The organism is Xanthomonas sp. CFBP 8152 (genome assembly GCF_014199025.1).
Lineage (GTDB): Bacteria > Pseudomonadota > Gammaproteobacteria > Xanthomonadales > Xanthomonadaceae > Xanthomonas > Xanthomonas arboricola_B.
The window spans coordinates 1610024-1667231 of the sequence record NZ_JACHNO010000001.1; the positions used below are offsets into that span (position 1 = coordinate 1610024).

50 protein-coding genes, 1 tRNA gene and 1 pseudogene (1 of these 52 only partly in view) are annotated in these 57208 nt (G+C 66.4%); 28 read left to right on the forward strand and 24 right to left on the reverse strand.

The annotated features are described in order from the left end of the window. Both FHT09_RS06765 and cysS read right to left on the reverse strand, forming a co-directional pair. Window positions 1-298, reverse strand: the 5' portion of a protein-coding gene (locus FHT09_RS06765) for a SufE family protein (protein ID WP_104537127.1). It extends 140 nt beyond the left edge of the window; only the first 298 of its 438 coding nucleotides appear in the window; its start codon is at window positions 296-298; its stop codon lies off the left edge, out of view. 220 nt (window positions 299-518) lie between these two features. Further along, window positions 519-1943 carry a cysteine--tRNA ligase gene (gene cysS, locus FHT09_RS06770; protein ID WP_181141218.1) on the reverse strand — a complete coding sequence of 475 codons (1425 nt, stop codon included), beginning with the start codon at window positions 1941-1943 and terminating at the stop codon, window positions 519-521. Between the two features lie 186 nt (window positions 1944-2129). Between cysS and FHT09_RS06775 the strand changes: the two genes are divergently transcribed. From FHT09_RS06775 to FHT09_RS06835, 13 genes are all read left to right on the forward strand, one after another. Continuing rightward, window positions 2130-2627, forward strand: a complete 498-nt coding sequence (locus FHT09_RS06775) for a hypothetical protein (RefSeq protein ID WP_166774788.1) — start codon at window positions 2130-2132, stop codon at window positions 2625-2627. 311 nt (window positions 2628-2938) lie between these two features. Beyond that, complete coding sequence (locus tag FHT09_RS06780) at window positions 2939-3970, forward strand: N-acetylornithine carbamoyltransferase (RefSeq protein ID WP_104604765.1); 1032 nt, start codon at window positions 2939-2941, stop codon at window positions 3968-3970. Between the two features lie 52 nt (window positions 3971-4022). Next, window positions 4023-5264, forward strand: a complete 1242-nt coding sequence (locus FHT09_RS06785) for an argininosuccinate synthase (RefSeq protein WP_181141217.1) — start codon at window positions 4023-4025, stop codon at window positions 5262-5264. Window positions 5265-5541: 277 nt separating this feature from the next. Then, window positions 5542-6642 carry an acetylornithine deacetylase gene (locus FHT09_RS06790; protein WP_104604761.1) on the forward strand — a complete coding sequence of 367 codons (1101 nt, stop codon included), beginning with the start codon at window positions 5542-5544 and terminating at the stop codon, window positions 6640-6642. 49 nt (window positions 6643-6691) lie between these two features. Beyond that, window positions 6692-8035, forward strand: coding sequence for an acetylglutamate kinase (locus FHT09_RS06795; protein ID WP_104604759.1), 1344 nt, complete (start codon window positions 6692-6694; stop codon window positions 8033-8035). A gap of 5 nt (window positions 8036-8040) precedes the next feature. Further along, the gene (locus FHT09_RS06800) at window positions 8041-8652 is read left to right on the forward strand and encodes a GNAT family protein (protein ID WP_104604757.1); all 612 of its coding nucleotides are present in this window, start codon (window positions 8041-8043) and stop codon (window positions 8650-8652) included. Continuing rightward, on the forward strand, window positions 8649-9599 hold the full coding sequence (gene argC, locus FHT09_RS06805) for an N-acetyl-gamma-glutamyl-phosphate reductase (protein WP_104604755.1): 951 nt from the start codon (window positions 8649-8651) through the stop codon (window positions 9597-9599). Before FHT09_RS06800 ends, argC begins: the two co-directional genes overlap by 4 nt. A 126-nt stretch (window positions 9600-9725) precedes the next feature. After that, the gene (argH, locus tag FHT09_RS06810; RefSeq protein ID WP_104604753.1) at window positions 9726-11021 is read left to right on the forward strand and encodes an argininosuccinate lyase; all 1296 of its coding nucleotides are present in this window, start codon (window positions 9726-9728) and stop codon (window positions 11019-11021) included. Then, window positions 11021-11374 carry a cupin domain-containing protein gene (locus FHT09_RS06815; protein ID WP_181141216.1) on the forward strand — a complete coding sequence of 118 codons (354 nt, stop codon included), beginning with the start codon at window positions 11021-11023 and terminating at the stop codon, window positions 11372-11374. The genes argH and FHT09_RS06815 overlap by 1 nt, the downstream gene beginning before the upstream one ends. Next, complete coding sequence (locus FHT09_RS06820; protein WP_104604751.1) at window positions 11374-11634, forward strand: YciI family protein; 261 nt, start codon at window positions 11374-11376, stop codon at window positions 11632-11634. Before FHT09_RS06815 ends, FHT09_RS06820 begins: the two co-directional genes overlap by 1 nt. Window positions 11635-11647: 13 nt before the next feature. Beyond that, window positions 11648-12802 carry a glutamate 5-kinase gene (gene proB, locus FHT09_RS06825; RefSeq protein WP_104604750.1) on the forward strand — a complete coding sequence of 385 codons (1155 nt, stop codon included), beginning with the start codon at window positions 11648-11650 and terminating at the stop codon, window positions 12800-12802. A 129-nt stretch (window positions 12803-12931) separates the two neighbouring features. Beyond that, window positions 12932-14176 (forward strand): glutamate-5-semialdehyde dehydrogenase, encoded by a 1245-nt coding sequence (locus tag FHT09_RS06830; protein ID WP_104537140.1) that lies wholly within the window; start codon window positions 12932-12934, stop codon window positions 14174-14176. A gap of 226 nt (window positions 14177-14402) precedes the next feature. Continuing rightward, the gene (locus tag FHT09_RS06835; protein ID WP_104604749.1) at window positions 14403-16316 is read left to right on the forward strand and encodes a CocE/NonD family hydrolase; all 1914 of its coding nucleotides are present in this window, start codon (window positions 14403-14405) and stop codon (window positions 16314-16316) included. Here FHT09_RS06835 and FHT09_RS06840 read toward each other — a convergent pair. The 5 genes from FHT09_RS06840 to FHT09_RS06860 form a co-directional block, all read right to left on the reverse strand. Further along, window positions 16297-17523 carry an MFS transporter gene (locus FHT09_RS06840; protein WP_181141227.1) on the reverse strand — a complete coding sequence of 409 codons (1227 nt, stop codon included), beginning with the start codon at window positions 17521-17523 and terminating at the stop codon, window positions 16297-16299. The genes FHT09_RS06835 and FHT09_RS06840 overlap by 20 nt on opposite strands. Before the next feature lie 123 nt (window positions 17524-17646). Beyond that, window positions 17647-17723 (reverse strand) — tRNA-Pro (locus FHT09_RS06845). A 59-nt stretch (window positions 17724-17782) separates the two neighbouring features. Next, complete coding sequence (gene cydX / locus FHT09_RS06850) at window positions 17783-17893, reverse strand: cytochrome bd-I oxidase subunit CydX (RefSeq protein WP_104604747.1); 111 nt, start codon at window positions 17891-17893, stop codon at window positions 17783-17785. A gap of 93 nt (window positions 17894-17986) precedes the next feature. Beyond that, entirely contained in the window at window positions 17987-19138 is a 1152-nt protein-coding gene (gene cydB / locus FHT09_RS06855) for a cytochrome d ubiquinol oxidase subunit II (RefSeq protein ID WP_104604746.1), read from the reverse strand. Between the two features lie 16 nt (window positions 19139-19154). Further along, window positions 19155-20777, reverse strand: a complete 1623-nt coding sequence (locus FHT09_RS06860) for a cytochrome ubiquinol oxidase subunit I (protein ID WP_104537869.1) — start codon at window positions 20775-20777, stop codon at window positions 19155-19157. Between the two features lie 148 nt (window positions 20778-20925). On the opposite strand from FHT09_RS06860, the gene cydD reads away from it, so the two are divergent. Next, window positions 20926-22671 carry a thiol reductant ABC exporter subunit CydD gene (cydD, locus tag FHT09_RS06865; RefSeq protein ID WP_104604905.1) on the forward strand — a complete coding sequence of 582 codons (1746 nt, stop codon included), beginning with the start codon at window positions 20926-20928 and terminating at the stop codon, window positions 22669-22671. Beyond that, complete coding sequence (cydC, locus tag FHT09_RS06870; RefSeq protein ID WP_184416894.1) at window positions 22668-24344, forward strand: thiol reductant ABC exporter subunit CydC; 1677 nt, start codon at window positions 22668-22670, stop codon at window positions 24342-24344. The genes cydD and cydC overlap by 4 nt, the downstream gene beginning before the upstream one ends. Window positions 24345-24402: 58 nt before the next feature. Here cydC and FHT09_RS06875 read toward each other — a convergent pair whose 3' ends face one another. The 11 genes from FHT09_RS06875 to ccmA form a co-directional block, all read right to left on the reverse strand. Then, a complete protein-coding gene (locus tag FHT09_RS06875; protein ID WP_104604745.1) occupies window positions 24403-24825 on the reverse strand; it encodes a DUF1294 domain-containing protein in 423 nt (140 codons plus the stop codon). After that, complete coding sequence (locus FHT09_RS06880; RefSeq protein WP_104604744.1) at window positions 24819-26021, reverse strand: homoserine O-acetyltransferase; 1203 nt, start codon at window positions 26019-26021, stop codon at window positions 24819-24821. The genes FHT09_RS06875 and FHT09_RS06880 overlap by 7 nt, the downstream gene beginning before the upstream one ends. 652 nt (window positions 26022-26673) lie before the next feature. Next, window positions 26674-27687: a tetratricopeptide repeat protein gene (locus FHT09_RS06885; protein ID WP_166774671.1), complete on the reverse strand. Its 1014-nt coding sequence runs from the start codon at window positions 27685-27687 to the stop codon at window positions 26674-26676. Then, entirely contained in the window at window positions 27687-28121 is a 435-nt protein-coding gene (locus FHT09_RS06890; RefSeq protein ID WP_166774672.1) for a cytochrome c-type biogenesis protein, read from the reverse strand. Before FHT09_RS06890 ends, FHT09_RS06885 begins: the two co-directional genes overlap by 1 nt. Continuing rightward, window positions 28118-28720 carry a DsbE family thiol:disulfide interchange protein gene (locus FHT09_RS06895; protein ID WP_104604742.1) on the reverse strand — a complete coding sequence of 201 codons (603 nt, stop codon included), beginning with the start codon at window positions 28718-28720 and terminating at the stop codon, window positions 28118-28120. The genes FHT09_RS06890 and FHT09_RS06895 overlap by 4 nt, the downstream gene beginning before the upstream one ends. Further along, window positions 28713-30650: a heme lyase CcmF/NrfE family subunit gene (locus FHT09_RS06900; protein ID WP_104604740.1), complete on the reverse strand. Its 1938-nt coding sequence runs from the start codon at window positions 30648-30650 to the stop codon at window positions 28713-28715. Before FHT09_RS06900 ends, FHT09_RS06895 begins: the two co-directional genes overlap by 8 nt. Window positions 30651-30821: 171 nt before the next feature. Continuing rightward, window positions 30822-31292, reverse strand: a complete 471-nt coding sequence (gene ccmE, locus FHT09_RS06905; protein ID WP_104604738.1) for a cytochrome c maturation protein CcmE — start codon at window positions 31290-31292, stop codon at window positions 30822-30824. Beyond that, a complete protein-coding gene (locus FHT09_RS20210; protein WP_104604736.1) occupies window positions 31289-31459 on the reverse strand; it encodes a heme exporter protein CcmD in 171 nt (56 codons plus the stop codon). Before FHT09_RS20210 ends, ccmE begins: the two co-directional genes overlap by 4 nt. Further along, entirely contained in the window at window positions 31456-32208 is a 753-nt protein-coding gene (ccmC, locus tag FHT09_RS06915) for a heme ABC transporter permease CcmC (protein ID WP_016904032.1), read from the reverse strand. Before ccmC ends, FHT09_RS20210 begins: the two co-directional genes overlap by 4 nt. Before the next feature lie 94 nt (window positions 32209-32302). Further along, window positions 32303-32998: a heme exporter protein CcmB gene (gene ccmB, locus FHT09_RS06920; RefSeq protein ID WP_104537152.1), complete on the reverse strand. Its 696-nt coding sequence runs from the start codon at window positions 32996-32998 to the stop codon at window positions 32303-32305. Further along, window positions 32995-33639, reverse strand: a complete 645-nt coding sequence (ccmA, locus tag FHT09_RS06925) for a heme ABC exporter ATP-binding protein CcmA (protein WP_104537153.1) — start codon at window positions 33637-33639, stop codon at window positions 32995-32997. The genes ccmB and ccmA overlap by 4 nt, the downstream gene beginning before the upstream one ends. A 199-nt stretch (window positions 33640-33838) precedes the next feature. On the opposite strand from ccmA, the gene FHT09_RS06930 reads away from it, so the two are divergent. Continuing rightward, on the forward strand, window positions 33839-34987 hold the full coding sequence (locus tag FHT09_RS06930; RefSeq protein WP_104604734.1) for a pyridoxal phosphate-dependent aminotransferase: 1149 nt from the start codon (window positions 33839-33841) through the stop codon (window positions 34985-34987). A gap of 207 nt (window positions 34988-35194) precedes the next feature. Further along, entirely contained in the window at window positions 35195-35995 is an 801-nt protein-coding gene (locus FHT09_RS06935) for an amidohydrolase (protein WP_104604732.1), read from the forward strand. An 87-nt stretch (window positions 35996-36082) separates the two neighbouring features. Here the strand turns inward: FHT09_RS06935 and FHT09_RS06940 are convergent, their stop codons facing one another. Continuing rightward, window positions 36083-36853 (reverse strand): glutaminyl-peptide cyclotransferase, encoded by a 771-nt coding sequence (locus tag FHT09_RS06940; RefSeq protein WP_104604730.1) that lies wholly within the window; start codon window positions 36851-36853, stop codon window positions 36083-36085. Window positions 36854-37018: 165 nt separating this feature from the next. Between FHT09_RS06940 and FHT09_RS06945 the strand changes: the two genes are divergently transcribed. Beyond that, window positions 37019-37456, forward strand: coding sequence for a hypothetical protein (locus FHT09_RS06945; RefSeq protein WP_010372925.1), 438 nt, complete (start codon window positions 37019-37021; stop codon window positions 37454-37456). Window positions 37457-37676: 220 nt separating this feature from the next. Here the strand turns inward: FHT09_RS06945 and FHT09_RS06950 are convergent, their stop codons facing one another. Genes FHT09_RS06950 through FHT09_RS06960 form a run of 3 tightly spaced genes read right to left on the reverse strand, consistent with a single transcriptional unit; the run spans window position 37677 to window position 41398 of the window. Then, window positions 37677-39311, reverse strand: a complete 1635-nt coding sequence (locus FHT09_RS06950) for a pseudouridine synthase (RefSeq protein WP_104537157.1) — start codon at window positions 39309-39311, stop codon at window positions 37677-37679. Then, window positions 39304-40515 carry an SMC-Scp complex subunit ScpB gene (gene scpB, locus FHT09_RS06955; protein WP_181141215.1) on the reverse strand — a complete coding sequence of 404 codons (1212 nt, stop codon included), beginning with the start codon at window positions 40513-40515 and terminating at the stop codon, window positions 39304-39306. The genes FHT09_RS06950 and scpB overlap by 8 nt, the downstream gene beginning before the upstream one ends. Further along, complete coding sequence (locus tag FHT09_RS06960) at window positions 40493-41398, reverse strand: ScpA family protein (protein ID WP_104604726.1); 906 nt, start codon at window positions 41396-41398, stop codon at window positions 40493-40495. Before FHT09_RS06960 ends, scpB begins: the two co-directional genes overlap by 23 nt. Window positions 41399-41748: 350 nt before the next feature. On the opposite strand from FHT09_RS06960, the gene FHT09_RS06965 reads away from it, so the two are divergent. The 10 genes from FHT09_RS06965 (at window position 41749) to FHT09_RS07010 (ending at window position 55712) form a co-directional block, all read left to right on the forward strand. Continuing rightward, a complete protein-coding gene (locus FHT09_RS06965) occupies window positions 41749-42048 on the forward strand; it encodes a YciI family protein (protein ID WP_104604724.1) in 300 nt (99 codons plus the stop codon). Then, entirely contained in the window at window positions 42045-42314 is a 270-nt protein-coding gene (locus FHT09_RS06970; RefSeq protein WP_016904540.1) for a BolA family protein, read from the forward strand. The genes FHT09_RS06965 and FHT09_RS06970 overlap by 4 nt, the downstream gene beginning before the upstream one ends. Before the next feature lie 331 nt (window positions 42315-42645). After that, window positions 42646-43668, forward strand: coding sequence for a LacI family DNA-binding transcriptional regulator (locus FHT09_RS06975; RefSeq protein ID WP_104604720.1), 1023 nt, complete (start codon window positions 42646-42648; stop codon window positions 43666-43668). Window positions 43669-43789: 121 nt separating this feature from the next. After that, complete coding sequence (locus FHT09_RS06980) at window positions 43790-46777, forward strand: TonB-dependent receptor (RefSeq protein ID WP_104604718.1); 2988 nt, start codon at window positions 43790-43792, stop codon at window positions 46775-46777. Between the two features lie 101 nt (window positions 46778-46878). After that, the gene (locus FHT09_RS06985; RefSeq protein ID WP_053045120.1) at window positions 46879-48498 is read left to right on the forward strand and encodes a glucoamylase family protein; all 1620 of its coding nucleotides are present in this window, start codon (window positions 46879-46881) and stop codon (window positions 48496-48498) included. A gap of 3 nt (window positions 48499-48501) precedes the next feature. Further along, a complete protein-coding gene (locus FHT09_RS06990; RefSeq protein ID WP_053045119.1) occupies window positions 48502-49860 on the forward strand; it encodes a sugar ABC transporter substrate-binding protein in 1359 nt (452 codons plus the stop codon). Further along, entirely contained in the window at window positions 49857-50741 is an 885-nt protein-coding gene (locus FHT09_RS06995; protein WP_104604716.1) for a sugar ABC transporter permease, read from the forward strand. The genes FHT09_RS06990 and FHT09_RS06995 overlap by 4 nt, the downstream gene beginning before the upstream one ends. Beyond that, window positions 50738-51574, forward strand: coding sequence for a carbohydrate ABC transporter permease (locus FHT09_RS07000; protein ID WP_016904891.1), 837 nt, complete (start codon window positions 50738-50740; stop codon window positions 51572-51574). Before FHT09_RS06995 ends, FHT09_RS07000 begins: the two co-directional genes overlap by 4 nt. Before the next feature lie 26 nt (window positions 51575-51600). Beyond that, complete coding sequence (locus FHT09_RS07005) at window positions 51601-54738, forward strand: discoidin domain-containing protein (protein WP_181141214.1); 3138 nt, start codon at window positions 51601-51603, stop codon at window positions 54736-54738. Continuing rightward, window positions 54735-55712 (forward strand): endonuclease/exonuclease/phosphatase family protein, encoded by a 978-nt coding sequence (locus tag FHT09_RS07010; RefSeq protein ID WP_230673832.1) that lies wholly within the window; start codon window positions 54735-54737, stop codon window positions 55710-55712. The genes FHT09_RS07005 and FHT09_RS07010 overlap by 4 nt, the downstream gene beginning before the upstream one ends. A gap of 121 nt (window positions 55713-55833) precedes the next feature. On the opposite strand, the gene FHT09_RS07015 is transcribed toward FHT09_RS07010, so the two are convergent. Further along, window positions 55834-57054, reverse strand: coding sequence for a TraB/GumN family protein (locus tag FHT09_RS07015; protein WP_181141213.1), 1221 nt, complete (start codon window positions 57052-57054; stop codon window positions 55834-55836). 4 nt (window positions 57055-57058) lie between these two features. Continuing rightward, window positions 57059-57169: pseudogene (locus tag FHT09_RS07020) on the reverse strand (phosphinothricin acetyltransferase); the annotation flags it as partial. Window positions 57170-57208: the final 39 nt, after the last annotated feature.

Sequence of the window (57208 nt, forward strand, 5' to 3'; positions counted from 1 at the left end):
GCCCGGAGTACACGCGCAAGGCCAGATAGATCAGCCCGGAGACGATCGCCGAGTCGCTGACGGCGTGGAAGTCCAGCCGCTCGGCATTACCCTCCGGCACGATCCACACCATGGACTGGCAGCCATGCAGGCGGTGTTCTTCGCTCTTCCACTGTTCGGGGAAGCCGGGCAGCTTGCGGCCCAGGTCGATCAGGTACTGGTAGCGCTCGGACCAGTCGCCGAAGAAGGAGAACTCCTCGGCAATGGCGGCCTGCGCTTGGACGGCGGTGGGTTCGAGCGGGAAGGGGGTGGTGGTCATCAAAAATCCAGAATCGGTCGGTGATCGCGCTGCCCGGCGACACCGCAATGGTGCCCTTCTCCCTGGGGGAGCGGGGTTGGGGGTGAGGGTAGGGGCGAAGCCTCGCTGGAATTGGATGCGGGTGGCTTCGCTCTTACCTCAAGGAAGGTGCATGTGGCTGCGCCCGCATCCTCATCCGCCCCTGCGGGGCAGCTTCTCCCGAAGGGAGAAGGGAAGAAGGTCATGCGCGCTTCCAGCGCACGCCTTGCGGGGTGTCTTCCAGCACGATGCCTTCGTCGGCCAGCTGCGTGCGGATGGCGTCGGCGCGGGCGAAATCCCTGGCTTTCTTTGCGGCATTGCGTTCTTCGACCAGCACGGTGATGCGCGCATCGTCGCCGGCGTCGGTGCCGCGCGAGAACCAGGCGGCCGGGTCCTGCTGCAGCAGTCCCAGCGCCAGGCCTGCGCCGAGCAGCTGGGACTTCAGGCCGGACAGCGCGGCAACACCTGCCGATGCGTCGCTGCCATGCGCGAGTTGGTTGCGTAGCGCGCGGGCCTCGGAGGCGATGCTGGCGATGACCGACAGCGCAAGCGGGGTGTTGAGGTCGTCGTCGAGCGCGGCTTCCACCTCGTCGGGAATCGTGGCCGGCTGCGCGGCGGCGATCCCTGCAGCGTGTTCGGCCGCGGCCAGGTCGCGCAGGGTGCCGTACAGCCGGTCCAGCGTGTTCTTGGCCTGTTCGATCAGGCCGTCGGACCAGTCCAGCGGCTGCCGGTAATGCGCGCTCAGCAGCGCGTAGCGCAGCGCCTCGGGCGGGTGCCTGGCGATCAGGTCGTGTACGGTCTCGATATTGCCCAGCGACTTGCTCATCTTGGCGCCGCTGAAGTTGAGCATGCCGTTGTGCAGCCAGAACCGCGCGAAGGTCGCTCCGCCATGCGCGCACTCGCTCTGCGCGATCTCGTTCTCGTGATGCGGGAACTGCAGGTCCACGCCGCCGGCATGGATGTCGATGGTCGGGCCCAGGTGCGCGGCGGCCATCGCCGAGCATTCGATATGCCAGCCCGGGCGGCCGCGGCCCCACGGCGAGTCCCAGCCGGGCAGCTCGTCGCTGGAGGGCTTCCACAGCACGAAGTCGCCGGGGTCGCGCTTGTACGGCGCCACGTCCACGCGCGCGCCGGCCAGCATCTCGTCCGGATCGCGGCGCGAGAGCTTGCCGTAGTGCGCGAAGCTGGCCACCGCGAACAGCACATGGCCTTCGGCGGCATAGGCATGGCCGTTGCCAATCAGCTGCTCGATCATCGCCACGATCTGCGGGATATGCGCGGTGGCTTCCGGTTCGATGCCCGGCGGCAGCACGCCGAGCGCGGCCATGTCCTGGCGGTAGATCGCGGCGAAGCGGTCGGTGATGGCCGAGATCGGCACGCCCTGCGCCTGCGCGGCGGCGTTGATCTTGTCGTCGACGTCGGTGATGTTGCGCGCGTAGCGCAGCGCGCCGTAGCGCCGCCGCAGCAAGGCGGCCAGCACGTCGAACACGACCGGGCCGCGGGCGTTGCCGATATGCGCGTAGTTGTAGACGGTGGGGCCGCACACATACAGGGTGGGGCTGGACGGATCGAGCGGTGCGAACGGCTCGACCCGCCGCGTCAGGTTGTTGTGCAGGCGCAGGCTCATCGGCATCTGAAAAAGGATAACCGGGCGATTCTAGCCGGTCGCGGCGGTGTGGCGAACCAACCGCACGACCGCAGCTGCGCCGGTGACCGGATGGGCTGCGTTCAGCCCAAGGGATCACAAGCTCCATACACTTACGTATTGCCTGGCTGCGCCCTCCTGGTACTGATGCGACCTTCCCCGTTCTTCCTGCTGCTGTGTGTGTTCGCCTGGCAGGCATCGTCAGCACACGCGGCAGAAACCGATCCCAAGAACCGGGTGGTGGTGATCGAGAACGTGAAGCTGGATTACGCGCAGGTGCTCAACGTCGAGCCGGTCTACCAGACCTTGCGTGCCACCCGCATCGAAGAGCAATGCGAGGCCGAGCCGGTCGCACCGGTGGCAGTGGCGCCGGTCGAGGACGAGGGCCGCATCAACCGGATGGTGGATTCGGTCAAGGAGATGTTCTCCCGTCGCCCCGAGCCGGCGTCCGTGCCGATGGCGGTGCCGCCGACCAGCACGCGCCGCAACTGCCGGGTGGTGGAAGTGCCGCGCGAGTTCCGGCGGCCGATCGCCTTCGACGTGGACTATGTCTACAAGGGCACCAAATACCGGTCGCGGCTGCCGGAAGACCCAGGCAACCGGCTGCGCATCCGCGTGTCGGTCACCCCGTACATTCCCGACGCCATCGTCGCGCCGCCGCGCTGAGCCGCGCAGCGGTTGCGCCGTGCCCGCATGCATGCGAGGATTCGCGCCCTATGTACGCAAACGCCTTTCAGCACGACACCAGCGCCGCCCGGATGGCCTCCGGCATGACCTCGCGTGCCCGCCGACCGGAATCCCACATTTTCGCTGGGTAACCGGAGCGTTTTGCTGTTCCGCCGTTGAAAACCCAGCCCGCAGGCTGGGTTTTTTCGTTTTGACGTCACAAAAGTTTCAACCGCAAGAAACGCGCATGTCGCGCACCCGCCGCTCCTGGCGGACCACGCAGCAGAAGCACGCAGCACAAGGATCGATCGATGTCACTGAAGCACTTCTTGAACACCCAGGACTGGAGCCGCGCCGAACTGGACGCGCTGTTGACCCAGGCCGCGTTGTTCAAACGCAACAAGCTGGGAAGCGAGCTGAAGGGCAAGTCGATCGCGCTGGTGTTCTTCAACCCATCCATGCGCACCCGCACCAGCTTCGAGCTGGGCGCGTTTCAGCTGGGCGGGCATGCGGTGGTGCTGCAGCCGGGCAAGGATGCCTGGCCGATCGAGTTCAATCTGGGCACGGTGATGGATGGCGACACCGAGGAGCACATCGCCGAAGTGGCGCGGGTGCTCGGCCGTTACGTCGACCTGATCGGCGTGCGCGCGTTCCCGAAGTTCGTCGACTGGTCCAAGGACCGCGAGGACCAGGTGCTCAGGAGCTTCGCCAAGTATTCGCCGGTGCCGGTGATCAACATGGAGACGATTACCCACCCGTGCCAGGAGCTGGCGCACGCGATGGCGCTGCAGGAACACTTCGGCACCCAGGATCTGCGCGGCAAGAAGTACGTGCTGACCTGGACCTATCACCCCAAGCCGTTGAATACCGCTGTGGCCAATTCCGCGCTCACCATCGCCACCCGCATGGGCATGGACGTGACCCTGCTGTGCCCGACGCCGGACTACATCCTGGACCCGCGCTACATGGACTGGGCGGCGCAGAACGTGGCCGAAAGCGGCGGCTCGCTGCAGGTCAGCCACGATATCGACAGTGCCTACGCCGGTGCCGACGTGGTGTATGCCAAGAGCTGGGGCGCGTTGCCGTTCTTCGGCAACTGGGAGCCGGAAAAGCCGATCCGCGACCAGTACCAGCACTTCATCGTCGACGAACGCAAGATGGCGCTGACCAACAACGGCGTGTTCTCGCACTGCCTGCCGCTGCGTCGCAACGTCAAGGCCACCGACGCGGTGATGGATTCGCCCAACTGCATCGCCGTCGACGAAGCCGAGAATCGCCTGCATGTGCAGAAGGCGATCATGGCGGCGCTCGCTTCGCAAGCGGGAATCGGTAATCGGGAATAGAGAATCGCAACAGCAAGAACGTTGATCCCCACTTTTACGTACCAAGGAAACAATGATGAGCACTGCTTCCACCATTCCCGATTCCCAACTCCCGATTCCCGGCAGCAAGAAGGACATCGTCCTGGCGTTTTCCGGTGGCCTGGATACCAGCTTCTGCATTCCGTATCTGCAGGCGCAGGGCTATGCGGTGCACACCGTGTTTGCCGATACCGGCGGGGTGGATGCCGAGGAGCGTGATTTCATCGAAAAGCGCGCGGCCGAACTCGGTGCCGCCAGCCATGTCACCGTCGATGGCGGTCCGGCCATCTGGCAGGGCTTCGTCAAGCCGTTCGTGTGGGCGGGCGAGGGCTATCAGGGCCAGTACCCGTTGCTGGTGTCCGACCGTTACCTGATCGTCGATGCCGCGCTCAAGCGCGCCGCAGAACTGGGCACGCGCAGCATCGCGCACGGTTGCACCGGCATGGGCAACGACCAGGTGCGTTTCGACCTGGCAGTGAAGGCACTGGGCGATTACCAGATCGTGGCGCCGATCCGCGAGATCCAGAAAGAGCACACCCAGACCCGCGCCTACGAGCAAAAGTATCTGGAAGAGCGCGGCTTCGGTGTGCGCGCCAAGCAGCAGGCCTACACCATCAACGAGAACCTGCTCGGGCTGACCATGTCCGGCGGCGAGATCGACCGTTGGGAGGCGCCGGGCGAAGGTGCGCGTGGCTGGTGCGCGCCGCGCAGCGAGTGGCCGGCCGAGGCGCTGACCGTCACCCTGACGTTCGTCGAAGGCGAGGCCGTTGAACTCGACGGCAAGGCGCTGCCGGGCGAGCAGATCCTGGCCCAGCTCAACAAGTTGTTCGCACCCTACGGCGTGGGCCGTGGTGTCTACACCGGCGACACCGTGATCGGGTTGAAGGGCCGCATCGTGTTCGAAGCGCCGGGCCTGATCTCGCTGCTGACCGCGCACCGCGCGCTGGAAGATGCGGTGCTGACCAAGCAGCAGAACCGCTTCAAGCCGGACGTGGCGCGTAAGTGGGTGGAGCTGGTGTACGAAGGCTTCTATCACGACCCGCTCAAGACCGACATCGAGGCGTTCCTGAAGTCGTCGCAGTCCAAGGTCAACGGCGAGGTCACGCTGGAAACCCGCGGTGGCCGCGTCGATGCGGTGGCGGTGCGCTCGCCGCACCTGCTCAACACCAAGGGCGCGACCTATGCGCAGTCGGCCGACTGGGGCGTGGAAGAGGCGGAAGGCTTCATCAAGCTGTTCGGGATGAGCTCGACGCTGTACGCCCAGGTGAATCGCTGAGGATCTAAAGCCCCTCTCCCCCGGGGCGAGAAGGCACGGCTTACGCGCCACTGGCGCGCGTGCCTTGGAGCGCCCGCGCCGCAAGCGCGGGTTGGGGTGAGGATACGGAGCGAAGCTCTCGATCTTCAGTGCACTGGGCTTCGCCCGTACCCTCATCCGCCCCTTCGGGGCACCTTCTCCCGGTGGGAGAAGGGTGGCTTCGATGAGATTTATGAGCTGTTTGCGCACCTTCCTTACTTCCGGTTAGCCGCCGCTTCGGACCATTGATCAAACCGACATGACCGATCTACTCGTCTCCACCCTCGAACACCTAGAACAGCTGGTGTCCTTCGACACCCGCAATCCGCCGCGGGCGATCGCTGCCGAGGGCGGCATCTTCGATTATCTGCGCGCGCAGCTGCCCGGTTTCCGGGTCGAGGTGATCGACCACGGTGCCGGTGCGGTGAGCCTGTATGCGGTGCGCGGTAAGCCCAGGTACCTGTTCAACGTGCATCTGGACACGGTGCCGGATTCGCCGCAGTGGAGTGCCGACCCGCACGTGATGCGGCGTACCGACGATCGCGTGATCGGCCTGGGCGTCTGCGACATCAAGGGGGCGGCAGCGGCGCTGGTGGCGGCAGCCAATGCCGGGCAGGGCGATGCGGCCTTGCTGTTTTCCTCCGACGAGGAAGCCAACGACCCGCGCTGCATCGCCGCGTTCCTGGCGCGTGGCGTGCCGTATGAGGCGGTGCTGGTCGCCGAGCCGACCATGAGCGAGGCAGTGCTGGCGCATCGCGGCATCAGCTCGGTGCTGATGCGGTTTGCCGGGCGTGCCGGGCATGCCTCGGGCAAGCAGGATCCATCCGCCAGTGCGCTGCACCAGGCGATGCGCTGGGGGGGCAGGGCGCTGGAGCATGTCGAGTCGCTGGCGCATGCGCGCTTCGGCGGCCTGACCGGCCTGCGCTTCAACATCGGTCGGGTCGAGGGCGGCATCAAGGCCAACATGATCGCGCCGGCGGCCGAGCTGCGTTTCGGCTTTCGTCCGCTGCCGTCGATGGACGTGGACGGTTTGCTGGCGACGTTTGCCGGATTTGCCGAGCCGGCCGCAGCGCAGTTCGAAGAAACCTTCCGCGGCCCCAGCCTGCCGTCCGGCGACATCGCGCGTGCCGAAGAACGCCGCCTGGCCGCACGCGATGTGGCCGATGCGCTGGACCTGCCGATCGGCAATGCAGTGGATTTCTGGACCGAGGCCTCGCTGTTTTCGGCTGGCGGTTACACCGCCCTGGTCTATGGCCCCGGCGATATCGCCCAGGCGCACACCGCCGATGAGTTCGTGACGCTTGCGCAGTTGCAGCGTTATGCCGAGTCGGTACATCGCATCATCAACGGCTCAAACTGAAGCCGCGTTCCGCGCCCTGGCGCGGCCTTTCCTCTCTTCGATCACGGCAATGTCCCTCTCCGCACAGCCCCACAAACAGACCCGCCAGACCATCGTGCGCCTGCTTTCGAGCATGGCCAGCGCCAAGGAAATCAGCCAGTACCTGAAGCGTTTTTCGCAGCTGGATGCCAAACGCTTTGCGGTGGTCAAAGTGGGCGGCGCGGTGCTGCGCGACGACCTGGACGCGCTGACTTCGTCGCTGTCGTTTCTGCAGGAAGTTGGGCTGACCCCGATCGTGCTGCATGGCGCCGGCCCGCAGCTGGATGCCGAACTGTCGGCGGCCGGCATCGAGAAGCGCACCGTCAACGGCCTGCGGGTCACCTCGCCGGAAGCGCTGGCGATCGTGCGCAAGGTGTTCCAGGCCTCCAACCTCAAGCTGGTCGAGGCGCTGCAGCAGAACGGCGCGCGTGCGACCTCGATCACCGGCGGCGTGTTCGAAGCGCAGTATCTGGACCGCGACACCTACGGCCTGGTCGGTGAGGTCAAGGCGGTCAATCTGGCGCCGATCGAAGCCAGCCTGCAGGCCGGCTCGATCCCGGTGATCACCAGCCTGGGCGAGACCCCGAGCGGGCAGATCCTCAACATCAACGCGGATTTCGCCGCCAACGAACTGGTGCAGGAGCTGCAGCCGTACAAGATCATCTTCCTCACCGGCACCGGCGGTCTGCTGGATGCCGATGGCAAGGTGATCGACTCGATCAACCTGTCCACCGAGTTCGACCATCTGATGCAGCAGCCGTGGATCAACGGCGGCATGCGGGTGAAGATCGAACAGATCAAGGATCTGCTCGATCGCCTGCCGCTGGAGTCGTCGGTGTCGATCACCCGGCCGGCGGATCTGGCCAAGGAGCTGTTCACCCACAAGGGCTCGGGCACGCTGGTGCGGCGCGGCGAACGCGTGCTGCGTGCAAGCTCATGGGACGAACTGGACCTGCCGCGGCTCAGGACCCTGATCGAATCCAGCTTCGGTCGCACGCTGGTGCCCGAGTACTTCAGCAATACCAAGTTGCTGCGCGCCTATGTCAGCGAGAACTACCGCGCTGCGGTGATCCTCACCGACGAGGGCAGGCTGGGTGCAAGCGCGCTGATCTACCTGGACAAGTTCGCCGTGCTCGACGACGCGCAGGGCGAAGGCCTGGGCCGTGCAGTGTGGAACGTGATGCGCGAGGAAACCCCGCAGCTGTTCTGGCGCTCGCGTCACAACAACCAGGTCAACATTTTCTACTACGCCGAGTCCGACGGCTGCATCAAGCAGGAGAAGTGGAAGGTGTTCTGGTACGGGCTGGAGAACTTCGAGCAGATCCAGCACTGCGTGGCGCATTGCGCGACGCGCCAGCCGACGCTACTGGGCTGAGGACGATGGCGCCCGTCGCATTGCCATCGCTTTGGCGCGAGCTGCCCACGCTACGCGGGCAACACGCAACACTGGAACCGTTGCAGGCTGCGCATGCCGATGGTCTGCGCGCGGCGCTGGGCAATGGAGCCTTGTCGCGGCTGTGGTACACCGGCGTGCCGGCACCGGCGCAGGTGGACGGCTACGTGGGCGCAGCCCTGGCTGCGCAGGCCGACGGGCTGGTGCTGCCCTACGTGGTGCGCGATGTGGCCGGCGAGGTCGTCGGCTGCACGCGCTACTACGGGCTGGACGCGACAGTGCCCAAGCTGTCGATCGGCTACACCTGGTACGCGCCGCACGTGCAGCGCAGCGGCGTCAATACCGACACCAAGCGGATGCTGCTGCAGCACGCCTTCGACACGCTGGGCTGCCTGAGCGTGGTGTTCGAGACCAGCTGGTTCAATCACACTTCGCGCGCGGCGATTGCGCGGCTCGGTGCCAAGCAGGACGGCGTGCTGCGCAATCACACCCGCCACCCTGACGGCACGCCGCGCGACACCGTGGTGTTCTCCATCATCGATACGGAATGGGCCGGGGTCAAACGCCACCTGCAGTTCCGCCTGGAAGCAAACGCATGACTGTTCAAGCAACGACCATCGGCATCGTCGGTGCCCGCGGGCATACCGGATCGGAATTGATCAAGCTGGTGATGGCACACCCGCATCTGCAGCTGGTGTTCGTGTCCTCGCGCGAGCTGGCCGGGCAACCCGTGGCCGACCACAACGCTGCGTATCGCGGTGAGCTGCGCTACGCGAACCTGGATGCCGATGCGGTGGCCGCCAAGGCGGCGGACGTGGTGATCCTGGCATTGCCCAACGGCAAGGCCGAGCCCTTCGTCGCGGCGATCGATTCGGCCAGGCCGCAGACCCTGTTGATCGACCTGTCGGCCGATTACCGCTTCGATCCGGCCTGGTATTACGGGCTGCCGGAACTGACGCGCGGCAGCTATGCCGGGCAGAAGCGCATCAGCAATCCGGGCTGCTATGCCACCGCGATGCAGCTGACGATCGCGCCCTTGCTCGACCAACTGGCCGGCCCGCCGCAGTGCTTCGGCGTGTCCGGGTACTCCGGCGCGGGCACCACGCCGTCGGACAAGAACAACCCCGCGTTGCTGGCCGATAACCTGATGCCGTATGCGCTGACCAACCACATGCACGAGCGCGAAGTCTCCGCGCAGCTCAGGGTGCCGGTGGAGTTCATGCCGCATGTGGCGCCGCATTTCCGTGGCATCACCATGACCGTCAACCTGTGGCTGCAGCAACCGCTGACGCGCGAGCAGGTCCAGGCGCGCTACACGCAGCGTTACGCCGACGAGCCGTTGATCGAGATCGTCGATGAAGCGCCGTGGGTCAGCCGCATCGCTGGCAGGCACGGGGTGCAGATCGGTGGCGTGACGCTGGCGCCGGGCAACAAGCGGGTGGTGGTAGTGGCGACGCTGGACAACCTGCTCAAGGGCGCGGCGACGCAGGCGATGCAGAATCTCAACCTGGCGTTGGGCTGGGACGAATTGACTGCGATTGGCTGATGATGCGAGTCCCTCGCAAGAGCCCGCACATCCTTGTGCAGGGATTCAAAGGTGCGAGTCCCTCGCAGAAGCCCGCACATCCGTGTGCGGGGATTTAACTGGACGACTATTTCGAGACGCTTTCCGATGACCAATCTGTTGTGGCAAAAACCCGGCGTGGCGGTAGACGCCAAGATCCAGAGCTTCCTGGCCGGCGACGATGTCATCCTGGACCGCGAGTTCTTCCTGTACGACATCGCTGCCAGCAAGGCGCATGCGCAGGGACTGCAGCACATCGGCATCCTGTCGCTGCAGGAACTGGGTGGACTGAGCGAACAGCTCGACCTGCTGGCGGCCGACTTCCGCAGTGGCACGTTCGTGCTGGACGAACGCTACGAGGACTGCCATTCGGCGATCGAGGCGCGCCTGACCGAACGCCTGGGCGATGCCGGCCGCAAGATCCACACCGGGCGCAGCCGTAACGACCAGATCCTGGTCGCCACGCGCCTGTGGTTGAAGGACAAGCTGCAACGCGTGGCCGAGCTCGGCGCGGAGATCGCCAAGGTGGCGCTGGACCGCGCGCAGGCAGAGGCTGCGTTGCCGGTGCCGGGCTATACGCATATCCAGCGTGCGGTGGTGTCCTCGGCCGGCATGTGGTGGGCGGGCTGGGCCGAGGCCTTTATCGACGACGCGGTGCGTGCGGCCGATACCTTGCGCCTGGTGGACAGCAATCCGCTCGGTACCGCCGCCGGTTACGGCGTCAACCTGCCGCTGGACCGTGCGCATACCACTGCCGAGCTGGGCTTTGCACGCCTGCAGGTGTCGCCGCTCTATGCGCAGCTCTCGCGTGGCAAGTACGAACTGGCCGCGCTCGAGGCCCTTGGCAGCGCAACGCTGGACCTGCGCCGGATTGCCTGGGATCTGTCGTTGTTCACCAGCGGCGAGTTCGCCTTCGTCGCGTTGCCGGCGCAATACACCACCGGCAGCTCGATCATGCCGAACAAGCGCAACCCCGACGTGATCGAACTGATGCGCGCCACCCACGCCAGCGTGGCCGCGGCGCGGACCGAGATCGAACAGCTGCTGTCGCTGCCGTCGGGCTATCACCGCGATCTGCAGAGCAGCAAGGGCGCGATTGTGCACGGCTTCGGGCGCGGCCTGGCGGCGCTGGAACTGCTGCCGGCCTTGCTGGCCAATCTGGAATGGCGCCCGGACAAACTGCGTGCGGCGATCGATTCGGGCATGTACGCCACCGATGTGGCGGTGGAAGCGGCCGTTGCCGGCGTGCCGTTCCGCGAGGCCTACAAGGCGGCCGCGGAGTCGGCCGACACCGCAGGGCAGGGGCGCACGCCGGAAGGCAGCCTGGCCGCCCGCGTCTCGCCAGGCGCCGCGGCAGATCTGCAGCTGGATGTGTTGCATGCCCGCTGGCAGGCGCTGGTCTGATGGCCGTGATCAGCACCGACACCGCCGAGCATTACCCCTGGGGCGAAGCCAGCGACGGTTGGCACCTGTTGCGCGACCCCAACCTGAGCGTGCTGGAAGAACGCATGCCGCCCGGCGCAGCCGAACTGCGTCACCGGCATAGCCGCGCGCGGCATTTCTTCTATGTGCTGGCCGGCGAGGTGATGCTGCAACTGGACGGCGAGCAGCATGTGCTGCGCGCGGGGCAGAGCCTGCATGTGCCGCCCGGTTCCACCCATCAGATGCACAACCTGTCCGAGATGGAAGCGCGCTTTCTGGTGATTTCCACGCCGTTCGGTCGTAGCGAGGCAACACCCGACAAGGAGGCCGGCTGATGGCGATGCGCTATCTGGTATTGGCGATGCGCAAGCCGGATTTCCCGGCCGATGTGGTGCAGCCGCATCTGGAGTTTCTGCAGGCCTTGCGTGCTGCCGGGCAGCTGGAACTGACCGGCGGCTTCAGTGATCGCAGCGGCGGCGCGTACGTGCTGATCAACGTCGCCAGCCTGGAAGACGCGCGGCAGATCGTCGCGCGCGATCCATTGGCGCTGCGCGCTGCCTCCACGCTGACCGTCCATGAGTGGAACACGCACTGAGCAGGTTGTCGCCATGAGCACGCCCATCGCCACTGCTGGGTCGTTTACCGAGCAGGCGCTGCCGCCGTGGCGGCGCGCGGTGCTCAAGGTTGGCAGCAGCCTGCTCGCCGCCGATGGCGGCGGCCTGTCGCCGCGCTTTGCGCTGGGGCTGGCGCAGTTCGTCTCGGCTAACCTGATGGCCGGGCGCGAGTTGGTGATCGTCTCGTCGGGCGCGGTGGCGGCCGGCCGGGCGATCCTGCCGAAAGCCGCCGAGGCAGGCGCACCGATCGCCGCGCGCCAGGCGCTGGCTGCGCTAGGGCAGGCGCAATTGATCGCGCTCTGGCAGCGCTTTTTCGAGCGCCCGGTGGCGCAGGTGTTGCTCACCCACGACGACCTGCGTAACCGCCGCCGCTATCTCAACGCACGCGCCACCCTGGGCGAGTTGTTGCGGCTGGGCGCGTTGACGGTGATCAACGAAAACGACACCGTGTCGGTGGACGAGCTCAAGCTGGGCGACAACGACAACCTGGCCGCGATCGTCGCCGCCCTGGTCGATGCCGATGCCTTGTTCATCGCCACCGATATCGACGGGTTGTACAGCGCCGACCCGCGCAGCAATCCGCTGGCGCGGCCGCTCGACGAGGTGGCCGAACTCACCGCCGAGGTGCTGGCGATGGCCGGCGGCAGCGGCAGCAGCGTGGGCACCGGCGGCATGCGTACCAAGCTGGAAGCCGCCGCAAAGGCCGGCGCGGCCGGCATCGAAACCTATCTGTTCAACGGCCGCAATGGCGATGTGGTGCGCGCCCTGGCGCAGGATCGCCTGCACGGCACGCGTATCCACGCCGCACGCACGCGCATCGCCGCCCGCAAGTACTGGCTGCGTCACGCGCCGGTGGAAGCGGGCGCGATCCTGATCGATACCGGCGCCGCCGCCGCACTGACCGACAAGGGCGCCTCGCTGCTGCCGGGCGGTGTGGCCGGTGCGCAGGGCGACTTCCGGCGTGGCGACATGGTGGAGATCCACCTGCGCGACGATACCGGCGAGCGCTGCCTGGCACGCGGCGTCAGCCAGTATTCGGCGGTGGACATCCGCCGCATCGCCCGCCGCCACTCCCGCGAGATCGAGCCCGTGCTCGGGTACAGCTATGGCGAGAATGTGGTGCATCGCGATGATTTGGTGCTTTTGTAGCGGGGATTTGAGAATCGGGAATGGGGAATCGCAAGAGCGTTTCAGCCAACTTTCCCGCTGCCGATTCTGTCGCAGTAAAGTGATGGCGCGTGCTTTTACCATTCCCGATTCCCCACTCCCGATTCGACAATGACCATCAAAACCCTAGCCCTGCAATGCCGTGATGCCGCGCAAGTGCTGTCGCAACTGTCCGCGTCTGCCAAGCAGGCCTTGCTGGAGGCGATGGCGGCCGCGCTGGAACAGGATGCGGCGCTGATCCTGGCGGCCAATGCGCGCGATCTGGAGGCGGCGCGCGCGAAGGGGGTGGGGACCGCAATGCTGGATCGTCTGGCGCTGGACGGCGGGCGCCTGGCCGGCATCGCCGCAGCCTTGCGCGAAGTTGCGCAGTTACCCGATCCGGTCGGGCAGGTCACGCGCCAGGACATCCGCCCCAATGGCATCGTGGTGCAGAAGGTGCGCGTGCCGCTGGGGGTGATCGCGATGATCTACGAAGCGCGCCCGAATGTGACTGCCGATGCGGCAGCGCTGTGCATCAAGGCCGGCAATGGCGTGATCCTGCGTGGCGGCTCGGAAGCGATCCACTCCAACACCGCGATTGCGCGCGCCCTGCAGCGCGCCTTGCGCGAGGCCGGCGTGCCGGAAGCGGCGTTGACGCTGGTCGAGGATCTGCGCCGCGAGACCATGCTGGAACTGCTGCAACTCAGCGATATCGTCGATCTGGCGATCCCGCGTGGCGGCGAGGGCCTGATCCGCTTCGTCGCCGAGCATGCGCGCGTGCCGGTGATCAAGCATTACAAGGGCGTGTGCCATCTGTTCGTGGACGCATCGGCCAACGTGGACCTGGCCGTGCGGCTGTTGGTCGATGGCAAGGCCAGCCGGCCGTCGGCCTGCAATGCGCTGGAGACCTTGCTGGTGCATGCCGACATTGCCGCACGCTTCCTGCCGATGGCCGCGCAGGCCCTGCGCGAACGTCACGTGGAGTTGCGTGGCGATGCGGCAACGCGCGCACTGCTGCCCGATGTCGCGGCCGCCAGTGACGACGACTACGCCGCTGAATTCCTCGACCTGATCCTGGCGATCCGCGTGGTGCCGGACCTGGATGCCGCGCTGGCGCATATCCGTCAGTACGGCTCCGACCACACCGAGGTGATCGCCACGCAGGACGCCGCAAACGGCGAGCAGTTCGTGCAGTCGCTGCGCTCGGCCGTGGTGATGGTCAACGCGTCCTCGCGTTTCTCCGACGGCGGGGAGCTCGGCCTGGGCGCCGAAATCGGCATCTCCACCACGCGCCTGCATTCCTATGGCCCGATGGGCCTGGAGGCGCTGACCGTGGAGCGTTTCGTGGTGCGCGGCGAAGGCCAGGTACGGCACTGATCGGCGACAACGCGACAAGGCGCACGCAAGTCCGCCGGCGCAGCCGAAAGCAGCTTCATCCGTCCCGCGCGGCGCCGAGGTCGGATGGCTCCGGCGACGATGCGGCTTTCCATGCAGCCACGGGCCGCAAAGGCCACAGGCGCGGCAACCACGACCTTTGACACTCCCCCGGCAGGCCGCACCCTGCCTACAGTCGACGGCTGCCCCGCACGTTCCGGAGTCGTCGATGCGCCGTTTTGCCGCCTGCCTGCTCGCCACCGCCATTGCCGCCGCCACCGGCAGCGCGCTGGCGCAAACCTCGCCGATGACGCCGGATATCACCGGCAAGCCGTTCGTGGCCAGCGATGCCGCCAACGACTACGTCAAGCGCGAGGTGATGATCCCGATGCGCGACGGGGTCAAGCTGCATACGGTGATCGTGCTGCCCAAGGGCGCGCGCAACGCCCCGATGGTGCTGACACGCACGCCGTACAACGCCAGCGGGCGCACCGAGCGCATGGCCTCGCCGCATATGAAGGATCTGCTCGCGCAGGGCGACGACGTGTTCGTCGAAGGCGGCTATATCCGCGTGATCCAGGACGTGCGCGGCAAGTACGGCTCCGAAGGCGATTACGTGATGACCCGGCCGCTGCGCGGTCCGCTCAATCCCAGCGAGGTCGACCATGCCACCGATGCCTGGGACACCATCGACTGGCTGGTGAAAAACGTCAAGGAGTCCAACGGCAAGGTCGGCATGATCGGCTCGTCCTACGAAGGCTTCACCGTGGTGATGGCGTTGACCAACCCGCACCCGGCGCTCAAGGTCGCGGTGCCGGAAAGCCCGATGATCGACGGCTGGATGGGCGACGACTGGTTCAACTACGGCGCGTTCCGCCAGGTCAACTTCGACTATTTCACCGGCCAGCTCACCCAGCGCGGCAAGGGCAGCGGCATCGCGCGGCAGGGCCACGACGACTACAGCAACCTGCTGCGCGCCGGCTCGGCCGGCGATTTCGCCAGGGCCGCCGGCCTGGAGCAGCTGCCGTGGTGGCACAAGCTCACCGAACACGCCGCCTACGATACGTTCTGGCAGGAGCAGGCGCTGGACACCGTGATGGCGCGCACCCCGCTCAAGGTGCCGACCATGTGGTTGCAGGGGCTGTGGGACCAGGAGGACATGTGGGGCGCCATCCATAGTTACGCGGCGATGGAGCCGCGCGACAAGGGCAATACGCTCAACTATCTGGTGATGGGGCCGTGGCGGCACAGCCAGGTCAACTACGACGGCAGCGCGCTGGGTGCATTGAATTTCGACGGCGATACCGCGCGCCAGTTCCGTCACGATGTGCTGCGCCCGTTCTTCGATCAATACCTGGTCGATGGCGCGCCAAAGGCGAGCACGCCGCCGGTGTTCATCTACAACACCGGGGAAAATCACTGGGATCGTCTGCAGGCCTGGCCGCGCAGCTGCGCCAAGGGCTGCGCGTCGACCAGCAAGCCGCTGTATCTGCAGGCCGGCGGCAAGCTGTCGTTCCAGCGGCCGGCAGCGGGGCAGCCCGGTTTCGAGGAGTACGTGGCCGACCCGGCCAAGCCGGTGCCGTTCGTGCCGCGGCCGGTGGACTTCGGCGATCGCAGCATGTGGACCACCTGGCTGGTGCAGGACCAGCGCTTCGTCGACGGCCGCCCGGACGTGCTGACCTTCGTCACCGAGCCGCTGACCGAACCCCTGCAGATCGCCGGCGCACCGGAAGTGCACCTGCAGGCCTCCACCAGCGGCAGCGACAGCGACTGGGTGGTGAAATTGATCGACGTGTATCCGGACGAGATGGCGTCCAGTCCCAAGATGGGCGGCTATGAGCTGCCGGTGTCGCTGGCGATCTTCCGCGGCCGCTATCGCGAGAATTTCAGCGCGCCCAGGCCGCTGGTGCCCAATCAGCCGCTGCCATTCCAGTTCGGCCTGCCGACCGCCAACCACACCTTCCAACCGGGGCACCGGGTGATGGTGCAGGTGCAGTCCAGCCTGTTTCCGCTGTACGACCGCAATCCGCAGACCTATGTGGACAACATCTTCTTCGCCAAGCCCGGCGATTATCAAAAGGCCACCCAGCGCGTCTATGTGACCCCCGAGCAGCCAAGCTACATTAGTCTGCCGGTACGTTGAACGCGCGCGCGCCGCGCGGCGGCGGTGCCCAGACGTCTTCCAGCAACTGCGGGCGGCAGGCCACCCAGGCGGCGGCCAGCTGCACCAGGATGCAGATCACCAGGAAAACGAACGGGGACGTCCATCCGCCGTAGTGCGCGTGCAGCCAGCCGAACAGGAACGGCCCCAGGCAGCTCATCGCATACCCCATGCCCTGCGAGAACCCGGACAGGGCCGCCGAGCCGGCCGCAGTGCGGCTGCGCTGATTGACCAGCACCAATGCCAGCGGGAACGTGCTCGGCCCCAGGCCGAGCAGGGTCACCCACAGGATCGGCGCGGCCAGTGGCGCCCACCACAGCCCGGCAAACGCGACCAGGTGGCAGGCCGCGCACAGCAGCACGATCGGAAACGGGTTGCGCATGCGGACTGCCAGCGCCGGCATGGTCAAGGCACCGACCATGCCCAGTGCCGCGAACAGCGCCACCATGGTGCCGCCGAACGCGGGCGAGGCGCCGGCTTCGCGCAGCAGCGTCGGCAACCAGGTGAACATCGAATAGGTGACCAGCGAGGTCATGCCGAAGGTCACTGCCATGCTCCAGCCCAGGGCGGTGCGTGCCACGCGGCCTTCGGCTTCGGGCGTCGGCGTGACCGGTGCCGGCCCGGTCACATGGAGACGGCGGTGGTTGGTCTGCACCATCGCCCATGCCGCCAATGCCAGCAGTGCCGGCAGCACCCACACCACCATCGAGCTGCGCCAGCCCAGCGCATCGGCCACCGGTACCGCCAGCAATGCCGGCAGCAGGGTGCCGACCTGCAGCACGGTGATGTAGAGCGTGCTGACCCCACCGACGCGATCGCCGAAATAGCGCTTCACCAGCGGCGGCAACACCACGTTGCCCATGCCCATGCCGGCCAGCGCCACCAGCGAACCGAGCAGCAGTCCGGCAGTCCCAGGCAGCAGCGGGCGCAACACCAGGCCGACGGTGGCCAATGCCATCGACAGCAGTGCCGTGCGTAGCAGGCCGAAGCGGCGCAGCAAGGCCGGCGTGGCCACGCCGGTCAGTGCGAATGCAGCCGTCGGCAACATGCCAAGCGCGCCCATGGTGGGCGCGCCGAATGCGTACTCGTCGGCAATGCGTTCCAGCAGCGGGGTCAACGACGTCACTGCGGTACGCAAGTTGAAGGCGGACAACAAAATGGCAGCCAGCACCAAGCCGCGACCACGCAACCGGGCGGACGGGGAGGCAGCGGCAATGACAACAGACATGACAGACCATCCGCACTGCGCACGTGCATGCGCCAGCGCCTGAAAACACAAAACCGGCACGAGGCCGGTTTTGTGTTTTGAAACTGGTCGGGGAGACAGGATTCGAACCTGCGACCTCTACGTCCCGAACGTAGCGCTCTACCAGACTGAGCTACACCCCGAAGGAGCCGCGTATGTTACATAGGGAATGCGAAATCGGCAAGCATCTATCGAAAATAATTTACCGATGCGGTTGATCACGCTCCGGCTCGCGTGCTTCGAACCACATGCCGTTGAGTACAGCCGCCAGCGCGGCCAGACCGGTGCCGAGGATCCAGGCGAAATACCACATTGTCGTTCTCCTTGAGTCGTTGAAGTACGTGCGACGTTGAAGACCTGCTGCGAGCGCGACGCACGTCCGCATCGCAACGCGCAGCAGGCAAGCTCAGTAGGCGTTTGGATTGGCCGAAAGTTCGTCGGCGGTGACCTTGCCCTTGAGCACGCGATAGACCCAGCTTGTGTAGGCCAGCACGATCGGCATGAACAGCGTGGTCGCCAGCAGCATGATCCATAGCGTCAGACGGCTGCTGGAGGCATCCCATAGTGTCAGGCTTGCGCTCGGTGCGGTGGACGAGGGCAACAGGAACGGGAACAACGCAAAGCCGACGGTGAAGACGATGCCGACGATGGCGAAACCCGAGGCGATGAACGCCAGGCCGCCGCGCCGCACACGTAACAGCAGCGCATTCATCGCCAGCCCGACCAGGCCAACCAGCGGTGCGATCAAGGTGGCCGGCATGCTGCTGTAGTTGTGCAGCCAGCCGCCGGCCGCGGTGAGGGCGGCGGTCTTGCCGAGTGGATTGGTCGGCGCGTCGGTGGCCAGGATCGAGGTCACTGCATAACCCGGCAGACCCAGCGCCACCCATGCACCGGCAGCGGCAAACAGCGCCACCGCGCAGAGCGCGGCGATGCTGCCGAAACGCGCCGCACGCTCGGCGACCGGTCCATCGGTCTTGAGCACCAGCATCGCCGCGCCGTGCGCCATCAACATCGCCACGCTGAGCAGACCGGCGAGCAGCGCGAACGGCGTCAGCAGCCCGAACAGGTTGCCGGTGTAGAACGTGCGCATGCTGGCATCGAAGTGGAACGGCACACCGAGCAGCACATTGCCGACCGCCACGCCCATGATCAGCGCCGGAATGCAGCCGCCGACGAACAACGCCCAATCCCAGGTGTTGCGCCAGCGCTGGTCGACCAGCTTGCCGCGGAACTTGAACCCGACCGGGCGCAGGATCAGCGCGAACAGGATCAGGAACATCGCCAGATAGAACCCGGAAAAACTCACCGCATACAACGGCGGGAACGCGGCGAAGATTGCGCCGCCGCCCAGGATCAGCCACACCTGGTTGCCTTCCCAGACCGGGCCGATGGTGTTGATCACCAGCCGGCGTTCGGCATCGTTGCGGGCGACCAGCGGCAGCAAGGTGCTGACGCCCAGATCGAAGCCGCCCATCACCGCGTAACCGGACAGCAGTACGCCGAGCAACAGCCACCAGATCACGCGCAATGTGGTGTAGTCGAGCAAGATGAAATCCATGGTTGTCTCTCCTGGCTTACGGTGCGCCGCCGGCCAGTGCGCCGGTGCTCAATGGGGCGTCGGGTGAGGACGCGTGGGGCGAGCTGCTGTGTGGCGACGGGGTGCGTTGGATCGGTGGAAACAGCGCATCCGGGCCCTTGCGGATCGTCTTCAGCGACAGCTTGATCGCGATCACCAGCAGCGTGGTGTACAGCGCGGTGAAGCCGACCAGGGTCAACACGATTTCGTACAGGTCCAGTCCCGACGCGGCATAGAAGGTCGGCAGCACGCCTTCCACCGCCCACGGCTGGCGGCCGTACTCGGCCACGAACCAACCGCACTCGATCGCGATCCACGGCAGCGGCAGGCTCCACAGGGCCAGGGTCAGAAACCAGCGTTTTTCCTGGAAGTTGTGCTTGCAGGCAAACCAGAACGCGATGGCGAAGAAGGCGATCAGGTAGATGCCGATGGCGGCCATGATGCGGAAGGTCCAGAACAGCGGCAGCACCCGCGGCACGGTGTCCATGGCGGCCTGGGCGATCTGCTGCGGAGTGGCATTGCCGATATCGTCGCGATAGCGCTTGAGCAGCAGGCCATGGCCCAGATCCTGCCAATGCGCATCGAAGACCTTGCGCGCTTCGGCATCGTCCTTGTTGGCGCGGATGCGCTCCAGCGCGCCGTAGGCGATCTGGCCGCCGCGGATGCGATGCTCGGCACGGCCGACCAGTTCCAGGATGCCGGGGATCGGCTGGTCCAGCGAACGTGTGGCGATCAAACCCATCAGGAACGGGATCTTGACCGCGTAGTCGTTGCGATGGGTCTGCTGGTTGGGAATGCCGAACGCGGTGAAGTCGGCCGGCGCGGCTTCGGTTTCCCACATCGCCTCGATCGCCGCCAGTTTCATTTTCTGATGCTCGTTGGCGGCATAGCCGCTCTCATCGCCGAGCACCACCACCGACAGCGAGGACAACAGGCCGAACGCGGCAGCCACCGCGAACGAGCGCCGCGCCATGTCCACATGCTTGCCGCGCAGCAGATACAACGCGCTGATCGACATCACGAACACCGCACCGAGCACGTAGCCGGCGCTGACGGTATGCACGAACTTGGCCTGCGCCACCGGGTTGAACAGCACCGCCATGAAATCGACCACTTCCATGCGCATGGTGTCCGGGTTGAACACCGCGCCGGTCGGATTCTGCATCCAGCCGTTGGCGATCAGGATCCACAGTGCCGAGAAGTTGCTGCCCAGCGCCACCAGCCAGGTGGTGGCCAGATGCTGCACCTTGCTCAGCCGGTTCCAGCCGAGAAAGAACAGGCCCAGGAAGGTCGCTTCCAGAAAGAACGCCATCAGCCCTTCGATCGCCAGCGGCGCACCGAAGATGTCGCCGACATAATGGCTGTAGTAGGACCAGTTCATGCCGAACTCGAACTCCATCACGATGCCGGTGCCCACACCCATGGCGAAGTTGATGCCGAACAGCACGCCCCAGAACATGGTCATGCGCCGCCAGATGTCCTTGCCGGTCATCACATAGACGCTCTCCATGATGCCGAGCAGGAACGACAGGCCCATGGTCAGCGGCGGAAAGATGAAGTGGTACATCGCGGTGACTGCGAACTGCAGCCGCGACAGTTCAACAACTGTCGAGTCGATCATGGCGGATGGGCCTGGTTGGGTGTCGATGAAGGAATGCAGCCGATCATCTGCGCATGCCGCGACCCGCGCGTTGATCCAGATCAATGCCGAGGGGGGCGGGTGCGGCACAATGCGCAGCCCGTAGCGGGAAGTGGCGACTTACAATCGCTTGCAACACGATGTCTTCCTTGAGAGCGATGTGAGCCAGCCCAGCGTGCGAGCCAGCGAAACGCCAGCCCAGCGCCGTCAACGCGGCCAATGGCTGGATGCGCTGGCGGCCCCGGCCACGCGTGCGCAGCGCCTGGCCGGCGTGGCGGTGGCGGCGGCAGGCGTGCTGCTGCTGGCGCAGGCGGCGGCGATCGCGTGGTTGCTGCAGGCGGTGCTGGTGCAGCATCTGGCGCTGGCGCAATTGCGCGACGTGGGGGCGGGGCTGGTAGCTGCGCTGGTGGGGCGCGCGGTGCTCAATGCCTGGGCGCAGTCGCTGACCGGCGAGGTGGCCGATGTGGCCAAGCGCGAACTGCGTGCCCGCATCGCGCGCCGTCTGGTGCAGCACGGGCCGGTATGGCTGCGCCGGCAACGCAGCGGCGAACTGGGCGAATTGAGCCTGGCGCACACCGATGCGCTGGAGGGCTACTTCGTCGGCTACCAGCTCGCACGCACCGAAATGACGCTGGTGCCGCCGCTGATCCTGATCGCGGTGTTTTCGGTCGACTGGGTGGTGGGCCTGGTGTTGCTGCTGACCGCACCGCTGATTCCGTTCTTCATGATGCTGGTGGGCTGGGGTGCCGAAGCCGCCGGGCGCGACCAGCTGAGCGAACTGGCACGCATGGGCGGGCACTTTGCCGATCGTCTCAAGGGCCTGGGCCTGCTGCGCGTGTATGGCCGCGGCGAAGCCGAGTTGAGCGGCATTGCCGCCGCAGCCGAAGGCGTGCGCGAACGCTCGCTCAAGGTACTGCGCATCGCCTTCCTGTCGTCCACGGTGCTGGAATTCTTCGCCTCGGTGAGCGTGGCGATCGTGGCGCTGTATTTCGGCCTGACCTATCTGGGCATGCTGGACCTGCACGGCTTGCCGACCCTGGGCGTGGGCATGTTCTGCCTGCTGCTGGCGCCGGAATTCTTTGCGCCGTTGCGGCGGCTGGCCGCGCACTACCACGACCGTGCCAATGCCCTGGCGGCGGTGGCCGAAGCCGAGCGCCTGCTGGAAGGATTCGAGCCGCCATCGGCAACGCTACCGGTGACCGCGCCCCTCTTGCGCGCACTGGAACCGGCCCAGGCGCACGGCCCGCTGCTGCAGGCGCGCGCTCTTGCGCTACGGCCGCCGGGCGCGCCACACACGGTGGTCGCGGATTTTTCGCTGACCTTGCAGCCCGGGCAGCGCGTGGCGGTGATCGGTGCCAGCGGCAGCGGCAAGAGCACCTTGCTGGAGGGCCTGGCCGGCTGGCTTGCGCCGGAGGCCGGCAGCGTGCTGCTGCGTCCGGGGGGCCGCATCGGCTATGCCACGCAGCGGCCGTATCTGTTTCACGGCAGCATCTCAGACAACCTGCGCCTGGCCGATCCGCAGGCCGGCGCCGCGCGCCTGCACGCGGTGGCCGACGCCGCACAGGTGATGCGCTTCGCTGCGCAGCTGCCTGCGGGGCTGGACACGCAGATCGGCGAACGCGGCTTCGGGCTGTCCGGTGGTGAAGCGCGGCGAGTGGCCCTGGCGCGGCTGTTGCTGCGTGAGCCGGACCTGTTGCTGCTGGACGAACCCACCGCCTTTCTCGATCCGGACACCGAAGCGGCGTTGCTGCGCACCTTGGGTGGGTTCGCACGCGGCCGCGCGGTGGTGCTGGCCACGCACAGCGCTGCGGTGATGCGATGGGCCGATACGGTGATCGATCTGCGCGGCGCCACCGTCGTAACGGAGCTGTCATGAACGGCACACAGCCCCACAGTCTGCGCGATGTGTTCGGCCGGCATGCCTGGCGCCTGCTGCTGTCGGCGGTGTTGGTGCTGGTGACCATGCTGGCAGGCGTGGGCCTGCTCGGCGTGTCCGGCAGTTTCCTGACCGCCGCCGCCTTGGCCGGTGTCGCGGGCATGGGCACCGGCTTCAATTTCTTTTCGCCCTCAGCGGGCATTCGCGCGCTGACCTTCGCGCGCATCTTCTCGCGCTATGGCGAAAAATTGATCGGCCACGACGCCACGCTGCGCATCGCCCGCGATCTGCGCGTGTGGTTCTTCCGCCGCGCGTTGCCGCTTGCGCCGGGCCGCTTGTCGGCCACGCGCACCGGCGATCTGCTGGCGCGGCTGATGTCCGACATCGGCGAGGTCGATGGCGTGAGCGTGCGCGCGCTGGCGCCGTTGAGCGCATTGCTCGGTATCTGGGTGGCCGGCGTGGTGGCAGCGGCGCTGATCTATCCGCCGGCTGGCGTGCTGCTGGTGGTGCTTGGCGTGGTCATCGGTGGCGTGGTGCCGTGGCAGGTGGCGCGCGGCGGTGCGCAGCGCGAACAGCTGCGCGCCCTGCAACGTACCGCCTTGCGTACGCAGGCGTTCGAGGGCCTGGAAGGTGCGGCCGATCTTGCAGCGGTGGAGGCACAAGTTGCCTGGCTGCATCAGGTGGATGCAACGGCGGCGGCGGTGGTCGATGGCGATCGCCTGCAGCGCCGTCGCTTGATCGGCGGCAATCTGCTGCATGCGGTCTGCGGCGGTATCGGTCTGGCCGGCATGTTGTGGCTTGGGTTGAACGCGGCAGAACGCGGATCGATCGCTGCGGAAATGGCGGCCGGCCTGGTGTTTCTGACCATGGCGTTGCTGGAAGTCTGGGCCGGCGCCGGGCTCGCCTTGCAGGCGCTGCAGAGCGCGCGCGTTGCGGCCAGGCGCCTGCAGTCGATCGTCGATCAGGCGCCATCGGTCGTCGATCCGTCGCAGCCAGTGGATGCGCCACGCAGCGGCACGCTGCAGCTGGATCAGGTCAGTTTCGCGTGGCCGGGCAGCGTGCGTCCGGTACTGCAGGCGCTTGATCTGAGGCTGGCACCTGGCGAGCGCATCGCCATCGGCGGCGACAGTGGCAGCGGCAAGAGCACCTTGTCTGCCGTGCTGCTGCGGTTGTGGGACCCGCAGGCCGGGCAGGTGACCTATGCCGGTATCGACCTGCGCCATCTCGCCCAGGCGCAATGGCATCAGCGCATCGCCTGGCTGCCGCAGCATGCCCCGGTGTTTGCCGGCACGGTGCGCGACAACCTGCTCATCGGCGATGCCGGCGCAAGCGATGCGGCCATGTGGAACGCGCTGGACCAGGTGCGTCTGCGCGCCTGGGCCACCGCGCAGAACGGCCTGGACACCTGGGTCGGCGAAAACGGCGCCACGCTCTCGGCCGGCCAGGCGCGCCGGTTGGCGCTGGCGCGCGCCTTGCTACGCGACGCGCCGATTCTGCTGCTGGACGAACCCACCGACGGCCTGGACGTGGATACCGCACACGCCTTGCTGCTGGATCTATCGGCCGCGCTGGGCGAACGCAGCCTGGTGATGATCACCCACGACAGCATCCCCGATGGCGTGGTGCAGCGGCGTTATCGCCTGCGAGCCGGTGCGCTGGAGCCGTTGGCCTGAGGCCTGCTGTTACCGGTTCGCGTTGACTGGTCGTGTGCGTGCATCACGCACGCGCCGCTCACTCCAGCAGTGCGTGGAGTGCAGCCATCAACGCAGGGTGGCCGCATGCCCAATACAGGGCAACGACATTCACCACGACAGCGATCCAGAACCGCAGCTGGAACGAGGCCTTGCTGGATTTGTGCCGGAACAGCGCCTGCGCCAGCAACGCGCCCGGCCAGCCGCCCAGCAGTGCGATGAGGTGCAGGGTGGCTTCCGGTGTGCGTTGCCGGCCGCGTTGGGCTGCGCTCTTGTCGAGCCGGTAGACCAGCATCGCCAGGATGCTTGCAGCCGCATACCAAAATGCCAGCAGCGCCGGCAGGCGACCTGCAACCACCATCGCGGCCATGCCGGTCAGAAACAGCAGCGCCAGCGTCTTGCGCGGCAGGCCGTGCTGCCGGGGCAGGCCCCGATGCCGTTGCGCAGGTCTGGAAATCAGCAAGCGTCCAGAAAGTCGCGCACGGCCGGCCCGAAGCGCGCGAAGTCGACCAGGAAGGCATCGTGGCCTTGTGGCGAATCCAGCCCGATGAAGTGTGCGTCGGCACCGCCGGCGCGCAAGCCTTCGGCAATCTGTTCCTGTTGCTGTACCGGGAACAGGATGTCGGTATTGGCACCGATCGCCAAGGCGCGCGCGATGCGGATCTGCGCCAGGCCGGCCAGCACCGTGGCGTCGGTCGAGACGCCCGTGTCCGGTTTGGCGGCGACAGCAGCGTTGCCGGCTTGCGTGCCATCGGTATGGGCGTCGATGGCCGGCCTGTCGTCGACATACTCGGCCAGATCGAACCAGTCCATCGAGCGGCTCAGATAGAGATAGCAGTTGGGATCGAAGAAGCGCACGAAGCGGCGGGCATGGCCTTCCAGATAACTTTCGACCTGGAATTCAAGCCCGAACGGATCGTCGGCGGCCTGCTCCGAATCCAGCCGCACGCGGCCGAAACGGCCGTCCCATTCCAGTGCCGAGCGGTAGGTGATCACACCGAGCTTGCGCGCCATGCGCATGCCCGAGTCGGGGTAACGCATGTCGTCGTAATGGCCGCCGTTCCAGTGCGGATCCAGGCGGATGGCTTCGCGCTGCAGCGAGCGGATCGCGATCGAGAACGGCAGCGCCTGCGCACTGCCGGAGATATTGATATGGCTGTGCGCGATGCCGGGGTGGCGCAGCAACAACGCCAGTGCGGTCATGCCGCCCATCGAGTTGCCGATCAGGCAGGCCAGTCGTTCGACGCCCAACGCGCGCACCACGTCGGCGGCGGCATCGGCGACATCTTCGATCGACAATTCCGGGAAGCCCAGGCGATACGGCGTGCCGTTGGCGGGGTCGATCGATGCCGGGCCGGTCGAGCCCTTGCAGCTGCCCAGGGAATTGACGCAGACCACGAACCAGCGCTCGGTATCGATCGGCTTGCCCGGCCCGATCATCGCCTCCCACCAGCCCGGCTCGGGATTGGACTGATTTGCCGCGGCATGCGCGTTTGGCGACAGCCCGGTAACGATCAACACCGCATTGCTGTGATCGGCTGCCAGCGTGCCCCAGGTCTCGTAGGCCACGCTTGCCTGGTGCAGCACGCCACCGCGCTTCATCGGAAACGGCGAGGGCAGCGCGTGGAACAGCGTGCCGGGAGGAATGAATTCAGTCATGCGGCAATTCTATCTGCCACGGCAGGTGCCGGGGTGCAGGATGGGGAATCGGGAATCGGGAATCGGGAGTCGGTTTGAGCCCTTGAGCTGTGTGTGATGCCACTCTAGGGAGCGGCGGATCTGCGGCTTGGTCGCAGGGCCCTTGCCTGCCCACCATCGCGGGACACGCCGCAAGTACATCCTTGTAGGCTCTTACGCGGCATCCATGCCGCGTAAGGTCCCGCGACGGTGAGCGGGCAAGGACCAGTGGAGATGGTTGGTGTGCATGGTTTTCAGCAAGACAATCAGCACACCGTCTGGTGCGGTGTCCTTGCCCTCGACGTTGCGAGTTTGCTGCAGGGCCCTTGCCCGCCCACCATCGCGGGACACGCCGCAAGTACATCCGTGTAGGCTCTGGCGCGGCATCCATGCCGCTCAAGGTCCCGCGACGATGGGCGGGCAAGGACCAGTGGAGATGGTCGGTGTGCATGGTGTTCAACAACGCAACCGACTCACGCTCTGGCGCGGCGAGGGCATCGCGCCCTCGACCAACGCGGCTCGGGACTATCCAGATGACGCTGACAGCGGCTGACAACGTGTTGGCGCGGCCAGCGTTTTGTAAACCGCTTTTGGTCCATTGGCCTCAAGCATCGCAACGAAACGTGGCGAGCAATCAGCGACCGATCACCAGCTCCACCGGCGCGGCAGTGGGCAGTTCCACCATCACCGGCACGCTTTCGACATCGCCGGCCTGGCGCATCGCGTTGCCGCTGCGCGACAGCCGTGCCAGCACCTGCACGGTGTCCAGCGACGACAGCGTGCGCGTCGGCATTGGGCTGTCGCCGTCGTCCAGGGTGATGGTCAACGGCAGCTCGCGCAGCGCGTGTCTTTCCACCGCCACCGGCATCGGCGTATCGGCGGCGCGCGCAATCACGAACACGCTGGTGTCGCCCGGCAAGCCGGTGCGTTTGGCGAACTCGGCATCCAGCGTCACGCGCACCTGGATGCGTTTGCCGCTGGCTGCATCGGCGGCAGGCGCAGCCGATGCCTGGATCGGCGCCAGGCTGGCTTCCTGGCGCGCGGCGTTGATCTGTTCGAGCAGGCCGGGGCGGGTCGTGGCATCGACCACGCTTAGCAACGGCGTCCAGGTCTCGCTGGCCTTGGCCGGCTCACCGGCCTGGCGCTGCACCACACCCAGGAACCAGCGTGCGCGTTGATGGTCCGGTTGCACCGCCAGCGCATGTTCCAGCAGGCGCATGGCTTGCGGATCCGGACGCCCGCTGTCGTCGGCGAGCATGCGCGACTGCGCGGCAGCCACCAGCACGTCCGGCTCGTCCGGACGCAGCGCGACCGCGCGCGCAAACGCATCGCGCGCCTCGGCGAATTTCTGTTGGCTGGACAGCGAGCGCCCCAGCAACACCCAGCCTTCGGCCTGATCGGGATTGCGCGCCAGTGCGGCGCGCAGTTGCACGATGGCTTCATCCAGCGAGCGTGGCGTGGCCGGCCGGTTGGCCGGCGCTTGAATCGCGCCCGGCGTGCCGACCAACCAATACAGCGCCGCGCTCGCCGCCAGCAGCAATACCGCGATGCTGGCGGTCAGTCCGCGCGCTTCGCGCCACAGCGGCCGCAGCGCCACACCGAAGACGAGCAGGGCCAGCAGCACCATCGCAACGACGAAGCCGACCATCACCACTCCTGCTCATCGGCGGGCAGGGCGGGCGCAGCCACGCTGCGTCGACGCACCAGCAGCACCACGGCGCCACCGCCCAGCAACAACGCCAGCAGCGGACCGAACCACAACAGCCAGGTCCGCGATTCCACGCGCGGGCGGTACAGCACGAACTCGCCATAACGTGCGACCAGGAACTGACGGATCTGCGCATCGCTGCGTCCTTCGTGCATCAGCGCCAGCACTTCGCGACGCAGGTCCTGGGCGATCTGCGCATTGGAATCGGCCAGCGACTGGTTCTGGCACTGCACGCAACGCAGCTCGGCGGTGAGCGCATGAAAACGCGCTTCTTCTTCGGCCGAAGCATAGCGCAGCGGCGCCGGGTCGCCGGCCGGCTGGGCCAGGGCCAGCCAGGGCAACAGCAGCAGTGTCAGCAGCCAGGCGCGCATCATTGCTTGGCGTGCAGGTCCGGTGCGGCACGGGGCGAGCGCTCGATCTTGCTCAGCACCGGAATCAGCTGCGTATCGATGACGGATTGGGTGAGCATGCCGCTGTACTTCCAGCGCACCACGCCGCGCCCGTCGACCAGAAAGGTCTCCGGTGCCGCAGCGATGCCGAAGTCGATCGCGGTCCGCCCATCCTGATCCGCGACCACCAGCAGGTAGGGGTTGCCCAGCTGTTCGAGCCAGCGCAGCGCATCGTTGCGCTCGTCTTTCCAGTTGTAGCCGATCACGCGCACGCGCTTGGTCAGTGCAAAGCGGCTCAGCACCGGGTGCTCCTCGCGGCAGGCCGGGCACCAGCTGCCCCACACGTTGATGATGTACGGCGCGCCGCGCAGCTCGCGCGCATGCACCACGATGCTGGGGTCGTGCAGCAGCGGCAGCGCAAACTCCGGCGCCGGCTTGCCGATCAGCGCAGAGGGCAGGGCATCGCGATCGTCCTGACCGGAGCGCACCACCGCATAGACCAACAGCGCTGCCAGTGCGAGCAGCAGCACAATGGCACCCACCAGGACCGCAGTGGGCAGGCGGGGTGAACGTGACTCAACCATCTTGGATCTCCGGAGAACGACGAAAACGCCGGTCGGCCGCGGTGACCAGGCCGCCAAGCGCCATCAGCAGCGCTCCCAGCCAGATCCAGCGGACGAACGGTTTGAGGTGGACGCGGACCGCCCAGGCCTGATTGCCCAGGGGTTCGCCAAGCGCGACATACAGGTCGCCGAACGGGCCGGGACGGATCGCCGCCTCGGTCAAGGTCTGCCCGCCGCTGGCGTAGCGGCGTTTTTCCGCATGCAGCAGGCCAACCGGCGCATCGTCCTTGAACACCTGCAGGTTGGCACGGTCGGAGACGTAATTGGGCCCGCGCAGTTCTTCGACGTTCTCGAAGTGCAGCGCGTAGCGGCCGATCTGCATCTGCTGCCCGGGCGCCAGTGCGACCTCGCGCTGCAGGCTCAGCGATTCCACCAGCAACGCACCGGCCAGGAACACCGCCACGCCCAGGTGCGCCAACACCATGCCCAGCATTTCGGCGGTGAGCTTGCGGCCCTTGGCCGCGCGCCGCGTCCACAGGAAACGCAGCGTGCCCAGCAGTACCCAGGCCGCGCCGGCCACGCCGAGTGCCGCCTTCCACTGGCCCTGCGGCGCAGCGAACCAGGCCAGGATGCCTGCGGCAACCGCCAAGCCCGCCCACGGCGCGAGCATCGCCAGCGGGCGCGAGGCCTGCTCGCGCTGCCAGCGGGTCAGCGGGCCGAACGGCAACAGCGCCACCAGCGGCGCCATCAGCACCACGAACAACGTACCGAAGTAGGGCGGCCCCACCGACAGCTTGCCCAGTCCCAGGGCGTCGGCCAGCAGCGGATACAGCGTGCCCAGCAATACCATCGCGCAGGTGCAGGTGAGCAGCAGGTTGTTCAACAGCAGCAAGGTTTCGCGCGAGCTGCCGGCGAATGCGCGGCGCGGATCGTCGACCAGCGACAGGCGCGGCGCACGCAACGCGTACAGCAGCAGCGAACCACCGACCACCGCCAGCAGGAACACCAGAATGAACAGGCCGCGCGACGGATCGGCCGCAAACGCATGCACGCTGGTCAACACGCCCGAACGCACCAGGAAGGTGCCCAGCAGCGACAGCGAAAAGGCGGCGATCGCCAGCAGCAAGGTCCAGCTGGCAAAGCTGCCGCGCTTTTCGGTGACTGCCTGCGAATGCAGCAACGCGGTGCCCACCAGCCACGGCATGAAACTGGCGTTTTCCACCGGGTCCCAGAACCACCAGCCGCCCCAGCCGAGCTCGTAATACGCCCACCAGCTGCCGAGTGCGATGCCGACGGTGAGCATCGCCCAGGCCACGTTGGTCCATGGCCGCGTCCAGCGCAGCCAGCGCGCATCCATGCGGCCTTCCAGCAACGCGGCGATGGCGAAGGCGAACGGCACCGCAAAGCCGACATAGCCGCAGTACAACATCGGCGGATGGATGATCAGCCCCGGGTCCTGCAACAGCGGATTCAGATCGGCGCCTTCCAGCGGCACCGGCAACACGCGCGCGAACGGGTTGGAGGTGAACAGCAGAAAGGCCAGGAAGCCGATGCTGACCAGCGCCATCACCCCGAGCACGCGCGCCACCACCTGCATGGGCAACTGCCGCGACCACAGCGCCACCGCACCGGTCCACAGCTCCAGCACCAAGGTCCACAGCAGCAACGAGCCTTCGTGCGCGCCCCACACCGCCGAATAGCGGTACATCACCGGCAGCAGGCTGTTGGAATTCTCGGCGACATAGCGCACCGAAAAATCCTGCACCAGGAAGGCATGCGTCAGCAGTGCGAAGGCCGCTGCGATCAGGCCCAGCTGCAGCAACGCGGCCGGCCGCGCGACCGCCATCCAGCTGCTGCGCCCACGCTGCGCACCAGCCAGCGGCAGCGCGGCCTGCATCAAGGCCACCAGCAACGCCAGGATCAGCAGGAACGTGCCGAGCTCAGGCAGCATCGGGTCGGCGCATCGGTAGGCATGCAGTGGTGCGAGGCTTGCGGGCGCAGGGCAGAAGCGTCATCCATGCAGCGACCGCGCGCGCCCGCCGATGCACAGCAACGTCGTCAGCAAGGCAACCACTGTCCGAGCCACCACCGTGCAGGAATACCAACGTCCTGACGCGCGCCATCAACGCAGCGCTCCGGCCTGGTCTGCGGCCGCCGGCACGGCGTGCTTGCGGTGCGCGCTGCCCATCTTGTCGGCCACTTCCTTCGGCATGTAGGTCTCGTCGTGTTTCGCCAGCACATCTTCGGCGACGAAGACGCCGTTTTGCATGCGCCCGGTCGCCACCACCGCCTGTCCTTCGCGAAACAGGTCCGGCAGGATGCGGCCGTAGCGCACCGGCAACCGTGCATCGCCATCGGTGACGCGGAACTGCGCTTCCAGCGAACCGGATGCGCGTTGGAACGAGCCTTTCTCCACCATGCCGCCGAGCCGGAAGCGCGCATGCTCGCCAGCGTCGCCGCGCAGCACTTCCGACGGTGTGTACAGGTAGGCCACGTTGCGCTGCAGTGCCATCGCCACCAGCGTGGTGGCCAGGCCGCCGGCCAGGACCAGCGCAATCACCAGCCAGATCCGGCGCCGCCGTTGCGGGTTCACCGGATCAGCTCCGCATCGGTGGGCACCGCGCGCTTGCGCTCGCGCAGACGCCGCGCCTGCGCCATCCTCACGGCGCGGCGCACCTGCCAGCGGCCGGCGATCAGATCCCACAGCAACACCAGCGCGAACACCGCGTAGGCGGCGATGACGTAGGACAGGTAGCTCATGCCGCGCCCTCCGGCGCATCGCGCACGATCCAGGCCTTGCCGGCCTCGCGGCGCAGGTTGTCGGCGCGCGCACGCGTCAGCAGCGAACCGGCGAACCAGAACTTGGTGCCGACCACCATCAGCCACAGCGGCAGCAGCATGCTGGCATCGATGCTGGACGGGCCGAGCAGGCGGATGCTCTGGCCCTGATGCAGCGAGTTCCACCACACCACCGAATAGCGGATCACCGGCAGCAGCGCCACGCCGACGATCGCCAGCAAGGCCGCCGCGCGTGCGGCCTGACGGCGATCGTCGATGGCCTGATACAGGCCGATCACGCCCAGATACAGGAACAGCAGGATCAGCTCGGTGGTCAGGCGCGGGTCCCAATCCCACCAGGCGCCCCACATCGGCTTGCCCCAGATGCTGCCGGTCAACAGGGTGATCACGGTGAACGCCGCGCCGATCGGCGCGCAGGCCATCGCCAGGATTTCGCAGATCTTGATGCGCCAGATCAGCGCGATCGCCGCGTACACCGCCATCAGCCCGAACACGAACAGGCTCATCCACGCGCTCGGCACATGGATATACAGAATGCGGAAGCTATCGCCCTGCTGGTAGTCGGCCGGTACCGCAAACAAGGCCTGCCAGATGCCCACGCCCAGCAACACCGCGGCCAGGGCGTAGCACCACGGCGCCCAGCGCGCAGTGAAACGGTCGAAGATCGGAGGCGAGGCGAGTTGGTGGAACCAGCGGGCAACGACGTTCATGCGATGGCAGCAGCCTTTGGAATGGCATTGGCTCTCGAAACAGCAACAACGCAGTGCGTGGAGCATCTTGTCGACAGCGCTTCGACCGCACGGCTCAACTCAACGAAATCCGGATCGCGGCAGCCGCAGCCAGCGGCGCCAGCACCACGCCGATCGCCAATCCGGCGCCCAGCAACAACAACGCACCCACCGCATCCTGTCCCTGTCCGCTGGCCGCGACACTGCCGGCTCCGAACACCAGCACCGGCACGTACAACGGCAACGCCAGCAACGCCACGAGAATACCAGAGCGTTTCATCGTCACCGTCAGTGCCGCAACCACGGCGCCAAGCAGACTCAGAAGCGGTGTGCCCAGCGCCAACGATGCCAGCAGCACCGGTAGTTGGTCATGTGGCAGGTGCAGCAATTCGCCCAGCAGCGGCGTCACCGCGATCAACGGCAGCGCGCTGGTCGCCCAGTGCAGCAGCACGCGCACCGCGATCAGCCACGCCAACGGCACCGGCGCCAGCAGCCATTGCTCCATCGAGCCGTCTTCCACATCGCTGCGGAACAGCGTATCCAGCGACAACAGGCCGGCCAGCAGCACCGACAGCCACAGCACCGCCGGTGCGGCCTGCGCCAGCAGGTCCGGGCGACCGCCCAGGCCCAGCGCGAACAGCACCACCATCAGCAAGGCGAACAGCGCCGGCTGCAAGGCATCGCTGCGACGGCGCCACAGCAGCTGCAGGTCGCGGCTGAGCAGCGCGCGCGCGGCCTGCCACAGCGAGGGTTGTGGCGAATGCAGGCTCATGCCGCCGCCTCCAGCGTGAGCATGCGCGTGCGCACCGGCGGCGCCGCGTAGGCGCCGTGGGTGGTGACCAGCGCCGCGCCACCGCCGCGCAGGTGCGCGGAGATCATCCGGTTGACCAGGGTGATGCCGTCCAGGTCCAGGTTGGCATAGGGCTCGTCCAGCAGCCACAGCGGGGCCGGCGACAACCACAGCCGTGCCAGCGCCAGACGTTTGCGTTGGCCGGCCGACAGCTGCCGCACCAATGCATCCTCGTAGCCGGCCAGGCCGACGATGGCCAGCGCGCTGCCGGGCATCTGCTTGGCGCGGCGGCCATGCAAGCCGCACAGGAAGTGCAGGTTCTGCAGCGTGCTGAGATCGGCCTTCAGCCCCGGCAGATGGCCCAGATAGGCCATGAAGCGGCTGCGGTCGCCACGCCGCGCGGTCTTGCCGTCGATCTGGATCTGCCCGCGCTCCACCTGCAGCAGCCCGGCCAGCACCCGCAGCAGCGTGGTCTTGCCGGCGCCGTTGTCGCCTTGCACCAGTAGCGCCTCGCCGGCGTCGACATGGAAATCCAGCGGGCCGAACACCGGCTCCTCGTTGCGGCTGAAAGCCAGCGCGCGCGCCGCCAGCAGCGGCGGCGCAGTGTGCAGCGGTTCGATCATCGGCGCAGCGGGCTCCCGTCGCAGGACGGCATGGGTGGTGGCGAGGCAGGGCGCGCATTGTAGCGACGATGGCGCGCTGCCGGGGGCGCGTTCGGCGGCATGATGTGTCCGGGAACGCTGTTTTGCACCGGTCGGGCGCAACCGCCTGGCGGCTTTGCGTACACTCGCGTTCCCCCCGTTTGTTGCCCGGACAGGCCCGATGCCCCTCACGACCAAGCTGCCCAAGGTGGGCACCACCATCTTCACCGTCATGTCGCAACTGGCGGCCGAACACGGCGCGGTGAATCTGGGCCAGGGTTTTCCCGATTTCGCGGTGCCGTCGCGGCTGGTCGAAGAGCTCGAGCGCGCCATGCGCGCCGGCCACAACCAGTACCCGCCGATGACCGGCGTTGCGGCGTTGCGCCAGGCCATCGCCGGCAAGGCGCAGCGCTGCTACGGCGCGCAGGTCGATGCCGACAGCGAGATCACCGTCACCAGTGGTGCCACCGAGGCGATCTTCAACGCCATCCACGCAGTGGTGCGCGCAGGCGAGGAGGTGATCGTGCTGGATCCGGCCTACGACTGCTACGAGCCGGCGATCGACCTGGCCGGGGCACGCGCGGTGCACGTGGCGCTGGACCCGCAGACCTTCGCCATCGATTGGCCGGCGCTGCGCGCGGCGATCACGCCGAAGACGCGCCTGCTGATGATCAACTCGCCGCACAATCCGTCCGGCGCGATGCTGTCTGCCGATGACATGCAGCGTTTGACCGAGTTGCTGCGCGGCAGCGACATCTTCCTGCTCTCGGACGAGGTGTACGAGCACATCGTGTTCGACGGCCGTCGTCACGAATCGGTGTTGCGCTGGCCGGAACTGCGCGAGCGCGCGTTCGTGATTTCCAGCTTCGGCAAGACCTATCACTGCACCGGCTGGAAGATCGGCTACGCCATCGCGCCGCCGGCACTGAGCGCCGAGTTCCGCAAGGTGCACCAGTACAACACCTTCACCAGCTTCGGCCCGGCCCAGCATGCGTTTGCTGCGATGATCCGCGACGAACCCGAACACGACGAACAACTCGGCGCGTTCTATCAGGCCAAGCGCGACCGTTTCCGCGAGCAGTTGCTGACCACGCGCCTGACGCCGTTGCCGGTGCCCGGCGGCTATTTCCAGCTGGTCGACTATTCGGCGATCAGCGACCTGCCCGACACCGAGTTCGTGAAGTGGCTGACGGTGGAAAAGGGCGTAGCCGCGATTCCGCTGTCGCCGTTCTACGAAACCGCGCCGCAAGGGCAACGACTGGCGCGGCTATGCTTTGCCAAGAACGATGCGACGCTGGATGCGGCGATCGCGCGGTTGCAGCAGCTCTGAAGTGCTGGGAATGGGGAATCGGGATTGGGGAATCGTAAGAGCGTTACTGGACTCCTTCTCGATTTCTGCCGGCCCGGGATAGGGAATCGTGAGCGCGTCGCTGGTGTTCTTCCTGCCCTCCGACTTCGTCACCCCACATAGCGCACAGACACCACCACACCCGCTCTACCCATTCCCGATTCCCCATTCCCCATTCCCGAGCCTCCAATGCACGATCTTGGCGTTTCCCTGATCCAAGGCGACACCCGCTGGCATGACCCGGCCGGCAATCGCGAGTACTACGGTGCATTGCTGGAACCGTTGGCCGGGCAGACCGATCTGGTGATCCTGCCGGAAACCTTTACCAGCGGGTTCTCCAACGACGCCATCGACAAGGCCGAGGACATGGACGGGCCGACCGTGGCCTGGGTGCGTGCGCAGGCCGTACGGCTGGGGGCGGCGATCACCGGCAGCGTGCAGCTGCGCACCGGGCAGGGCGTGTTCAACCGGCTGCTGTGGGCCACGCCGGACGGGGCGCTGCAGTATTACGACAAGCGCCATCTGTTCCGCTTCGGCAACGAGCATCTGCGCTACGCGGCCGGGCGCGATCGCCTGACGGTGGAGTGGAAGGGCTGGCGGATCAATCCGCAGGTCTGCTACGACCTGCGCTTTCCGGTGTTCTGCCGCAATCGTTTCGATGTCGAGCGGCCGGGCCAGCTGGATTTCGATCTGCAACTGTTCGTCGCCAACTGGCCGTCCGCGCGCGCCTATGCATGGAAGACGCTGCTGCGCGCACGCGCGATCGAAAACCTGTGTTTTGTGGCGGCGGTCAACCGCGTCGGCGTCGATGGCAATCAGCTGCACTACGCCGGCGACAGCGCCGTGATCGATTTCCTCGGCCAGCCGCAGGTGGAAATCCGCGAGCAGCCGCAGGTGGTCACCACCACCCTCAGCGCCGCCGCCCTGGCCGACCACCGCGCACGCTTCCCGGCAATGCTGGATGCAGATGCCTTCGTGATTGGGGATTAGAGATTAGGGATTGGTGCAAAGCAGGCAAGCCACAGCTCTTTGCTTGCCCGCGGTTGCGAATCCCCAATCCCGAATCCCCAATCCCGGCTACTCACCCAACTTGATCTCGTAGATCTTGGGCCACCGCTTGCCGGTGACGAACAGGCGATCGTGCTCGGCGTCGTAGGCGATGCCGTTGAGCACATCGTTGCCGGGGTCGGTCAGCGTGTCGGCGTCCGGCACCAGCGCCTTCAGGTCGATCCAGGCGACCACCTTGCCGCTGGCCGGGTCGATGCGCGCGATGCGGGTGGTCAACCAGACGTTCGCCAACAGTTCGCCGTTGACCCATTCCAGCTCGTTGAGATTGTCCAGCGCCTTGCCGCCGGCAGTGACCTTGATGCTGCCGACCTGTTGCAGCGTCTGCGGATCCAGCCGTCGAATGTGGGCGGTGCCATCGCTCATGTACAGGCTGGTGTCGTCGCGGGTCAGCGCCCAGCCCTCGCCGGAATAGCTGAACTGCGTGTGCGGCGTCAGCGTCGCCAGGTCGTAGACAAATCCGCGCTGATTGCGCCAGGTCAGCTGGATCAGGCGGTCGTGCCAGGCCACGATGCCTTCGCCGAAAAACGGCGCCGGTGTCGTGGCCTGCTGCAGGACGCGGCCGGTCTCCAGCTCGACTTGGCGCACGCCGGACCGGCCCAGTTCACCGGTGCTCTCGTACAGGTACCCGTCGAGATAGAACAGGCCTTCGGTGAAGGCGGCGGTGTCGTGCGGATAGGTGCGCACGACGGTATAGCTCTGGGTCGGGATCGTCTCGCTGCAATGGGCGAGCGCGGGCAGCAACAGGGCGGCGAAGAGCAGGCTGTAAGCGGTGCGTGGCATACCGCAATCATCCCATGCCGCCGTCGCAGACTGTTGCGGCGCAGGCAGCCGGCCGGCGACATAATGGCTCGCTGAACGGTCGCCTGCGCGGTGCCGGCATGTTGTCGCGGTTGCCACATCGGCGCTGCTAGGCTCGGCGCCACGTTCACCAACCGGAATGCCCGCATGATCAAGTCCCTTTCCCTTCTCGCGCTGCTGGGCGCCGCGACGCTTGCACCGCAAGCGCAGGCGGCCGGCAATATCGACTGCCAACTGTCGTTCAACCTGTCGGGCTGGTCGGTGTTCTACAAGACCGCCAGCGGCACCGGCACCATCAAGTGCGACAACGGCGCGGTGATCCCGGTCAAGATTTCCAGCAAGGGCGGCGGGCTGACCGTCGGCAAGTCCAAGATCGTCGGTGGCCGCGGTACCTTCTCCGGCGCCTACAGCCTCAATGATTTGTTCGGCACCTACGCGGCGGCCGAGGCGCATGCCGGCGTGGTCAAGTCCAGCACGGCGCAGGTGGTCACCAAGGGCGACATTTCGCTGGCCCTGGCCGGCACCGGCGAGGGCGTTGATCTGGGCGTCGCCGTGGGCAACTTCGTCATCGAGCGTCGCAAGTAAGAGGCTGCGCAGTGCACCGCAGGCGTCGCCAATCGTCGACGCCCGCCTGCGCGCGCAGCGCCTGGACAGTGCGACTGCGCGCTGGTGTTCTACGACCTGCCTGTCGCTGCTGACGCAAGTAATTGGCTGTCATAAGCACCTGCGATATCGAGCGCGAACGGAAACACCAATAAAAAACGGCCCTCTACGGGGCCGTTTTTTTTAGTGCGCGTGCTGCAGTTCAGCGCCCGCGATTACCGCCGCCCGGTGGGCGCCGATTGCCGCCGCCCGGCGGACGACCACCCGGTCCACGCGGCGCGCCGCCCGGACCGCCGGGGCCGCGATTGCCGCCCGGACCACGGTTGCCACCGGGGCCGCCTGCACGTGCGCCGGTCGGGCGACCGGCCGCCGGACGTGCCGCGCCATACGGGCTGAAGCCCGGGTTGGCGTGATCGGATGGGAAGCTCGGTGCATTGCCCGGATGACCGTACGGGTGCTTGCGCTGCCCCTGGCCTTGGCCCTGCGACGGGCCCTGTCCGCCACCGGCGCCGCCACGCCCCGGGCCGCCTGCGCCGGGACGTGCATTGCCCGCGCCGCCACCTGGGCGCGCGCCGCCCGGACCCTTCTTCGCATACGGGCGCGCCTGGCCGGTGCCGGGGCCGCCGGGGCCGGCATTGCGGTGACCGCTCGGGCCGGTGCCCACGCCATCGGGCACGTACCAGCTACGGAACGCGGCCGGGTTGCCGTCCGGCAGGCCACGGTCGCCCTTGGCGGGGGCGCGTTGCTTGAACGGGCGCTGCTGCGACTGCTTGGCCGCCGCTTCGCCGCTGACAGTGAGGCCGCCGCGGAAACCGCCCGGCTTGCCACGGCCACGGCCGCCGCGATCTTCGCGCAGGTTGTCGAAGCGGCGCAGTTCGCGGCCTTCGTCGGCGCCGGAGGTCTGGCCGTTGACGTAGGCATTGCTGCGGCCATCGCGCGAGACGTGCACGGTGGACTTGGCGGCGCGGCGCTGGCCGATCACCGGCTGCAGCGTCAGCGCCGACGGCGCGCCTTCTTCCAGCTTGAGCTCGGCGCGCAAGCTGTCGACCTTGTCCTGCGCCACTTCGATCGACTGCCCGCGCAGCAGCTCGCGCGGCAGCGAGATCTTGCCGTAGCGGCTGCGCTTGAGCCGACTGACCTGGCAGCCCTGCGACTCCCACAGGCGCCGCACTTCGCGGTTGCGGCCTTCCTTGACCACCACGCGGAACCAGTCGTGCGAGTCGGTGCCGCCGATGCGTTCGATCTCGTCGAACTTGGCGCCGCCGTCCTCCAGCAGCACGCCGCGCGACAGACGCTCGATGATGGCGTCGGAGACCTTGTCTTCGCCTTCCGGTGCGCGTACGCGCACCACGTATTCGCGCTCGACCTCGTAGGAGGGATGCATCATCGCGTTGGCCAGCTCACCGTCGGTGGTCAGCAGCAGCAGGCCGGTGGTGTTGATGTCCAGGCGGCCGATGGCGATCCAGCGCGAGCCTTTCAATGCCGGCAGCGACTCGAATACGGTCGGGCGGCCTTCGGGGTCTTCGCGCGTGGTCACTTCGCCTTCGGGCTTGTTGTAGATCAGCACGCGCGCCGGTTCGGTCAGCGCGCTGGCCACGAAACTGCGGCCATCCAGCTCGATCTTGTCGCCGCTGCGCACCGACATGCCGGTCTGCGCGACGGCGCCATTGACCTTGATCAGGCCATCGGCAATACGCTGTTCGAGCGCGCGGCGCGACCCCAGGCCGGCCTGGGCCAGCACCTTGTGCAGGCGCTCTTCCAGCTTGGGCGCTTCGGGCGCGCTGTCGCGCTTGAGGGAAAGCTTGTTCAACGACAGCTTGCGGGGGGTGTCACTCATGTGTCTGGCTCCGGCCGACGCGTTCTGGGTCGGCCTCTGGGTCGGAATCGGCTTCGTCAACAGCCACGGTCGTCGTCGCGACGGCGTTGTCTTCGTCTTCGTTCACTGCATCCGCGCGCGTTCCCGGCGCGGTGTCGGGGTCGCCCTCACGGGCGTCATCTTGGTCCAACGGGTTCAGGTCCTGCGCCGAGGCATGCTCGGGGTGTTGCGGTGTTTGGTTACTTGATTCATCGGCGCTGGCGTGGTCATCGACCGCGTCGGCATGGTGTTCGTTTTCAGCGTCGAATGCAGTGTCCGTGCCGGCAGTCTGGTCGCTGATGTCGACATCGTCGGTATCGACATCGGCATCAACAGCCATCTCGGCATCGGGATCGGCATCGACGTGCGTTGCGTCGTCGCTGTCGCTGCTTGCGTCGGTGGTGCTGCCCGATGCCGGCAGCACGTCCTGCGCATCGCGGTGTTCCGGCGCAGCGTCGCCCGGGTCGGCGTCCACTTCAGCACCTGCATCCGCCGCCGCGTCAGTCGTTGCATCGGCGCCGCCTGCTTTCGCCGCATCCGCGTCCGCATCCATCGCCGCCGACGCCGGCACCGCGCCATCCAGTTGGCCGTCGCGGTCCAGCGGCAACTGCGGTTCCAGCTCGGCGATGTCCTTCAACTCAGACAATGGCGGCAGCTCGTCCAATCGCTTGAGCCCGAAGTAATCCAGAAAGCCCTTGGTGGTGCCGAACAGGGCCGGCTTGCCGGGCACGTCACGGTGGCCGACCACGCGGATCCACTCGCGTTCTTCCAGCGCCTGGATGATGTTGCTGCTGACCGCCACGCCGCGCACCTGCTCGATCTCGCCGCGGGTGATCGGCTGGCGGTAGGCGATCAGCGCCAGGGTTTCCAGCGTGGCGCGGGTGTACTTGGTGCGGCGCTCGGTCCACAGTCGGGCGACCCAGCCATGCACGTCGGCCTTGACCTGGAAGCGGAAGCCCGAGGCTACCTCGACCAGCTCCACGCCGCGTTCGGCGCAGCCGTCGCGCAGCAGTTCCAGCGCGCGCTCGACGCTGCCGGGCGGCGCCGGTTCTTCTTCGGGAAACACGCCCTGCAGCTGCGCCAGCGTCAGCGGCTGGCTGCTTGCCAGCAGGGCAGCTTCGATAATGCGGGTGATCAACGCTTGATCCATTCGATGATCGGCTTCAGAGAGGTTCGTTGGCGGCATCGCTGTCGTCGAATTCGCTGGAGAATTGCAGCGGCGCATTGGTATTGCCAAGCGCCAGTGACTTCACGTAGATCGGCGCCAGCGGCGCCTCCTGCACGATGTCCAGCAATTGCTCCTTGGCCAGTTCGAGCAGCGCCAGGAAGGTGACCAGCACGCCGAGCTTGCCTTCTTCGGCGGTGAACAGCGATTCGAAGCGATAGAACCTGCCATCGTCCAGACGGCTCAGCACATCGCCCATGCGCTGGCGCACACTCAGCGCCTCGCGCTTGATCGCATGGCCGGTGAACAGTTCGGCGCGTTTGAGCACGTCGTACAGCGCCATCAGCATTTCTTTCAGTTCCACCGGCGGCGGCAGCTTGACCGCGGCGCGCTCGGGCAGATGCGCCTGCACCGGCGCGCTGTCGCGGCCCATGCGCGGCAGGGTATCCAGATCCTCGGCCGCCTGCTTGAAGCGTTCGTATTCCTGCAGCCGGCGCACCAACTCGGCGCGTGGATCGTTTTCTTCGCCTTCCTGGCTGGGCGGGCGCGGCAACAGCATGCGCGACTTGATCTCGGCCAGGATCGCGGCCATCACCAGATATTCGGCCGCCAGTTCGAAGCGCAGCTCCTGCATCACGTTGATGTAATCCACGTACTGCCGGGTGATCTCGGCAACAGGGATATCCAGGATATCCAGATTCTGCCGGCGGATCAGATACAGCAGCAGGTCCAGCGGACCTTCGAAGGCATCCAGGATGACTTCCAGCGCGTCCGGCGGGATATACAGATCCTGCGGGATCTGCAGCACCGGTTGCCCATGCACCACCGCCAGCGGCATTTCCTGCTGCTGTGGCGGCGCGCTCGTGGCTGGCGGATTCGCGTCGTGCGCGAGTTCGGAATTCATCAGGTCGACATCGGGTGTTACGGTCGCCGGCCGCGGTCGGAGCCGCGCCTGCAGGGCTTTGCCTTGAGTTATTGCGATCAATGTCGTGCCCGTGCCGGCACGATCCTACAAATCCACATACAACGTGCGCCGCGTGGCATGCGGCGACGGAACAGCGAGGAGGTCGTCTACGCGGGTCGGCGGTGGGCAGCGAATCGGTCGTCGAGGAGGCGTGGGGCCTGGGCCGACGGGCCGCTGCGTCCGATTGCGTGTGCAGTGGTGGCAAGGGTAATGCGTGCGCGGGGGCGGTGTCCAGCGCTGAGGCAGCTAGAATCCCGAGGCTGTTCTTCACGTCTTGGGCGAGGTGGCCTATGTGGTACGTAATCGAAGGGTATGACCGGGCCGACGCACTGGCGGCGCGGCAGCAGGCGCGACCGGCGCATCTGGCCCGTTTGCAGGCGCTGGCGGCGGCAGGGCGCCTGCTGGTGGCCGGCCCATGCCCGGCGATCGATGCCGACGATCCCGGCCCGGCCGGTTTCAGCGGCAGCGTGGTCATCGCCGAATTCGACGCGCTGGACGACGCCCGCGCCTGGGCCGATGCCGATCCGTATGTCGAGGCGGGCGTGTACGTGCGCACCGAGGTCCGCCCGTTCCGCCGGGTGTTGCCATGAGCCGGGTCGAGCGGATCCGCACCGCGCTGCAGGCGGCGCTGGCGCCGACCGAGCTGGAGGTGGTGGATGATAGCCATCGCCACGCCGGGCATGCCGGCGCGCGCGACGGGCGTGGGCATTTCAATGTGCGCGTGGTCAGCGCCGCCTTCGCCGGCAAGCCGCCGCTGGCGCGGCACCGCGCGGTCTATGCCGCGGTGGGCGAGATGATGCAGACCGATATCCACGCGCTGTCGATCGAGGCGATCGCGCCCGGCGAGGCAGGGTAACCAGGCAATCAAGCCGCCGTCGCAGGAGCGCACCCGGGCGCGACGGGGGCTATCGGTAAGGCCTGTCGCGCCTGGGTGCGCTCCTACGGGCGGCGACCGTTCGATACGCAGCGGACCAAACCGCCTCCAACCGTGATCGCCGTCGGCCTTCGTCCGTGGACTCATGGGCGGCATTTGTTGCGACGCAACACATTGCTTCACGCATTCATCACTTGCAGATGCTTGATCTGTAAGCGTTTTCACGAGCGTGAAGACAGGGGTTTACGCCCCTGTATGAAAACGCTTACAGTCCGCGCCAGTTTTGGGAAGTCGGTCGCGGAGGGCGACACGAATGGCCAAGGGTGCGGTCACCATCAAAGATGTCGCCAGGGAAGCGCAGGTCTCCGTCGCAACGGTGTCGCGTGCGCTCAATGGGCATGACAACGTCGCCGGACCGGTGCGCCAGCTGGTGCAGGACGTGGCCGCGCGGCTGCGCTACAGCCCGCATGCGGCAGCCCGCAGCCTCAGCAGCCGACGCACCCAGACCTTAGGGGTGGTGCTGCCCGATCTGTATGGCGAATTCTTTTCCGAACTGATCCGCGGGATCGACGGCGCGGCGCGTGCCGCCGGCCAGCATCTGCTGGTGTCCAGTTACCACGGCGACCCGGAGGCGCAGGGCAGGGCATTGCAGTCCATGCGCGGGCGGGTGGATGGTCTGCTGGTGCTGTCGCCGTATGCCGAGCAGCCGGGGTTCCTCACCGACAACCTGCCGCAGGCGCTGCCCACGGTATTGATCAACGCGCACGTTCCCGGCGATGCCTACCCGGTGCTGAGCATCGACGACCATGCCGGCGCGATGGCGATGACCGAGCACCTGCTGTCGGCCGGGCATCGACGCATCGCGTTCATCGGCGGGCCGGCGCTCAATTTCGATGCGCGCGAACGCCTGCGCGGCTTCCGCGATGCGATCGCCGCACACGGGGACACGGCGCAGGGCATCGAATTGCCCGGCGACTTCGACGAGGCCTCCGGCCACCGCGCCGGGCAGGCGATGCTGGCGGACGGGCCGCTGCCCGATGCGGTGTTCGCCGCCAACGACATGACCGCGTTGGGCTGCCTGTATGCGTTTGCCCAGGCCGATGTCTCGGTGCCCGGCGACGTCGCACTGGCCGGCTTCGACGATATTCCGCTGGCCCGTTTCGTCCACCCGGCACTGACCACGATGCGGGTCAGCATCGCGCGCCTGGGCGAGCAGGCAATGTCCCGGCTGATGCGGCTGGTGGACCAGCCCGGCCGTGATGACGGCATCCGCCAACTGCTCACGCCCGAACTGGTGATCCGCGCTTCCTGCGGCGCCGGCGAGCCCCGCCCCTGAGGTTTCCAGCCCGCTGACCCTTTTCGCGGACGTTCTGTCCGCTCCCGCTGCCCCCCGCAGCGGTCGTTCCTGCAAGTCGCAACGCCACAACAACAATCTGTACCGATCCCTGGAGGGACCAATGCGCCACTACTACCCCCATTCCGCCAGCCCGGCACGCAAGCTGCTCAGCTGCGCATTGGCCAGTTGCCTGCTGCTGGGCGCAGCACCGGCCTTCGCGCAGAGTGCCGCCGCGACCATCCGCGGCCAGGTCACCGTCGACTCGGCACCTGCCAGCCAGGCTCAGGTCACCGCGACCAACCTTGCCACCGGCCTGACCCGCACCGTGCAGGTCAGCAACGGCGGCTACTCGCTCGGCGGCCTGCCGCCGGGCTCGTACCGCCTGGACGTCACCGCCAATGGCCAGACCACCTCGCAGAACGTCACCGTGCAGGTCGGCCAGACCGCCACGCTGAATCTGGGCGTCGGCGGCGAACCGGCCACGGCCGCCGGTGGTAACGCCACCACGCTGGATGCGGTGCAGGTCAAGGCGCCGCCGGTGCTGGTGGAAACCCGTACCTCCGAGAACGCCACCTATATCTCCAACGTGCAGATCCAGAACTTGCCGCGTGCCACGCGCAACTTCCTGGAACTGGCCGACACCGTGCCGAACGTGCAGTTCACCCGTGATGCCAACGGCACCACCAAGGTCCGCTCGGGTGCCACCTCGGCCGAAGGCACCAACGTCTACATCGACGGCGTGAGCCAGAAGAACTACGTGCTGACCGGTGGCGTCAGCGGCCAGGATTCCAGCCGCGGCAATCCGTTCCCGCAGTCGGCGATCGGCGAGTACAAGGTCATCACCTCCAACTACAAGGCCGAGTTTGACCAGGTCAGCGGCGCGGCCATCGTGGCCTCGTCCAAGTCCGGTACCAACGATTTCCATGGCAGCTTCTTCTGGGACACCAGCAACGACGGCTGGCGCGAGGAGAGCCCGCTGGAAAAGCGCGCCGGCGTGCGCGACGACTTCGAGGAAACCCAATACGGCGCGACCTTCAGCGGCCCGATCCTGAAGGACAAGGCGCATTTCTTCGTCGCCTATGAAGCCAAGGAATACACCACGCCGAACGTGGTGATCCCCGGTTCGATCTATTCGGACCGCGTCGATCAGCTGCCCACGCAGTTGCAGCCGCTGGTCGCCACCTACAGCACGCCATTCAAGGAAGACCTGTACTTCGCCAAGATCGACTGGACCATCGGCGACAACAGCCTGTTCGAGCTGAGCGGCAAGTACCGCAAAGAAGACGAGCTCAACGACGTCGGCGGTACCTCGACCCTGGAGCACGGCAGCATCAACGGCCAGGAAGAAAAGCGCGCCAACCTGCGCTGGCAGTACAGCGGTGCCAACTTCCTCAACGAAGCCAACCTCAGCTACGAGAGCGCGTTCTGGAACCAGGCGCCGATCAACAACGGCACCGGTTATGTGCTGAGTTATGCGCCGGTGCGCGGCATCGAGGACGAAGTGCTGTCCGCCGGTGCCGGCAGCAGCTTCCAGCGCAAGGGTCAGAAGGGCTGGACCTTCCAGGACGACCTGACTCTGAACAGCCTGGAATGGCACGGCGCGCACACCGTCAAGATGGGCGTGAAGTTCAAGAGCATCGATCTGGATTCCACCCAGTTCAACCCGGCCAATCCGCAGTACTACTACAACATCCTTGGCGATCTCGAAACGCCGTACCGGGTGCGCTTCGGTGCGCCGCTGGTCGAAGGTGGCGGTTCGGTGGTGTCCAAAAACAAGCAGTACGGCATCTATCTGCAGGACGACTGGGAGGTCAACGAGCACTGGACCCTGAACCTGGGCGTGCGCTACGACTACGAAGAAACCCCGGCGTTCCTGGACTTCGTCACCCCGTCCGACGTTGCCGGTGCGCTGCAGAACTGGACCAACCTGCAGAACGCCAACTACGACATCAACAACTTCATCAGCACCGGCAACAACCGCAAGGCATTCAAGAACGCCTGGCAGCCGCGCCTGGGTGCTTCCTATGACCTGTTCGGCGATCAGGCCCACGTGATCTACGGTGGTGCCGGCCGCGCGTACGACCGCAACATCTTCGACTACCTGGCGCTCGAGCAGCTCAACAACTCGTTCAAGTCCTACAGCTATTACTTCACCAACCCCAACAACCAGAATAGCCAAGCCTGCCTGGGCGACCCGTGCGTGGCATGGAATCCGGCCTACAACACCCAGGAAGGTCTCGACGCACTGGCGGCGACCAGCAGTGGCGGCGGCGGTCGCGAGGTCTACCTGATCGACAACAACATCAAGACCCCGTATTCGGACCAATTCAGCATCGGCATGCGCAACATGGTGCCGCTGTGGGGCCAGGACTGGTTCACCGACGTGACCCTGAGCCGCATCGAAAGCCACGACGGCTTCGCATTCGTGCGCGGCAATCGTCTGCCGGATGGGTCGTTCTTCCAGCCGGGCACCACCTCTGGCTCGCCGACCGACGGCCCGGACGGCTACAGCGCCATCGTGCTGGGCACCAACGGCGTGGAAACCCGCAACAACCAGCTCGCCCTGCAGGTGGAAAAGCCATTCGACGAGGAATCCGGCTGGGGCCTGACCGTGGCCTACACCTATTCCGACGCCAAGGAGAACCGCCAGTTCGGCGAGCACTACGCGCTGGACCGCGAACGCGTTGAAGACTACGGCTGGCGCGAGGCCGGCGGCATCGCCAAGAACCGCCTGGTGGTCACCGGCATTTACGAGCTGCCGTACGAGATCAAACTTTCCGGCAAGCTGTCGCTGGCCAGCCAGACCGCGCGTTACGGGCAGAACTGCCTGGCCGGCAACGATCAGTGCTACATCGTGCAGTTCAAGCCGGACGGTACGCTGGGCTACAAGGAGTTCAGCATCGCCGCCAATAAAGAGTGGGATACCGGTGGCGGTGTCAAATTCAACGTGCGTGCGGATATCCTCAACGTGTTCAATTGGGTGAACTACGCCAACTTTAACGGCGAGACCGGGACACTCGGAGACTTGAACACGGCTTACGGCACCCCGACCGGTGTGCTGGCGTCGCCGATGCGTACCTTCCGTCTGGCCTTTGGCCTGAACTGGTGAGGTGCTCGACCGCTCCGGCAGATGCCGGGGCGGTCGAACTCGGCGCTTGGATAGGGTAGGTTGGCGTGCGAGATGTAATCGATTACACACGTGGGGGGCGGATGAACAGGGGCAGGACGTCGTATTGGTTGACCATTCCACTATTGCTGGGTGCGCTGGTACTGGCGTCCTGCAAACAGGCCGAGCAACCCAAAGTGGCCGAAAAGAAGGCACCGGTGAAAATCATCCTGGTGGAAGCGCAGCTGCCACCCAAGCCAGTCAAACCGCCGCTGCCGCCGCTGTTCTCGGACATCGAGCGCCGCACCTTCCAGTTTTTCTGGGACACCACCAACGAACTCAATGGGCTGTCGCCGGACCGGTTTCCGTCGCGCCCGTTCGCCAGCATCGCCTCGGTGGGGTTTGCGCTGACCGCGTACCCGATCGGCATCGAGAACGGCTGGGTCAGTCGCAATCAGGCGATCGACCGCACCCTGACCACACTCAAATTCTTCCGCGATGCGCCAATGGGGCCGCAGCGGACCGGTAGGGCCGGGTACAAGGGCTTCTACTACCACTTTCTGGACATGCAGCAGGGCAACCGTTACGACAGCTGGGTCGAGCTGTCGAGCGTGGACACCGCGCTGCTGATGATGGGCGTGTTGTTCACCCAGTCGTATTACGACGGCGACGACCCGCGCGAGAAAGAGATCCGGCAGATCGCCGATGCGCTGTACAAGCGCGTGGACTGGCGCTGGCTGCAGCAGCGCGCGCCGCTGATCTCGATGGGCTGGTTCCCCGAGAGCGGCTTCATCGACCACGACTGGATGGGCTACAACGAGGCGATGATGCTGTACATCCTCGCGCTCGGCTCGCCGACCCACGGTGTGGATGTGGATGCGTGGACCAGCTGGACCCGCACCTACAACAACGACTGGGGCGTCTACCAGGGCCAGGAATACCTGTCCTTCGGCCCGCTGTTCGGTCACCAGTACAGCCATGTCTGGATCGATTTCCGCGATATCCAGGACCAGTACATGCGCGAACGCGGCATCGACTATTTCCTCAACAGCCGCCGCGCCACCCTGGCCCAGCGCGACTACGCCATCGACAACCCGATGAAGTGGAAGGACTACGGCGAGAACGTCTGGGGCCTAACCGCCGGCGATGGCCCGCAGAACACCAGCCAGGAATACCGTGGCGAGCAGCGCCAGTTCCGCCACTACTCCTCGCGCGGCGCCGGCCTGCGCGAGAACTTCGACGACGGCACCATCGTGCCGTCGGCGGCGATCTCCTCGATCGTGTTCGCCCCGGAAGTGGTGATCCCGGCCACTGAGGAAATGCACAAGCGCTATGGTGATTTCCTGTATTCCAGCTACGGCTTTCTGGACTCGTTCAATCCCAGCTTCAACTACGACATCCCGCTCAAGACCGGGCGTATGGTGCCGGACCGTGGCTGGGTGGCCAGCGACTACATCGCCATCGACCAGGGCCCGATCCTGGCGATGATCGCCAACTACCAGAACGAATTCGTCTGGACCGTGATGAAGAAGAACCCCTACATCCGGGCCGGTCTGGAACGCGCCGGCTTCACCGGCGGCTGGCTCACCCCCGAAGGCGAGCCGCAGCCGGCGCCGCAGAAGGACGAGCAGAAGGCCGCCGCCCGCGCGCTGGGCATGGCCGAGTCGCGCGCCGCCGCCGCCCAGGCCCAGCAAGACCCCTCGCAACGCCAAAAACCCGAGTAATCCGTGCGCCTTTTGAAACTGTTGATGATCGCCGCTGCACTGTGTCTGGGTGTGGCGGGATGCGAACGCTCCGACCCCGGCAAGACCACCGTGCGCTTCTGGGCCATGGGCAAGGAGGCCGAGGTGGTCGCCGAGCTGGTGACCGACTTCGAGAAGCAAAACCCCGATATCGACGTGGATGTGCAGAACATCCCGATGACCGCGGCGCACGAAAAACTGCTGACCGCCTTTGCCGCCGATGGCTTGCCGGACGTGTGCCAGCTCGGCAACACCTGGCTGCCGGAGTTCGCCCTGCTGGACACGCTGGAACCGATGCAGCCGTATGTGGCGCGTTCCAGGAGCGTCGACCCGCAGGACTATTTCCCCGGCGTGTGGGACACCAATCTGGTCGACGGCACCCTGTATGGCGTGCCGTGGTATGTGGACACCCGGCTGCTGTTCTATCGCAAGGACCTGCTGCGCGAGGCCGGTTACAGCGAGATGCCCAAGACCTGGGCCGAGATGCAACAGGTGATGGCGGCGATCAAGCGCAAGGTCGGCCCGGACCGCTACGCCATCCTGATGCCGCTCAACGAGTTCGAGCAGCAGCTGTCGTTCGCGCTGCAGCAGGACGACCGCCTGCTGCGCGACCACGACAACTACGGCAACTTCCGCGGCGAGGGCTTCCGCAAGGCGCTGGGCTTCTACGACACCATGTATCAGAAAGGCTGGGCGCCGAAGGTTTCCGAGACCCAGGTCTCCAACGTCTGGTACGAGTTCTTCAACGGCTATTACGCGTTCTATCTGTCCGGCCCGTGGAACGTGCGCGAGTTCAAGCTGCGCCAGCCGCCGGGCATGGAAGGCAAGTGGGGTACCGCGGCGCTGCCGGGACCCAACGGCCTGGGCGCGGGGATTGCCGGCGGTTCCAGCCTGGTGATCTTCAAGTCGTCGCAGCACAAGGACGCCAGCTGGAAGCTGATCGAATACCTGTCGCAGCCGCAGGTGCAGGCGCGCTTCCACGCCATCATCGGCGACCTGCCGCCGCGTCGCAGCACCTGGAAGTTGCCCTCGCTGGCCAACGACGAACTGGCGCATGCCTTCGGCGACCAGCTGGAGCGGGTCAAGGCCACGCCCAAGGTGCTGGAGTGGGAGCGCATCGTGCAGGAAATGCGCCTGGTGACCGAGCGCGTGGTGCGTGGCGGTCAATCGCACGAGGCCGCCGTGCAGGAGCTGGATAAACGCGTGGACGAGATTCTGGCCAAGCGCCGCTGGATCTTCGAACAGGAGGGCGGGCATGTCGGTCCGGCCGGTGCATCTGCAACGCCTGCGGCGACATCTGCCGCCGCGCCAGTGCCGGCAGCGGACAAGGGAGCAGCACGATGATGAGGCGTAATTCCGTCGCCGGCTGGGTGTTCGCCGCGCCGTCGATCCTGGTGCTGGGCATGTTCTTCGGCGTGCCGGTGTTCGCCGCGCTGGTGCTCAGCGTCACCGATTTCGATCTGTACGCGCTGGCCGACAGCGGCCATTTGCGCTTCGTGGGCCTGGGCAACTACATCGACCTGCTGCAGACGCCGCTGTTCTGGAAGTCGTTGTGGAACACTACGTACTTCGTGCTGCTGGGCGTGCCGATGTCGATCGGGGTGTCGCTGGGCGCGGCATTGCTGCTCAATGCCAAGGCCTCGCGCTTCAAGGCGCTGTTCCGTACCGCCTTGTTCGCCCCGGTGGTGACCACGCTGGTGGCGGTGGCGGTGATCTGGCGCTATCTGTTCCACATCAAGTACGGCCTGGTGAACTTCGGCCTGAGCCATCTGGGCATCGCCCCGATCGACTGGCTGGGCGACCCGCGCTGGGCGATGCCGACCATCATGCTGTTCGCGGTATGGAAGAACTTCGGCTACAACATGGTGATCTTCCTGGCCGGGCTGCAGGCCATTCCGCAGGACCTGTATGAGGCTGCGCGCATCGATGGTGCCTCGCGCTGGAAGCAGTTTCTGCATATCACCCTGCCGATGCTCGGCCCGGTGCTGATGGTGGTCGGGGTGATCACCATCTCCGGCTATTTCCAGCTGTTCGCCGAGCCCTACGTGATGACCCGCGGCGACCCGCTGCAAAGCACCGTGAGCGTGCTGTACTTCATGTTCGAGGAAGGCTTCAAGTGGTGGAACCTGGGCCGCGCGTCGGCGGTGGCGTTCCTGCTGTTTTTGATCATCCTGGCGGTGACCACCGTGATGCTGCGCTTCGGCCGCAAGAGAGATTTGATATGAGTCGTGATGTCGGCCAATCGCGCTGGAACGGCGTGCTGATCAATGGTGGCCTGCTGCTGCTGGCGCTGGTCAGCCTGGCGCCGCTGCTGTGGATGCTGTCGGTGTCGTTCATGCCCACCGGCGAGGCCAGCCGCTTCCCGCCGCCGATGCTGCCCTCGGCATTCACCACCGCCAATTACCACGAGCTGTTCGCGCGCACCGGCATGGCGCGCAACTTCGCCAACAGCCTGATGGTGTCCGGGCTGATCACGCTCGGCTCGCTGCTGATCAACACCATGGCCGGCTATGCGTTCGCCAAGCTGCAGTTCGTTGGCCGCGAGCGCATCTTCAAGATCCTGATGGCGGCATTGGTGATTCCGGCGCAGGTGGCGATGCTGCCGCTGTTCCTGTTGATGAAGCAGCTGCATCTGGTCAACAACATCGGCGGGGTGGTGGTGCCGGCGCTGGCGACGGTGTTCGGCATCTTCCTGGTGCGCCAGTACGCGCGCAGCATTCCCGACGAACTGATCGAGGCCGCGCGCATCGACGGTGCCAGCGAGATGCGGATCTTCTTCCAGATCGTGCTGCCGATGCTCAAGCCGGTACTGGTCACCCTGACCATCTTCACCTTCATGGGCTCGTGGAACGACTTCATGTGGCCGCTGATCGTGCTGACCGACCAGGAGCAGTACACCTTGCCGGTGGCGCTGGCGGCGCTGTCGCGCGAGCACATCATGGACGTGGAGCTGATGATGGCCGGCGCAGTGGTGACGGTGATTCCGGTGCTGCTATTGTTCGTCGCGCTGCAGCGCTACTACATCCAAGGTCTTCTGCTGGGGAGTGTGAAGGGGTGAAGCCAATGTTCCTGCGATTGCTTGCCATGACCGCTGTTGCCACGTCTGCGGTCACGGCGCAGGCGCAGGAACGCGTGCTCGACGGCTTCAACGACATCAGCGCCTGGCGCCTGGTGGTCTCCAACCAGGTCAGCGGTTCGCTGCGACCGGTGGCCACCAGTTCCGGCGGGCATGCCCTGTGCCTGGACTACAACTTCAACGGCGTATCCGGCTATGTCGGCATCCGCCGCAGCCTGCCGATCGACTATCCGGACAATTACCGCATCGGCTTTGCGCTGCGCGGCGAGTCGCCGTCCAACGACCTGCAGGTCAAACTGATCGACGCCAGCGGCGACAACGTGTGGTGGATCAACCGGCCCGGCTTCAACTTCCCGAAGAACTGGACCACCGTCGGCTATCGCAGGCGCAACATCGAAAAGGCCTGGGGCCCGGGTCAGGATAAGCAGCTGCGCAGCAGCGCGGATGTCGAATTCACCATCTACAACAAGGTCGGCGGCAAGGGCACGGTGTGCTTCGACCGCCTGACGCTCACGCCGCTGCCGCCGGAAGACACCTCGCCATTGAAGGCCGAGGCCATCACCGATACCGCGCCCGCACTGGAACAACGCCTGGCCGACGGCAAGCCGGAGACCTTCTGGCTCAGCGGCGCGGTCAAGCAACAGACCGTCACGCTGGATCTGGGCAAGGTGCGCGAATTCGGCGGCGCAGTGGTGCAGTGGGTGCCCGGCCTGCAGGCCTCGCAATACGTGGTGCGCGCGTCCAGCGACGGGCGCGGCTGGCGCGACCTGCGTACCGTCACCGCCGGTGCCGGCGGCACCGATTGGCTGGCACTGCCGGACACCGAGGCGCGTTACCTGCGTTTTGATCTCAAGGACGGCCCCAACTGGCGCTACGGCATCAAGGAAGTGCAACTGCAGCCGCTGGCGTTTGCGGCGACCCCGAACGATTTCATCAAGTCGCTTGCCGCACAGATGCCGCGCGGCAGCTATCCGCGCGGTTTCTCCGGCGAGCAGCCGTACTGGACCATCCTGGGTTTGGATGGCGGCACCGAGCAGGGCCTGATCGGCGAGGACGGCGCGGTGGAAGTGGGCAAGGGCGGCTTCAGCATCGAGCCGTTCGTGGTCACCGGCGGCAAGCTGCTGCACTGGTCCGACGTCAGCAGCGAGCAGAGCCTGCAGGACGATTACCTGCCGATTCCCAGCGTCGACTGGCATCACGACCTGATGAACCTGCGCGTGACCGCGTTCGTGCAGGGCACCCCGGAGCAGGCGCAACTGGTCGCACGCTATCAGCTGCACAACACCGGCAAGGAGGCGCGCGAGTTCACCCTGGCGTTGGCAGTGCGGCCGTTCCAGGTCAATCCGCCGGCGCAGTTCCTCAATACCCTGGGCGGCGTCAGCCGGATCGAACAACTGGCGGTGGACGGTGCGCAGGTCAGCGTCAACGGCAGGCCGCGCGTATTCGCCGCACAGCGTCCGGATGCCGGTTTTGCCAGCGCTTTCGACAGCGGCATGGATGTCAGCCATCTCACTGCCGCCACCCCGCCGGCGATCACCCAGGTCAAGGACGACACCGGCCTGGCCTCGGGCGTGCTGCTGTATCGCTGGAAGCTCGAGCCTGGCCAACGGCGCGAGGTGGCGCTGGTGATTCCGCAGACCGGCACCGCGCAACTGCCGGCCGACTTCGATGCCGACAAGGCGCAGCAGCAGGTGGCCCAGCAGTGGCGCAGCAAGCTTGATCGCGTGCGCATCAGCGTGCCGGCCGAAGGCAAGCCGGTGGTCGACACCTTGCGCACGGCGCTGGCGCACATGCTGATCTCGCGCATCGGCCCGCGGTTGCAGCCCGGCACACGCTCGTATTCGCGCAGCTGGATCCGCGACGGCGCGATGATTTCCGAAGGCCTGCTGCGGCTCGGGCGCGAAGACGTGGTGCGCGAGTACGTCGACTGGTTCGCCCCGTATCAGTTCGCCGACGGCATGGTGCCGTGCTGCGTGGACGACCGCGGCAGCGACCCGGTGCCCGAGAACGACAGCCATGGCGAGCTGATCTTCAACATCGCCGAGTACTACCGCTACACCGGCGACAAGGCGTTCCTGGAAAAGATGTGGCCGCACGTGACCGGCGCCTACGACTACATGGAAAAGCTGCGCGCCAGCGAGCGCACCGAAGACAACTTCATGCGCAACCCGGCCTTCTACGGAATGATGCCGGTGTCGATCAGCCACGAAGGTTATTCGGCCAAGCCGGTGCATTCGTACTGGGACAACTTCTGGGCGCTGCGCGGCTACAAGGATGCGGCGATGCTGGCCGGCGCGCTCGACAAGCCCGACGAGGTCGCCCGCTTCAGCACTGCACGCGACGAATTCAGTGGCGACCTGGTCGCCTCGCTGGGTGCGGCGGTGCGCCAGCACGGTCTCGATTTCCTGCCCGGCTCGGCCGAGCTCGGCGACTTCGATGCGACCTCCACCACCATCGCGCTGGCGCCGGGTGGCGAGCAGCAACGCCTGCCGCAGGACCTGCTGACCAATACCTTCGAACGCTACTGGAAGGAGTTTTCCGAGCGCCGCGACGGCAAGCGCGCATGGAAGGACTACACGCCCTACGAATGGCGCAACGTGGCCACATTCGTGCGCCTGGGCTGGCGTGACCGCGCCTGGGACGCCACCGCGTTCTTCTTCAAGGACCGTGCGCCGCAACCCTGGAACCAATGGGCCGAAGTGGTCTCGCGCACGCCGCGCACGCCGTTCTTCGTCGGCGACCTGCCGCACGCCTGGGTCGCCTCGGATTTCGTGCGCTCGGTGCTGGACATGTTCGCCTACGGACGCGAATCCGACGCCAGCCTGGTCATCGCTGCCGGCACCCCGACGCGCTGGTTCGAGGGCAAAGGCATCGGCATCGCCGAACTGCGTACGCCCTATGGGCGCCTCAATTACACCTTGCAGCGCACCGACAAGCAGCTGGTGCTGCAACTGCAGCCGGGCCTGATCCTGCCGCCGGGCGGGGTGGTGTTGCCGTGGCCGTACCAGGGCACGCCCGGCAAGGCCAGCATCAACGGCGAATCGGCGCAATGGCACAACGGCGAACTGCGGATTCAACAGCTGCCGGCCACTGTGCAGATCGATGTGCCCAGCGCGGTGCGGCGGGCCGAGCGCGCTACGCAATGAATGGCGCAGCTCGACCGAGCAGGGCAGCGCTGGCGCGGCGTGGTGCCCGTCGGCCGGTCGTGTGGGTGGCGCTGCTGCTGTGCGTCGGCGCTGTACACGCCACGCAGGCCAGCCACGCCCTGCAGGTCGCGCAACCCGCACAGGTCAACCAGACCGATCGTGCAGAACGCGCATCCCAGCCAGTGCAGCCGCCGGGCCCGACGCAGCGCGAGATGACCCTGGTCACGCTCAACCTGCACCACGACCGCGAAGACTGGCCGGCGCGTCGCGCTTATATCGCCAAACAGCTCAAGCAGCTGGCGCCGGACGTGATCGCGCTGCAGGAAGTGATCGAACGCCGCGACAGCGTGGAGAACCAGGCCGCCTGGCTCGCGCGCAAGCTGGGTTACGACTACACCTTCGCATCGGTCGATCCGGTCGGCGCGCCCAAGCGCTACGGCAACGCGTTGCTGAGCCGGCGCAGGGTGCTGGCCCGGCATCAGCGCCTGCTGCAGCCGCTGGACGATTACCGCGTTGCCGCGCATCTGCAGGTCGATATCGATGGCCAACCGATCAATGTCTACGTCACCCACCTCAACGAGCGTGCCGATGCACGCGGCACGGCCACACGTACGCGTCAGGTCGCCGACTTGCTGGACTTCATTTCCTCCAACAGCAATCAGGCACCGGTCGTGATTGCCGGCGACTTCAACACCGCCGCCGATGCCCTGGATCTGGAAGCGCTACGCAAGGGCTACGGCGACAGCTACGGCAGCGTGCACCGCAACGGCGACGCCAGCGTCAGCACCTTGAACCTGCATGTCTTCGACACGCCGGCGCGGATCGACCACGTGTTCTTTCAGCAGAACCGCCTGCTGGCCCGCGAAGCGCGCATCCTGTTCGACACGCCGTATGCCGAAGGTCGCTGGGCCTCGGACCACTACGGCGTCTGGGTGCGCCTGCAGCTCGCGCCACAGGCGCAGTCCGCGCCGTAGCCGCGCGCAAGCGATCGAATGCCGTAGGAGCGCACCCGGGCGCGATGGGGCGGTACCGGTAATGCCCCATCGCGCCCGGGTGCGCTCCTACGAGAAGCACCAGATTGCAGCGCCGCCACGCTCACCCATGCAGGCGATTGAAGATCTGCACACCGGCCAGCCACACGCCCGCCATGCTGCCCACGTTGGTCAGCAGGAAGGTCAGCACCACGCGTGAGACGCGATTGCGGTACCAGCCGCGCAAGGTCTGCGCGTCGTCGCGTAGCGACAGGAAATCGCCGTAGGCCGGCTTGCGCATATGCACTTCGACCAGGGCCGCAAACGCACCGGTCGGCACGCTCAGGCGGAACGGCTTGAAAGGCGCCACGACCGCCGCGGTGAGGATGCTCAAGGGATGGCTGCCGGCCAACAGGCAACCCAACGCCGCCAGTCCGCCGGTATACATCGCCCACTGCAACAACAGGTCCGCGCCCATGCTCAGACCGCCGCGCCAGAACCCGATGCCGATGCCGGTGATGATGATCGCCAGGATGCCCAATGTGATCCACGGAATGCGCTTGCGCTGCTGCACGTATTCCAGCGACTCGCGCAATGGGCCGGGTGCGGCGGTGTCCTGTTCGAGGTGGCGCGCAAGACCGGCCAGATGCCCTGCACCGACCACCGCCAGTATCTCGCGCTGATCCGTAGTGGCTTCCTCGCGCAGGCGCGTGGCCATGTACTGGTCGCGCTCGGCAATCACGGTCTCGTAAAGCTCCGGGCTTTCGCTGGCAAAATCGCCGAAGCTCGCCTCCAGCATGTCGCCTTGTTTGAGCTTTTCGATTTCTTCTTCGCCCACCTCGTCAGCCGCGAACAGACCGCCGAGAAGGCCGGCGGCCAGTTTCATCTTGCCGAAGAATCCCAGCCGCCCGGACGCGCGCTTGAAGGTCAGGCCGACTTCGCGATCGATCAGGTGCACGGGCAGGCCTTGCGCGCGCGCCAGATTCACCGCTTCCTTCAACTCTGCGCCCGGCTCGATGCCGAGCTGCTTGGCCAGGCGGCGCTGGTAGGCGGCCAGGGCGAGGTTCGCCGCGAACAAGGCCACCCGGCCCTTACGAATCACCTGTACCAGGTCCAGACGGGCGAGGGCATCCGGATCGCTGAGCGCCTGCAGGCGCTGCGCATCCAGCTCCACCGCCACCGCGTCGTAGCGGCCGCTGCCGATCGCCCGCTGCACTGCGGCCACGCTGGCCAGTGACACGTGCGCGGTACCTAGCAACGTATAGCGCACGCCATCGCGTTCGACGATGCGATGCGGCTGGCCGGACAACGCATCGTCCAGAACGTGGGTGGTTTGCTCAGTCATGGGGTCATTCATCAGAAGGAGGGGCGGTGTCACTGGAGCCGAGCGCGCGTTGCATCTGCACGCCGTCCAGCCAGCGACCATGCTTGCGGCCGATACCGGTGAACACTCCGACCGTGATTGCCGGGATGTCCGCGTCGCGGACATTGCGCAACTC

Excerpts from the sequence above, each read along its gene's own strand:
- FHT09_RS06980 (WP_104604718.1), top strand. The coding sequence starts at position 43,790 with ATGCGCCACTACTACCCCCATTCCGCCAGCCCGGCACGCAAGCTGCTC.
- FHT09_RS06935 (WP_104604732.1), top strand. The coding sequence starts at position 35,195 with ATGCACGATCTTGGCGTTTCCCTGATCCAAGGCGACACCCGCTGGCAT.
- FHT09_RS06995 (WP_104604716.1), top strand. The coding sequence starts at position 49,857 with ATGATGAGGCGTAATTCCGTCGCCGGCTGGGTGTTCGCCGCGCCGTCG.
- FHT09_RS06860 (WP_104537869.1), bottom strand. The coding sequence starts at position 20,777 with ATGATCGACTCGACAGTTGTTGAACTGTCGCGGCTGCAGTTCGCAGTC.
- cydC (WP_184416894.1), top strand. The coding sequence starts at position 22,668 with ATGAACGGCACACAGCCCCACAGTCTGCGCGATGTGTTCGGCCGGCAT.
- FHT09_RS06880 (WP_104604744.1), bottom strand. The coding sequence starts at position 26,021 with ATGACTGAATTCATTCCTCCCGGCACGCTGTTCCACGCGCTGCCCTCG.
- cydX (WP_104604747.1), bottom strand. The coding sequence starts at position 17,893 with ATGTGGTATTTCGCCTGGATCCTCGGCACCGGTCTGGCCGCGCTGGCG.
- FHT09_RS06945 (WP_010372925.1), top strand. The coding sequence starts at position 37,019 with ATGATCAAGTCCCTTTCCCTTCTCGCGCTGCTGGGCGCCGCGACGCTT.
- FHT09_RS06815 (WP_181141216.1), top strand. The coding sequence starts at position 11,021 with ATGGCCGTGATCAGCACCGACACCGCCGAGCATTACCCCTGGGGCGAA.
- FHT09_RS06780 (WP_104604765.1), top strand. The coding sequence starts at position 2,939 with ATGTCACTGAAGCACTTCTTGAACACCCAGGACTGGAGCCGCGCCGAA.
- FHT09_RS06895 (WP_104604742.1), bottom strand. The coding sequence starts at position 28,720 with ATGGTTGAGTCACGTTCACCCCGCCTGCCCACTGCGGTCCTGGTGGGT.
- ccmA (WP_104537153.1), bottom strand. The coding sequence starts at position 33,639 with ATGATCGAACCGCTGCACACTGCGCCGCCGCTGCTGGCGGCGCGCGCG.
- cysS (WP_181141218.1), bottom strand. The coding sequence starts at position 1,943 with ATGAGCCTGCGCCTGCACAACAACCTGACGCGGCGGGTCGAGCCGTTC.
- FHT09_RS06830 (WP_104537140.1), top strand. The coding sequence starts at position 12,932 with ATGACCATCAAAACCCTAGCCCTGCAATGCCGTGATGCCGCGCAAGTG.
- cydB (WP_104604746.1), bottom strand. The coding sequence starts at position 19,138 with ATGGATTTCATCTTGCTCGACTACACCACATTGCGCGTGATCTGGTGG.
- FHT09_RS06835 (WP_104604749.1), top strand. The coding sequence starts at position 14,403 with ATGCGCCGTTTTGCCGCCTGCCTGCTCGCCACCGCCATTGCCGCCGCC.
- FHT09_RS06885 (WP_166774671.1), bottom strand. The coding sequence starts at position 27,687 with ATGGTCGGCTTCGTCGTTGCGATGGTGCTGCTGGCCCTGCTCGTCTTC.
- FHT09_RS06890 (WP_166774672.1), bottom strand. The coding sequence starts at position 28,121 with ATGATGCGCGCCTGGCTGCTGACACTGCTGCTGTTGCCCTGGCTGGCC.
- FHT09_RS06965 (WP_104604724.1), top strand. The coding sequence starts at position 41,749 with ATGTGGTACGTAATCGAAGGGTATGACCGGGCCGACGCACTGGCGGCG.
- FHT09_RS06975 (WP_104604720.1), top strand. The coding sequence starts at position 42,646 with ATGGCCAAGGGTGCGGTCACCATCAAAGATGTCGCCAGGGAAGCGCAG.
- FHT09_RS07005 (WP_181141214.1), top strand. The coding sequence starts at position 51,601 with ATGACCGCTGTTGCCACGTCTGCGGTCACGGCGCAGGCGCAGGAACGC.
- FHT09_RS06940 (WP_104604730.1), bottom strand. The coding sequence starts at position 36,853 with ATGCCACGCACCGCTTACAGCCTGCTCTTCGCCGCCCTGTTGCTGCCC.
- ccmC (WP_016904032.1), bottom strand. The coding sequence starts at position 32,208 with ATGAACGTCGTTGCCCGCTGGTTCCACCAACTCGCCTCGCCTCCGATC.
- proB (WP_104604750.1), top strand. The coding sequence starts at position 11,648 with ATGAGCACGCCCATCGCCACTGCTGGGTCGTTTACCGAGCAGGCGCTG.
- FHT09_RS07015 (WP_181141213.1), bottom strand. The coding sequence starts at position 57,054 with ATGACTGAGCAAACCACCCACGTTCTGGACGATGCGTTGTCCGGCCAG.
- FHT09_RS06960 (WP_104604726.1), bottom strand. The coding sequence starts at position 41,398 with ATGAATTCCGAACTCGCGCACGACGCGAATCCGCCAGCCACGAGCGCG.
- scpB (WP_181141215.1), bottom strand. The coding sequence starts at position 40,515 with ATGCCGCCAACGAACCTCTCTGAAGCCGATCATCGAATGGATCAAGCG.
- FHT09_RS06985 (WP_053045120.1), top strand. The coding sequence starts at position 46,879 with ATGAACAGGGGCAGGACGTCGTATTGGTTGACCATTCCACTATTGCTG.
- FHT09_RS06785 (WP_181141217.1), top strand. The coding sequence starts at position 4,023 with ATGATGAGCACTGCTTCCACCATTCCCGATTCCCAACTCCCGATTCCC.
- ccmB (WP_104537152.1), bottom strand. The coding sequence starts at position 32,998 with ATGAGCCTGCATTCGCCACAACCCTCGCTGTGGCAGGCCGCGCGCGCG.
- FHT09_RS06950 (WP_104537157.1), bottom strand. The coding sequence starts at position 39,311 with ATGAGTGACACCCCCCGCAAGCTGTCGTTGAACAAGCTTTCCCTCAAG.
- FHT09_RS20210 (WP_104604736.1), bottom strand. The coding sequence starts at position 31,459 with ATGAGCTACCTGTCCTACGTCATCGCCGCCTACGCGGTGTTCGCGCTG.
- argC (WP_104604755.1), top strand. The coding sequence starts at position 8,649 with ATGACTGTTCAAGCAACGACCATCGGCATCGTCGGTGCCCGCGGGCAT.
- FHT09_RS06820 (WP_104604751.1), top strand. The coding sequence starts at position 11,374 with ATGGCGATGCGCTATCTGGTATTGGCGATGCGCAAGCCGGATTTCCCG.
- argH (WP_104604753.1), top strand. The coding sequence starts at position 9,726 with ATGACCAATCTGTTGTGGCAAAAACCCGGCGTGGCGGTAGACGCCAAG.
- FHT09_RS06930 (WP_104604734.1), top strand. The coding sequence starts at position 33,839 with ATGCCCCTCACGACCAAGCTGCCCAAGGTGGGCACCACCATCTTCACC.
- FHT09_RS06790 (WP_104604761.1), top strand. The coding sequence starts at position 5,542 with ATGACCGATCTACTCGTCTCCACCCTCGAACACCTAGAACAGCTGGTG.
- FHT09_RS06795 (WP_104604759.1), top strand. The coding sequence starts at position 6,692 with ATGTCCCTCTCCGCACAGCCCCACAAACAGACCCGCCAGACCATCGTG.
- FHT09_RS06900 (WP_104604740.1), bottom strand. The coding sequence starts at position 30,650 with ATGCTGCCTGAGCTCGGCACGTTCCTGCTGATCCTGGCGTTGCTGGTG.
- FHT09_RS06970 (WP_016904540.1), top strand. The coding sequence starts at position 42,045 with ATGAGCCGGGTCGAGCGGATCCGCACCGCGCTGCAGGCGGCGCTGGCG.
- FHT09_RS07010 (WP_230673832.1), top strand. The coding sequence starts at position 54,735 with ATGAATGGCGCAGCTCGACCGAGCAGGGCAGCGCTGGCGCGGCGTGGT.
- FHT09_RS06800 (WP_104604757.1), top strand. The coding sequence starts at position 8,041 with ATGGCGCCCGTCGCATTGCCATCGCTTTGGCGCGAGCTGCCCACGCTA.
- FHT09_RS07000 (WP_016904891.1), top strand. The coding sequence starts at position 50,738 with ATGAGTCGTGATGTCGGCCAATCGCGCTGGAACGGCGTGCTGATCAAT.